At 66.1% G+C, this 55851-nt stretch carries 53 protein-coding genes (1 of these 53 only partly in view); 36 read left to right on the top strand and 17 right to left on the bottom strand.

The genetic code is table 11. The features are described from left to right. From dnaA to ACZK29_RS00095, 19 genes are all read left to right on the top strand, one after another. Positions 1–1332 (top strand): chromosomal replication initiator protein DnaA, encoded by a 1332-nt coding sequence (gene dnaA, locus ACZK29_RS00005; RefSeq protein ID WP_005411730.1) that lies wholly within the window; start codon positions 1–3, stop codon positions 1330–1332. A gap of 275 nt (positions 1333–1607) precedes the next feature. Beyond that, complete coding sequence (gene dnaN, locus ACZK29_RS00010; RefSeq protein ID WP_005411731.1) at positions 1608–2708, top strand: DNA polymerase III subunit beta; 1101 nt, start codon at positions 1608–1610, stop codon at positions 2706–2708. Between the two features lie 992 nt (positions 2709–3700). Continuing rightward, on the top strand, positions 3701–4795 hold the full coding sequence (gene recF / locus ACZK29_RS00015) for a DNA replication/repair protein RecF (RefSeq protein WP_478446505.1): 1095 nt from the start codon (positions 3701–3703) through the stop codon (positions 4793–4795). Between the two features lie 112 nt (positions 4796–4907). Continuing rightward, positions 4908–7367 (top strand): DNA topoisomerase (ATP-hydrolyzing) subunit B, encoded by a 2460-nt coding sequence (gene gyrB / locus ACZK29_RS00020; protein WP_049429184.1) that lies wholly within the window; start codon positions 4908–4910, stop codon positions 7365–7367. A 67-nt stretch (positions 7368–7434) separates the two neighbouring features. Continuing rightward, positions 7435–8280 carry a CPBP family intramembrane glutamic endopeptidase gene (locus tag ACZK29_RS00025; protein ID WP_111205240.1) on the top strand — a complete coding sequence of 282 codons (846 nt, stop codon included), beginning with the start codon at positions 7435–7437 and terminating at the stop codon, positions 8278–8280. Between the two features lie 71 nt (positions 8281–8351). Further along, positions 8352–9158: a M48 family metallopeptidase gene (locus ACZK29_RS00030; protein ID WP_005411735.1), complete on the top strand. Its 807-nt coding sequence runs from the start codon at positions 8352–8354 to the stop codon at positions 9156–9158. Positions 9159–9290: 132 nt separating this feature from the next. Then, positions 9291–10478, top strand: coding sequence for a tetratricopeptide repeat protein (locus ACZK29_RS00035; RefSeq protein WP_005411736.1), 1188 nt, complete (start codon positions 9291–9293; stop codon positions 10476–10478). A gap of 143 nt (positions 10479–10621) precedes the next feature. Continuing rightward, positions 10622–11290 carry an energy transducer TonB gene (locus tag ACZK29_RS00040; RefSeq protein WP_005411737.1) on the top strand — a complete coding sequence of 223 codons (669 nt, stop codon included), beginning with the start codon at positions 10622–10624 and terminating at the stop codon, positions 11288–11290. Between the two features lie 94 nt (positions 11291–11384). After that, positions 11385–12146: a TonB-system energizer ExbB gene (gene exbB / locus ACZK29_RS00045; protein ID WP_005411738.1), complete on the top strand. Its 762-nt coding sequence runs from the start codon at positions 11385–11387 to the stop codon at positions 12144–12146. A 62-nt stretch (positions 12147–12208) separates the two neighbouring features. Beyond that, a complete protein-coding gene (locus tag ACZK29_RS00050; RefSeq protein ID WP_005411739.1) occupies positions 12209–12634 on the top strand; it encodes an ExbD/TolR family protein in 426 nt (141 codons plus the stop codon). A 3-nt stretch (positions 12635–12637) separates the two neighbouring features. Beyond that, a complete protein-coding gene (locus ACZK29_RS00055; protein ID WP_005411740.1) occupies positions 12638–13051 on the top strand; it encodes an ExbD/TolR family protein in 414 nt (137 codons plus the stop codon). 137 nt (positions 13052–13188) lie between these two features. Then, entirely contained in the window at positions 13189–14649 is a 1461-nt protein-coding gene (cls, locus tag ACZK29_RS00060; RefSeq protein WP_164147036.1) for a cardiolipin synthase, read from the top strand. 40 nt (positions 14650–14689) lie between these two features. Further along, complete coding sequence (locus tag ACZK29_RS00065; protein ID WP_049402918.1) at positions 14690–14959, top strand: hypothetical protein; 270 nt, start codon at positions 14690–14692, stop codon at positions 14957–14959. 9 nt (positions 14960–14968) lie between these two features. Further along, positions 14969–15712, top strand: coding sequence for a pyridoxine 5'-phosphate synthase (locus tag ACZK29_RS00070; RefSeq protein ID WP_111203931.1), 744 nt, complete (start codon positions 14969–14971; stop codon positions 15710–15712). Between the two features lie 144 nt (positions 15713–15856). After that, complete coding sequence (locus ACZK29_RS00075) at positions 15857–16948, top strand: PA0069 family radical SAM protein (RefSeq protein WP_478446506.1); 1092 nt, start codon at positions 15857–15859, stop codon at positions 16946–16948. 139 nt (positions 16949–17087) lie between these two features. Continuing rightward, complete coding sequence (locus tag ACZK29_RS00080; RefSeq protein ID WP_146268034.1) at positions 17088–17696, top strand: hypothetical protein; 609 nt, start codon at positions 17088–17090, stop codon at positions 17694–17696. A 21-nt stretch (positions 17697–17717) separates the two neighbouring features. Then, a complete protein-coding gene (locus tag ACZK29_RS00085) occupies positions 17718–18314 on the top strand; it encodes a hypothetical protein (protein WP_239504006.1) in 597 nt (198 codons plus the stop codon). A gap of 45 nt (positions 18315–18359) precedes the next feature. Then, complete coding sequence (locus tag ACZK29_RS00090) at positions 18360–18656, top strand: hypothetical protein (protein ID WP_111203933.1); 297 nt, start codon at positions 18360–18362, stop codon at positions 18654–18656. Positions 18657–18665: 9 nt separating this feature from the next. Beyond that, a complete protein-coding gene (locus tag ACZK29_RS00095; RefSeq protein ID WP_239504005.1) occupies positions 18666–18848 on the top strand; it encodes a hypothetical protein in 183 nt (60 codons plus the stop codon). A gap of 19 nt (positions 18849–18867) precedes the next feature. On the opposite strand, the gene ACZK29_RS00100 is transcribed toward ACZK29_RS00095, so the two are convergent. The 3 genes from ACZK29_RS00100 to ACZK29_RS00110 form a co-directional block, all read right to left on the bottom strand. Then, positions 18868–19575 carry a 2OG-Fe(II) oxygenase gene (locus ACZK29_RS00100; protein ID WP_164147033.1) on the bottom strand — a complete coding sequence of 236 codons (708 nt, stop codon included), beginning with the start codon at positions 19573–19575 and terminating at the stop codon, positions 18868–18870. Between the two features lie 108 nt (positions 19576–19683). Then, the gene (locus tag ACZK29_RS00105) at positions 19684–20700 is read right to left on the bottom strand and encodes a class 1 fructose-bisphosphatase (protein ID WP_049402951.1); all 1017 of its coding nucleotides are present in this window, start codon (positions 20698–20700) and stop codon (positions 19684–19686) included. A 342-nt stretch (positions 20701–21042) separates the two neighbouring features. Beyond that, the gene (locus ACZK29_RS00110) at positions 21043–22245 is read right to left on the bottom strand and encodes an amino acid aminotransferase (RefSeq protein WP_111203935.1); all 1203 of its coding nucleotides are present in this window, start codon (positions 22243–22245) and stop codon (positions 21043–21045) included. 171 nt (positions 22246–22416) lie between these two features. Between ACZK29_RS00110 and ACZK29_RS00115 the strand changes: the two genes are divergently transcribed. Beyond that, positions 22417–24510, top strand: a complete 2094-nt coding sequence (locus ACZK29_RS00115; RefSeq protein ID WP_111203936.1) for a TonB-dependent receptor family protein — start codon at positions 22417–22419, stop codon at positions 24508–24510. Between the two features lie 80 nt (positions 24511–24590). Here ACZK29_RS00115 and ACZK29_RS00120 read toward each other — a convergent pair whose 3' ends face one another. Further along, entirely contained in the window at positions 24591–24929 is a 339-nt protein-coding gene (locus tag ACZK29_RS00120) for a hypothetical protein (RefSeq protein ID WP_111203937.1), read from the bottom strand. A 147-nt stretch (positions 24930–25076) separates the two neighbouring features. On the opposite strand from ACZK29_RS00120, the gene ACZK29_RS00125 reads away from it, so the two are divergent. The 3 genes from ACZK29_RS00125 to ligD all read left to right on the top strand — a co-directional run bounded on the left by ACZK29_RS00125 (position 25077) and on the right by ligD (position 29050). Beyond that, complete coding sequence (locus tag ACZK29_RS00125) at positions 25077–25475, top strand: hypothetical protein (protein WP_012478657.1); 399 nt, start codon at positions 25077–25079, stop codon at positions 25473–25475. 164 nt (positions 25476–25639) lie between these two features. After that, complete coding sequence (gene ku / locus ACZK29_RS00130; RefSeq protein ID WP_005411774.1) at positions 25640–26560, top strand: non-homologous end joining protein Ku; 921 nt, start codon at positions 25640–25642, stop codon at positions 26558–26560. Between the two features lie 3 nt (positions 26561–26563). Then, positions 26564–29050: a DNA ligase D gene (ligD, locus tag ACZK29_RS00135; RefSeq protein WP_111203938.1), complete on the top strand. Its 2487-nt coding sequence runs from the start codon at positions 26564–26566 to the stop codon at positions 29048–29050. A 71-nt stretch (positions 29051–29121) separates the two neighbouring features. Here ligD and ACZK29_RS00140 read toward each other — a convergent pair whose 3' ends face one another. The 4 genes from ACZK29_RS00140 to ACZK29_RS00155 all read right to left on the bottom strand — a co-directional run bounded on the left by ACZK29_RS00140 (position 29122) and on the right by ACZK29_RS00155 (position 32120). Beyond that, entirely contained in the window at positions 29122–29514 is a 393-nt protein-coding gene (locus ACZK29_RS00140; RefSeq protein WP_049402959.1) for a hypothetical protein, read from the bottom strand. 127 nt (positions 29515–29641) lie between these two features. Beyond that, on the bottom strand, positions 29642–30670 hold the full coding sequence (gene adhP / locus ACZK29_RS00145; RefSeq protein ID WP_478446507.1) for an alcohol dehydrogenase AdhP: 1029 nt from the start codon (positions 30668–30670) through the stop codon (positions 29642–29644). A 96-nt stretch (positions 30671–30766) separates the two neighbouring features. Further along, the gene (gene eda / locus ACZK29_RS00150) at positions 30767–31405 is read right to left on the bottom strand and encodes a bifunctional 4-hydroxy-2-oxoglutarate aldolase/2-dehydro-3-deoxy-phosphogluconate aldolase (RefSeq protein ID WP_049402962.1); all 639 of its coding nucleotides are present in this window, start codon (positions 31403–31405) and stop codon (positions 30767–30769) included. A gap of 124 nt (positions 31406–31529) precedes the next feature. Then, positions 31530–32120: a cysteine dioxygenase family protein gene (locus ACZK29_RS00155; protein ID WP_478446508.1), complete on the bottom strand. Its 591-nt coding sequence runs from the start codon at positions 32118–32120 to the stop codon at positions 31530–31532. 239 nt (positions 32121–32359) lie between these two features. On the opposite strand from ACZK29_RS00155, the gene ACZK29_RS00160 reads away from it, so the two are divergent. Beyond that, positions 32360–33415 (top strand): LacI family DNA-binding transcriptional regulator, encoded by a 1056-nt coding sequence (locus tag ACZK29_RS00160; RefSeq protein WP_478446509.1) that lies wholly within the window; start codon positions 32360–32362, stop codon positions 33413–33415. 106 nt (positions 33416–33521) lie between these two features. Here the strand turns inward: ACZK29_RS00160 and phhA are convergent, their stop codons facing one another. Then, positions 33522–34415 (bottom strand): phenylalanine 4-monooxygenase, encoded by an 894-nt coding sequence (gene phhA / locus ACZK29_RS00165; RefSeq protein ID WP_111203943.1) that lies wholly within the window; start codon positions 34413–34415, stop codon positions 33522–33524. A gap of 125 nt (positions 34416–34540) precedes the next feature. On the opposite strand from phhA, the gene ACZK29_RS00170 reads away from it, so the two are divergent. Then, positions 34541–35026 (top strand): Lrp/AsnC family transcriptional regulator, encoded by a 486-nt coding sequence (locus tag ACZK29_RS00170; protein WP_014035441.1) that lies wholly within the window; start codon positions 34541–34543, stop codon positions 35024–35026. A 39-nt stretch (positions 35027–35065) separates the two neighbouring features. Here the strand turns inward: ACZK29_RS00170 and ACZK29_RS00175 are convergent, their stop codons facing one another. Continuing rightward, positions 35066–36058, bottom strand: a complete 993-nt coding sequence (locus ACZK29_RS00175; protein WP_019337382.1) for a patatin-like phospholipase family protein — start codon at positions 36056–36058, stop codon at positions 35066–35068. 178 nt (positions 36059–36236) lie between these two features. Continuing rightward, entirely contained in the window at positions 36237–37253 is a 1017-nt protein-coding gene (locus ACZK29_RS00180) for a TIGR00266 family protein (protein ID WP_478446510.1), read from the bottom strand. Between the two features lie 158 nt (positions 37254–37411). Here ACZK29_RS00180 and ACZK29_RS00185 point away from each other — a divergent pair, with 158 nt between their 5' ends. Next, positions 37412–39682, top strand: coding sequence for a TonB-dependent receptor (locus ACZK29_RS00185; RefSeq protein ID WP_005407481.1), 2271 nt, complete (start codon positions 37412–37414; stop codon positions 39680–39682). Between the two features lie 148 nt (positions 39683–39830). On the opposite strand, the gene ACZK29_RS00190 is transcribed toward ACZK29_RS00185, so the two are convergent. Then, positions 39831–40670 (bottom strand): acid phosphatase, encoded by an 840-nt coding sequence (locus ACZK29_RS00190; RefSeq protein WP_478446511.1) that lies wholly within the window; start codon positions 40668–40670, stop codon positions 39831–39833. A gap of 261 nt (positions 40671–40931) precedes the next feature. On the opposite strand from ACZK29_RS00190, the gene ACZK29_RS00195 reads away from it, so the two are divergent. Both ACZK29_RS00195 and ACZK29_RS00200 read left to right on the top strand, forming a co-directional pair. Beyond that, on the top strand, positions 40932–41810 hold the full coding sequence (locus tag ACZK29_RS00195) for a hypothetical protein (RefSeq protein ID WP_164147658.1): 879 nt from the start codon (positions 40932–40934) through the stop codon (positions 41808–41810). Between the two features lie 11 nt (positions 41811–41821). Further along, positions 41822–43024 carry a DUF4785 domain-containing protein gene (locus tag ACZK29_RS00200; RefSeq protein ID WP_111202381.1) on the top strand — a complete coding sequence of 401 codons (1203 nt, stop codon included), beginning with the start codon at positions 41822–41824 and terminating at the stop codon, positions 43022–43024. Positions 43025–43325: 301 nt separating this feature from the next. Here ACZK29_RS00200 and ACZK29_RS00205 read toward each other — a convergent pair whose 3' ends face one another. After that, positions 43326–44147 (bottom strand): ABC transporter ATP-binding protein, encoded by an 822-nt coding sequence (locus ACZK29_RS00205; protein ID WP_478446512.1) that lies wholly within the window; start codon positions 44145–44147, stop codon positions 43326–43328. 151 nt (positions 44148–44298) lie between these two features. On the opposite strand from ACZK29_RS00205, the gene ACZK29_RS00210 reads away from it, so the two are divergent. From ACZK29_RS00210 to ACZK29_RS00225, 4 genes are all read left to right on the top strand, one after another. Then, entirely contained in the window at positions 44299–45501 is a 1203-nt protein-coding gene (locus ACZK29_RS00210) for a DesA family fatty acid desaturase (protein ID WP_164147650.1), read from the top strand. Then, positions 45498–45830 carry an EF-hand domain-containing protein gene (locus ACZK29_RS00215; RefSeq protein ID WP_111202378.1) on the top strand — a complete coding sequence of 111 codons (333 nt, stop codon included), beginning with the start codon at positions 45498–45500 and terminating at the stop codon, positions 45828–45830. The genes ACZK29_RS00210 and ACZK29_RS00215 overlap by 4 nt, the downstream gene beginning before the upstream one ends. 86 nt (positions 45831–45916) lie before the next feature. Continuing rightward, positions 45917–46729, top strand: coding sequence for a bifunctional DNA-formamidopyrimidine glycosylase/DNA-(apurinic or apyrimidinic site) lyase (gene mutM, locus ACZK29_RS00220; protein WP_014645439.1), 813 nt, complete (start codon positions 45917–45919; stop codon positions 46727–46729). Positions 46730–46834: 105 nt separating this feature from the next. Then, complete coding sequence (locus ACZK29_RS00225; protein WP_459048374.1) at positions 46835–48439, top strand: OpgD/OpgG family glucan biosynthesis protein; 1605 nt, start codon at positions 46835–46837, stop codon at positions 48437–48439. Between the two features lie 517 nt (positions 48440–48956). On the opposite strand, the gene ACZK29_RS00230 is transcribed toward ACZK29_RS00225, so the two are convergent. From ACZK29_RS00230 to ACZK29_RS00240, 3 genes are all read right to left on the bottom strand, one after another. Continuing rightward, positions 48957–49577 (bottom strand): thymidine kinase, encoded by a 621-nt coding sequence (locus ACZK29_RS00230; RefSeq protein WP_111202377.1) that lies wholly within the window; start codon positions 49575–49577, stop codon positions 48957–48959. 87 nt (positions 49578–49664) lie between these two features. Continuing rightward, a complete protein-coding gene (locus ACZK29_RS00235) occupies positions 49665–50063 on the bottom strand; it encodes a hypothetical protein (RefSeq protein WP_459048375.1) in 399 nt (132 codons plus the stop codon). 159 nt (positions 50064–50222) lie between these two features. Further along, positions 50223–50951 (bottom strand): SEL1-like repeat protein, encoded by a 729-nt coding sequence (locus ACZK29_RS00240; protein WP_099472599.1) that lies wholly within the window; start codon positions 50949–50951, stop codon positions 50223–50225. A 99-nt stretch (positions 50952–51050) separates the two neighbouring features. On the opposite strand from ACZK29_RS00240, the gene ACZK29_RS00245 reads away from it, so the two are divergent. The 3 genes from ACZK29_RS00245 (at position 51051) to ACZK29_RS00255 (ending at position 54305) form a co-directional block, all read left to right on the top strand. After that, positions 51051–53027 (top strand): UvrD-helicase domain-containing protein, encoded by a 1977-nt coding sequence (locus ACZK29_RS00245; protein WP_012478687.1) that lies wholly within the window; start codon positions 51051–51053, stop codon positions 53025–53027. A gap of 260 nt (positions 53028–53287) precedes the next feature. Then, complete coding sequence (locus ACZK29_RS00250; protein WP_111202376.1) at positions 53288–53827, top strand: GNAT family N-acetyltransferase; 540 nt, start codon at positions 53288–53290, stop codon at positions 53825–53827. A 160-nt stretch (positions 53828–53987) separates the two neighbouring features. Then, complete coding sequence (locus ACZK29_RS00255; protein WP_138953373.1) at positions 53988–54305, top strand: hypothetical protein; 318 nt, start codon at positions 53988–53990, stop codon at positions 54303–54305. 113 nt (positions 54306–54418) lie between these two features. Here the strand turns inward: ACZK29_RS00255 and ACZK29_RS00260 are convergent, their stop codons facing one another. Continuing rightward, on the bottom strand, positions 54419–55072 hold the full coding sequence (locus ACZK29_RS00260) for a YceH family protein (RefSeq protein ID WP_478446513.1): 654 nt from the start codon (positions 55070–55072) through the stop codon (positions 54419–54421). A gap of 101 nt (positions 55073–55173) precedes the next feature. Here ACZK29_RS00260 and ACZK29_RS00265 point away from each other — a divergent pair, with 101 nt between their 5' ends. Beyond that, on the top strand, positions 55174–55851 hold the 5' portion of the coding sequence (locus ACZK29_RS00265) for a 5'-nucleotidase, lipoprotein e(P4) family (protein ID WP_005407497.1). It continues 246 nt past the right edge of the window; 678 of the gene's 924 nt are visible here — the first part of the coding sequence; it begins with the start codon at positions 55174–55176; its stop codon lies beyond the right edge, outside the window.

A 55851-nucleotide genomic window follows, 5' to 3' on the forward strand; every position in this document is an offset into this window, starting at 1 on the left:
ATGGATGCTTGGTCCCGTAGTCTCGAGCGCCTCGAAGCGGAGTTCCCGCCGGAAGACGTTCATACCTGGCTGAAGCCACTGCAGGCCGATCTGCGCGTGGACAGCCTGGTGCTGTATGCACCGAATGCCTTCATCGTCGACCAGGTCCGCGAGCTGTACCTGGCCCGGATCCGCGAACTGCTGGCGCACTTCGCCGGTTTCAGCGACGTTTTTCTTGAAATCGGCTCGCGCCCGCGCCCTGTGGAGGCGCAGAACGCGCCGGTTTCCACGCCGTCGGCGCATGTGTCCAGCGAACCGCAGGTGCCGTTCGCCGGCAACCTGGACAACCACTACACGTTCGCCAACTTCGTCGAAGGCCGCAGCAACCAGCTGGGCCTGGCCGCCGCCTTCCAGGCGGCGCAGAAGCCGGGCGACCGCGCGCACAACCCGCTGCTGCTGTACGGAGGCACCGGCCTGGGCAAGACCCACCTGATGTTCGCCGCCGGCAACGCCATGCGCCAGGCCAATCCGGGCGCGAAGGTGCTGTACCTGCGTTCGGAACAGTTCTTCAGCGCGATGATCCGGGCCCTGCAGGAAAAGACCATGGATCAGTTCAAGCGCCAGTTCCAGCAGGTGGACGCGCTGCTGATCGATGACATCCAGTTCTTCGCCGGCAAGGACCGCACCCAGGAAGAGTTCTTCCACACCTTCAACGCGTTGTTCGATGGCAAGCAGCAGATCATCCTGACCTGCGACCGCTATCCGCGCGAAGTCGAGGGCCTGGAAGCGCGCCTGAAGTCGCGGCTTGCCTGGGGCCTGTCGGTCGCGATCGAACCGCCGGACTTCGAGACCCGCGCCGCGATCGTGCTGGCCAAGGCACGCGAACGCGGTGCCGAGATTCCCGATGATGTTGCGTTCCTGATCGCCAAGAAGATGCGCTCCAACGTGCGCGACCTCGAAGGCGCGCTCAATACCCTGACCGCCCGCGCCAATTTCACCGGCCGCGCGATCACCACCGAATTCGCCCAGGAAACCCTGCGCGACCTGCTGCGCGCCCAGCAGCAGGCGATCAGTATTCCCAACATCCAGAAAACCGTTGCCGACTACTACGGCCTGCAGATCAAGGATCTGCTGTCGAAGCGACGGACCCGCTCGCTGGCACGCCCGCGCCAGGTCGCCATGGCCCTGACCAAGGAACTGACCGAGCACAGCCTGCCCGAGATCGGCGATGCCTTTGCCGGTCGCGATCACACCACGGTGCTGCATGCCTGCCGCCAGATCCGGACCCTGATGGAAACCGACGGCAAGCTCCGCGAGGACTGGGACAAGCTGATCCGGAAGCTGAGCGAATGATGCACGGATGCCGATGAGGCGTCATCGCACAAAACGGTGCAGAATCCGGTAGCAAGCGCGGGACACGTTGTGGATAAAAATGGCGTTTGAAATCGCGTCGGTTTTATCCACAGCTTTCCCCACCCCCTGGGGGTCGGTAATACAGAGGGTTTCGATGCCTGAAATTCTTTTATTTACAAAGACTTAGCGTTGTTTTCCAGCGATTCTGTCTCTACCAGCACCACCAAGCTTTTGATTTATTCCACATTTTTTAAAGCATAGGGGCACGGAACCACATGCGTTTCACACTGCAGCGCGAAGCCTTTCTCAAGCCGTTGGCACAGGTCGTCAACGTGGTCGAACGCCGCCAGACCCTTCCGGTTCTGGCCAATTTCCTGGTCCAGGTGCAGAACGGCCAGCTGTCGCTGACCGGTACCGACCTGGAAGTGGAGATGGTGTCGCGGATCGCGGTTGAAGATGCCCAGGACGGCGAAACCACCATTCCCGCCCGCAAGCTGTTCGAGATCATCCGCGCCCTGCCCGACGGCAGCCGGATTACCGTCTCGCAGACCGGTGACAAGATCACCGTGCAGGCCGGCCGCAGCCGCTTCACCCTGGCCACCCTTCCCTCCAACGACTTCCCGTCGGTGGACGAAGTGGAAGCCACCGAGCGCGTGGCCATCGGCGAAGCAACCCTGAAGGAACTGATCGAGCGCACTGCGTTCGCGATGGCCCAGCAGGACGTGCGCTACTACCTCAACGGCCTGCTGTTCGACCTGCGCGGCGATGCGCTGCGCACGGTCGCCACCGACGGCCATCGCCTGGCCCTGTGTGAAACCGATCTGGCCAAGCCCAGTGGTTCCAAGCGCCAGATCATCGTGCCGCGCAAGGGCGTGACCGAACTGCAGCGCCTGCTGGAAAGCGGCGATCGCGAGATCGAACTGGAAGTCGGCCGCAGCCACGTGCGCGTCAAGCGCGACGATGTCACCTTCACCTCGAAGCTGATCGACGGTCGTTTCCCGGATTACGAAGCGGTGATTCCGATCGGTGCCGACCGCGAAGTGAAGGTTGATCGTGAAGCACTGCGTGCCTCGCTGCAGCGCGCGGCGATCCTGTCCAACGAGAAATACCGCGGCATCCGCGTGGAAGTCTCGCCGGGCAACCTGAAGATCAGCGCGCACAATCCGGAACAGGAAGAAGCCCAGGAAGAGATCGAAGCCGACACCACGGTCAGTGATCTGGCCATTGGCTTCAACGTGAACTACCTGCTGGACGCCCTCTCCGCGCTGCGCGATGAGGAGGTCATCATCCAGCTGCGCGATTCCAACTCTTCTGCGCTGGTTCGTGAATCCAGCAGCGAGAAGTCGCGCCACGTGGTGATGCCGCTGCGTCTCTGACAGCAGCCTGTTCCACGTGGAACCGAAGGACGCCCGGGATCTCCCCGGGCGTTTTTTTTGCAGGTTCCACGTGGAGCATCGGGGATCGCGGAATCTCTAGGTCTGGGCGAATGCCTTGCTCGAGATTGCTGCTTGGCGATTGTTCTTGGTTGCCCCTCCGACGCAATCGGCTCTGCGCGGTAGGAATCCAGGTTGTTGACCTGAGCGCTGCCCAGCCAACTTCGATCGAGTACGCAGTTCCGGGTCTTCAGCCTGATCGCAGGTGACCTGATCTGGTCGGATGGATGAAGCGGATCGCGTCCGCTATCGCAGTGGTTCCTTCATTTGCAGACGTCACTGTCCACAGGCCTGGTTGGGGCTGGATCAGGGCTGGCCTAGCTTCTAAATCTGGGTATAAATCTAAAGCATGGTGGTGATGGTAGGCCCAGATTTCGTGGAAAAATGCATTATCCATTTGATTTTCAAGGGATTTATGCAGCTGAAACCCCCTGTATAGAGGCCCCTCAGGCTGGGGGGGAACCTGTGGATAGTTTCGCAGGTCGGGCAAAAGGGCTTTTTTATCCACAGTTTGCGCATACCTTGTGTATAAGTCATACAGACCGGCTGTGGACAGCGTGAAACGGCCGGCTCGAATTTTTTGAAATCTGTGGAACCCTCGACGGGATCGCATCGTAGATTTCAAGAAATCCGCGCGGTGTTCGCGCAACCCACCGTAGGGGTACCTGGCGATGCTCGCGGAATGAGGCTGAAATCGCTGAAATCTGAAGGCCTGTACCTGCGCCGCCGCTCAGAATTCAAGGATTTCCGGGCATATCCAGACCCAGGCGAGCCCAGGTGAGGGAGCGCCACCACGTGGAACACGCGTAGGGTTGCCAGGCGGAGGCTTCAGCACAGTGGCGATGTCTGGCACGGCACGGCTGGCTTGACCGATGCAGTAAGCTGATGGATTCCCTGCCCCGCTACCGCCTCGTGCGGATGGTCTTTCGCGCCCCATGCTTATCCGCCGCCTCGCCCTGCACCAACTGCGTCGCTTCAGTGCGGTGGACCTGTCGCCCCAGCCGGGATTGAACCTGCTGACCGGCGACAACGGTGCCGGCAAGACCAGCGTGCTCGAAGCCCTGCACCTGATGGCTTATGGACGCAGCTTCCGTGGCCGGGTCCGCGATGGATTGGTGCGCCAGGGCCAGGAAGCGTTGGAAATCTTCGTGGAATGGGACGAACAGCGTGCCGATCACCCGCCGCACCGGCGAAAGGCCGGGCTGCGCCACAGTGGCCAGGACTGGAAGGGACGATTGGACGGCGAAGATGTCGCGCAGCTGGGCAATCTCTGCGCAGCGCTGGCGGTGGTGACGTTCGAGCCCGGCAGCCATGCATTGGTCAGTGGTGGTGGCGAACCCCGCCGCCGCTTCCTCGATTGGGGCTTGTTCCACGTGGAACCGGACTTTCTGTCCCTGTGGCGTCGCTACTCCCGGGCGCTGAAGCAGCGAAATGCGCTGCTCAAGCAAGGCGGGCCGTCGCGGATGCTCGATACCTGGGATCACGAGCTGGCCGAGGCCGGGGAACCACTGACAAGCCGCCGCCAGCACTACCTGGAGCGTCTGCATCAGCGGACTGTGGCCTTGGCCGCCAGCCTGGCACCGCAACTCGGCATCCAGGGACTGGAACTGAGTCCTGGATGGCGGCGGCATGAACTTCCGCTGGCCGATGCCCTGCTTCTGGCCCGGGAGCGCGACCGCCAGGCCGGATATACCTCGGTTGGACCGCACCGGGCGGACTGGAGTGTGGATTTCCACAGTATTCCGGGTCGCGATGCACTGTCACGCGGTCAGGCCAAGCTGACGGCATTGGCCTGCCTGCTCGCGCAGGCCGAAGACTATGCCGAACAGCGTGGCGAATGGCCGGTGATCGCGCTGGATGATCTGGCTTCGGAGCTGGATCGCACCCACCAGGCGCGGGTGCTGGAGCGCCTGCTCAATGGGCCGGCACAGATCTTCATCACCGCCACCGAAACCCCGGCGGCGCTGCTCGACCTGACCCACATCGCCCGGTTCCACGTGGAACATGCACAGATCGTGGCTGTGCCATAGTGGGCACACCAGGGCCGCTCGACCCCGGCTGGTATAATTCGGGTTGGAATCCTTTCATTCTCGGCACATCGCTCCAAGCGGTGGCCGACCTGCGGAGCCTACGGCAAGCGCAATGAGCGACGAACAGAACACCCCGGCAAACAACGGCAATTACGACGCCAACAGCATTACCGCCCTGGAAGGCCTGGAGGCTGTCCGCAAGCGTCCCGGCATGTACATCGGTGACGTGCATGACGGCACCGGTCTGCACCACATGGTGTTCGAGGTCGTCGACAACTCGATCGACGAAGCGCTGGCCGGCCACGCCGACCACGTTGCGGTGACGATCCACGCTGACGGTTCGGTCTCGGTGTCCGACAACGGCCGTGGTATCCCGACCGGCAAGCACGAGCAGATGAGTGCCAAGCTCGGTCGCGAAGTGTCTGCAGCCGAAGTCGTCATGACCGTCCTGCACGCAGGCGGCAAGTTCGACGACAACAGCTACAAGGTTTCGGGCGGCCTGCACGGCGTCGGCGTCAGCGTGGTCAACGCGCTGTCGCAGAAGCTGCTGGTGGACGTGTTCCAGAACGGCTTCCACTACCAGCAGGAATTCAGCAACGGCGCCGCAGTGACCGCGCTGGCCAAGCTGGAAACCACCACCAAGCGCGGCACCACCGTGCGCTTCTGGCCGTCCACCGTCGCCTTCCACGACAACGTGGAGTTCCACTACGACATCCTGGCCCGCCGCCTGCGCGAACTGTCGTTCCTGAACTCCGGCGTCAAGATCGTGCTTGCCGACGAGCGTGGCGATGGCCGCCGCGATGACTTCCACTACGAAGGCGGCATCCGCAGCTTCGTGGAGCATCTGGCCCAGCTGAAGACCCCTCTGCACCCGAATGTCATCTCGGTTACCGGCGAGCACAACGGCATCGTCGTGGACGTGGCGCTGCAGTGGACCGACTCCTACCAGGAGACGATGTACTGCTTCACCAACAACATCCCGCAGAAGGACGGTGGTACCCACCTGGCCGGTTTCCGCGGTGCGCTGACCCGCGTGCTCAACAACTACATCGAGCAGAACGGCATCGCCAAGCAGGCCAAGATCAACCTGACCGGCGACGACATGCGCGAAGGCATGATCGCGGTGTTGTCGGTGAAGGTGCCGGACCCGAGCTTCTCCAGCCAGACCAAGGAAAAGCTGGTCAGCTCCGACGTGCGCCCGGCGGTGGAAAACGCCTTCGGTGCGCGCCTGGAAGAATTCCTGCAGGAAAACCCGAACGAAGCCAAGGCGATCGCCGGCAAGATCGTCGATGCCGCACGCGCACGTGAAGCCGCACGCAAGGCCCGCGACCTGACCCGCCGCAAGGGCGCGCTGGATATCGCCGGCCTGCCGGGCAAGCTGGCCGACTGCCAGGAAAAGGATCCGGCGCTGTCCGAACTGTTCATCGTCGAGGGTGACTCGGCAGGTGGCTCGGCCAAGCAGGGCCGCAACCGCAAGAACCAGGCGGTGCTGCCGCTGCGCGGCAAGATCCTCAACGTGGAACGCGCACGTTTCGACCGCATGCTGTCCTCCGACCAGGTCGGTACGCTGATCACCGCGCTGGGCACCGGCATCGGCCGGGACGAGTACAACCCGGACAAGCTGCGTTACCACAAGATCATCATCATGACCGACGCCGACGTCGACGGCGCCCACATCCGCACCCTGCTGCTGACGTTCTTCTACCGTCAGATGCCGGAGCTGATCGAGCGCGGTTACGTCTACATCGGCCTGCCGCCGCTGTACAAGATCAAGCAGGGCAAGCAGGAGCTGTACCTGAAGGACGACCCGGCGCTGGACAGCTACCTGGCCAGCAGTGCGGTGGAAAACGCTGCGCTGGTGCCGGCCACCGGCGAGCCGGGCATCGAAGGCCTGGCGCTGGAGAAGCTGCTGCTGGCCTACGCCGCTGCCCTTGATTCCATCGAACGCAACGCGCACCGCTATGACCGCAACCTGCTCGAAGCGCTGGTCGATTTCGTGCCGATGGACCTGGAGAGCCTGCGCAGTGCCGGCGAAGGCGAGGGCCTGGATGCACTGGCCAAGCGCCTCAACCAGGGCAGCCTGGGCAGCCCGCGCTTCAGCCTGGAGCTGCAGGAAGCCAACGATGAGCGCCCCGCCGCTGTGCTGGTGACCCGTCGCCACATGGGCGAACAGCACATCCAGGTGCTGCCGATGTCGGCGTTCGAGAGTGGTGAACTGCGCGCGATCCACCAGGCCTCCAAGCTGCTGCACGGCCTGGTGCGCGAGGGGGCGACCATCTCCCGCGGCGCCAAGTCGATCGAAGTGGACAGCTTCGCCAAGGCGCAGAACTGGCTGCTCGAAGAGGCCAAGCGCGGCCGCCAGATCCAGCGATTCAAGGGTCTGGGTGAAATGAATCCGGAGCAGCTGTGGGACACCACTGTGAACCCGGAAACCCGCCGACTGCTGCAGGTGCGCATCGAAGACGCTGTCGCGGCCGACCAGATCTTCAGCACCCTGATGGGCGATGTCGTCGAACCGCGTCGCGATTTCATCGAGGACAACGCGCTGAAGGTCGCCAACCTGGATATCTGACACAATCCGGTGATGGCCGGTGCGCGGGGAGGCGCGCCGGCCTTCGATCCTTGAACGCAGGTACCCGATGTCCGCATCCGCCCCGGTTTCCGCCCCGCCCCCGGTTCCGCCGGCCTCGGCCGCGCCGCGTGTCGTTTCACCGCTGGCGGGGTTTTTCATCGACCTGGGCATCGCCGCTGTCACCCTGTTCGGCCTGAGCCTGGTCAGCGGCCTGCTGTGGGGCCTGTACCGTGGCGTGGTGGTTGGCTACGCCAATGCCCAGACCAGCGGTGGAACGCCCGACGCCAGTTCGGTCGCGGCGTCGCTGGGCCAGCCCGGCGCGCTTGCGCAGATTCTCATGGCGCTGTTTGCCACCGGTGGTGCTGCGTTGCTGCTGTACTTCTGGCGACGGCCAGCCGACGCCGCCGAGCGTCAGGCGTCGCGCCAGGCGCTGCGCCGCCCCGCCACCTGGGGCTGGACCCTGCTGGTGGCGACCCTGATCGTGCTCGGCAGCAACGGCATCGCCTTCCTGGCCAAGCAGTTCGGCGTCGAGCCGGTCCCCACCAATCTGGCGCTGATGCAGAGCGCGATCGCACGTTTCCCGTTGTTCCTGGTGCTGTTCGCGGTGGTCCTGGCGCCGGCCTACGAGGAACTGCTGTTCCGCCGCGTGCTGTTTGGCCGCCTGTGGCAGGCCGGGCGGCCAGGGTTGGGCGTGGTACTGAGCAGCCTCGCATTTGCCCTGATCCATGAGATCCCTGGCACCAGTGCCAATGGCCCGGCCGAAATCGCACAGCTGTGGCTGGTCTATGGTGGCATGGGGGCCGCGTTCTGCTGGCTCTACCGGCGCACCGGCACGTTGTGGGCGGCGATCACCGCCCATGCGCTGAACAATGCGGTCGCCCTTGCCGCGATGGTGTTCCTGGGGTCAACGTAACGCCGCGTCCGCTTGACGAAAGATTAAGCCGCTACGCTACACACTCCGCATATGAACACGGGGGAGTTTCCATGAAACAACTGCTGCTGGCCCTTGTCATCACCACCCTGGTCAGCGCCTGCGCGACCACCACCTCCCCTACCGGCCGCCGGCAGATGGTGGGCGGCGTCTCGCAGGCGCAGCTGGACCAGCTCGGCGCACAGGCGTTCGCCGAAACCAAGCAGAAGGAAAAGATCAGCACCGACGGCCGCCAGAACGGTTACGTGCAGTGCGTGGTCAACGCCCTGGTCGCGCAGCTGCCAGCTCAATACCGTGGCGTACGGTGGGAGACGGCAGTATTCGTCGACAAGGAGCCCAACGCCTTCGCTCTGCCCGGCGGCAAGGTCGGCGTGAACACCGGCATCTTTACCGTGGCCAAGAACCAGGACCAGCTGGCTGCCGTGATCGGCCATGAAATCGGCCATGTCATCGCCCGTCACCACGAAGAACGCATCACCCGACAGATGGGCGCGCAGACCGGCTTGGCCGTGCTCGGTGCGCTGGCCGGTGCGGCCTATGGCGAAGGCGCTGCCAGCACCGTCAACCAGCTCGGCGGCATGGGCGCGCAGACCGCCTTCCTGCTGCCCGGCTCGCGGACCCAGGAAAGCGAGGCTGACGTGATCGGCCAGCGGCTGATGGCCCAGGCCGGTTTCAATCCGGCGCAGGCAGTGGACCTGTGGCAGAACATGATGGCCGCCAGCGGCGGCCGCAGCCCGCAATGGCTGTCCACCCACCCGGATCCGGCCAACCGGATCCAGGAACTGCGACGCGATGCCCCGGGCCTGACGCCGGTCTATCAGCAGGCGCAGGCGGCCGGGCTACGGCCAAAGTGCGGATGAGTGCGCAGTTCTATGCTGTATTGCAGCACATAAAACGATTTCTCACGCCATCTGTTTCTGATACGTTTGGCGGCTCAGATTTTTCTGACAGTCCGACTTTGCCGCTAACCGGCGGTTCGATCGAGGTGAACGATGATTTTCCGTAACCATAAAGCTGTGCTTTCCGTCCTCGTCGCGACCGCCCTGACCGGCGCCGTGGTCACCGATGCCTTCGCGCAGTCCTCGCGTTCCTCCGAGCGCGGCAACCGCGGCGGCAAGCAGGCCAAGGCCGAGGCGCTGTACCCGAATGCGACCCGCCAGGAGCCGACGGTCAAGGCTTCGGCCAAGATGGGCAGCAAGCTGCAGAAAATGATCGACAGCTACAACAAGGAAAAGTTCCCGGAGACCCGCACCCAGGCCGACGCCATCCTGGCTGACAGCGCCGCGAACGAGTACGACAAGTCGCTGGCCGCGCAGCTGGCCTCGCAGGCCGCCTACCAGACCGATGACGCCCCGGCTGCCATTGCCTACCTGAAGCAGGTCCTGCAGTTCAACGGCCTGGACAACAACGGCCACTTCCAGTCGATGCTGATGCTGGGCCAGTTGCAGCTGCAGGAAGACCAGACTGCCGAAGGCCTGGCAACCCTCGACAAGTACTTCGCCGAGAGCAAGTCGACCAAGCCGGAAGAACTGATCGCCAAGGGCCAGGCGCTGTACCAGCTGGAGCGCTACCAGGAAGCGATCCCGGTGCTGAAGCAGGCCATCGCCGGTTCCGCCGAACCGAAGGACAACTGGAACCAGCTGCTGATGGCGGCCCTGTCCGAAGCCGGCCAGTCCGGTGAAGCGGTCAAGGAAGCCGAGGCGCTGGCCGCCAAGAACCCGAACGACAAGAAGGCCCAGCTGAACCTGGCCAGCATGTACATGCAGGCCGACCAGATGGACAAGGCGGCCGCGGTGATGGACAAGCTGCGCAGCAGCGGCCAGCTCACCGAAGAGCGCGAGTACAAGCAGCTGTACTCCATCTATGCCAACACCGACAAAAAGGAAAAGGACGTCATCGCGGTCATCAACGAAGGGTTGCAGAAGGGCATCCTGAAGCCGGACTACCAGGTTTACCTGGCGCTGGCCCAGTCCTACTACTACTCCGACCAGGTGCCGCAGGCGATCGATGCGTGGCAGAAGGCTGCCCCGCTGTCCAAGGACGGTGAGACCTACCTGAACCTGGCACGCGTCCTGCATGCCGAAGGTCGCATCCCGGAGGCCAAGCAGGCCGCCCAGCAGGCGCTGGCGAAGGGTGTGAAGAACCAGGCTGATGCCAAGAAAATCATCAACCTGAAGTAAGTAGGAATAACGCCTGAATGCCTGCTCAGTTGATGCGCAGGCGCTCAGGATTGGTATAAGCTTGGAGGTTCCTGCGGTGTCATGCACCGCTGATCAGGGATTCCGCCCCCGGCATCCCGGCCCCACTATTGAGCTCTTGGCGCATGACGGAACAACTAGTCGTTCACCGGTACGAACAACCCGATGACAAGGGGCTGAGCTGGCCTCGCATCGTCGGCATCGCGTTTGTAATTGCCCTGCATCTGGCCGCCTTCATGATGCTCCTCATTCCCGCCGTGGCTCCCAAGGCCGTGGCTGAGAAGGAGCGCAACGTCATGGTGACCATCGTCGATGCGCCGCCGCCGCCGCCCCCGCCGCCGCCGCCGCCGCCGCCGACCGATACTCCGCCGCCGCCGGTGAAGAATCTGTCGCCGCCGAAGCCGTCGCCGGTCCCGCCGCCGCCGCAGGCGCCGGTCGTGGACGTGCCGGAGCCGCGCCCGAGCGATATCGTCACCCCGCCGTCGCCCCCCGCGCCGCCGGCACCTGCGACCTCGATCGAGGCCAGCGTGGACATCTCGTCGAAGGCCATGAATCCGCCGCGCTACCCGCCGGCAGCCTTCCGCGCTGGTATCCAGGGCGAAGTGATCCTGATCATTGATGTCGATGCCAACGGCAACGTCACCAATGTCACGGTGGAAAAGTCCAGCCGTAACCGCGACCTGGACCGTGCCGCGATGGAAGCGGCTCGCAAGTGGCGCTTCAACGCCGCTGAATCTGGCGGTAAGAAGGCGGCAGGTCGCGTTCGCGTCCCGGTCAACTTTGCGCTGAACTGATGCGCCCGGGTGGCCGCCTGGCCACCCCCGCTCCCAGTTCGATTGTTTAGCTTAGCTACACCCTTTATCACCACACACAACAAAGGTAAGCGTCATGCTGCAGGAAATTTTCATCGCCGCTGCTGCCGGGGGCAATCCGTCCAACGCCCTGTCGCAGATGGGCTTCGAGCACCTGATCCACGAAATGACCACCAAGCCGGGTGATTTCGCGGTTTCCTGGGTCGTGCTGCTGACCCTGATCGCCATGTCGGCCATGTCCTGGTACTGGACCGTCATCAACATCTTCCGTGCCACCCGCCTGAAGAGCGCCGCTGATCGCGTCGTCAGCCTGTTCTGGGATACGCCGAACGCGCAGGACGCCATCCGTGCGATGGAAGAGCAGCCGGCTTCGGAGCCGTTCTCGAAGATCGCCCTGGACGCTGCCCAGGCTGCTGCGCACCACCAGCGCGCTGAAGGCGGCGCCACCGGCGGCGTCGGTGAGAACCTGAGCCGTTCGGAGTTCGTCGACCGCGCCCTGCGTCAGGCCGTCACCCGCGAAAGCAACAAGCTGCAGTCGGGCATGACCCTGCTGGCCACCGTCGGCGCGACCGCTCCGTTCGTCGGTCTGCTGGGTACCGTGTGGGGCATCTACGGCGCCCTGATCAAGATCGGTGCCACCGGCTCCGCTTCGATCGACGCCGTTGCCGGCCCGGTGGGTGAAGCGCTGATCATGACCGCGATCGGTCTGTTCGTCGCAATCCCGGCCGTGTTCGCCTTCAACTTCTTCAGCAAGATCAACAGCGCGACCATCAGCAAGTTCGATACCTTCGCGCACGACCTGCACGACTTCTTCGCCACCGGCTCGCGCGTCCGCTAATTGCGGCGCGCGTCACCCAGCGACGAACGTAAGTAGTCACCAAGATCTAGACGGAGCCCGTTATGGCTTTCAGTAGTGGTAACAGCGGCGGCCCCATGGCCGACATCAACGTTACGCCCCTCGTGGACGTGATGCTGGTGCTGCTGATCATCTTCATCATCACGGCGCCCCTGATGTCCCACAAGGTCAAGGTGGATCTGCCGGAAGCCAACCTGATCCAGAAGCCGGAAGACGCTGAAAAGCGTTCCGGACCGATCACCCTGGCAGTCAAGGAAGACGGCTCGATCTACTGGAACGACGAAGAAATCAACAAGCAGACTCTCGAGTCCCGCTTGGCGACCGCCGCCCAGCAGACCCCGCAGCCGCCGCTGAACCTGCGTGGTGACCGCACCACCAAGATGCGCGTCATCAACGACCTGACCAAGGTCGCGCAGGAGCAGGGCATGCTGGACGTCGGCTTCGTCGCGACCAAAGAAAAGGGGCAATAAGCCATGGCATTCAGTAGTGGTGGTGGCAAGGGCCCCATGGCAGACATCAACGTCACGCCCCTCGTGGACGTGATGCTGGTGCTGCTGATCATCTTCATCGTGACCGCGCCGATCATGACGTACCCGATCGCCGTCGACCTGCCGCAGCGCGTGCTCAACCCACCGCCGCAGCTGGTCGAACCGCCGCCGCCGATCGAACTGAAGATCGACGCCAGCAACCAGGTCTCGTGGAACAACAGCCCGATCAATACCAGCGAGCTGCAGCAGCGGATGGAGCAGGAGGTCCAGCGTGACCCGACCAACCAGCCGGAACTGCGCATCGACGCCAGCCCGGATTCCGAGTACGACGTGATGGCCAAGGTCCTGGCCGCTGCGAAGAACGCTCAGATGAAGAAGATCGGTTTTGTGCAGCAGTAATCGCTACACCGCAACACAACAGTCATGACGCGACTGCAGACGCCCCTGGAAACAGGGGCGTCTTTTTTTTGTCCTGGTCCTGGCACACGGGTCGGGGTTGGATCCCATCGGGTGGCATGCGCCGCTATGATCGGCGGATGCTCGCCCTCTTCGACTCCCTGCGCCACTGGCTCGACGGCATTGCCCACCTCGGTACCATCCTGGCGGTGGCCTATCTGCTGTACCTGCTCGCGCTGACCGGCTGGATCATGCTGCAGAAGCGCGAGCCGGTGGCGACGCTGAGCTGGATCCTGTCGCTGGCGCTGCTGCCGTACCTGGGCCTCTTCATCTACTACCTGCTGGGCCCGCAGAAGGTGAAGCGGCAGCGTTTGCGCCGTGGCCGCGCGCGGTCGGGCATGGAGCACTACAGCGACGTCTGCCCACCCGACGCCGACTGCACCGAGCTGGCCAAGATCGCCCAGGCCACGACCGGGCTTGCGCCGAGCAGCGCCACCGAAGTGACCTGGCTGGTGGACGGCGCGGCGACCTACGCGGCGCTGCTTGAGGCCGTCGCACAGGCACGCGACCACGTGCATCTGGAGTACTACATCTTCAACCCGGACCATGCCGGCACCGCTCTGCGTGACGCGCTGGTGGAACGCGCACAGGCCGGCGTGCAGGTGCGCCTGCTGCTCGATGCCGTGGGCTCTTCCGCCCTGCCCCGCCGCTTCCTGCAGCCGCTGCTCGACGCCGGTGGTGAAGCGATCTGGTTCCACCCAAGGCAGCTGCTGAAGCCGTTCAAGCGCCCCTGGTTGAACCTGCGTACCCACCGCAAGCTGGTGATCGTCGACGGCCGGCTGGCGTTCACCGGTGGCATCAATATCACCGACGATGAAGACGAGAGCCGCAAGCCGAACGCCTACCGCGACCTGCACATGCGCATCCGCGGCCACGTCGTGCGCAGCCTGCAGCTGGTGTTCGCCGAGGACTGGCTCTACGCCAGCGGGCAGGATCCCTCGCACATGGACATCGCCCGCCTGTGGCCAGCCGACATGCCGCTGCGCGGTGACGGTGCGATCAACGCCCAGGTGCTGGTCTCCGGCCCGGATTCGGGGTGGGAAACGATCCACCGCCTGCACGTGGCGGCGATCCAGGAAGCACACGAGCGCGTGTGGCTGGTGACGCCCTACTTCGTGCCAGGCGAAGCGGCGCGGATGGCGCTGACCTCGGCGGCACTGGGGGGACTGGACGTACGCCTGCTGGTGCCGAAGATGAGCGACTCCTGGTTTGTCACCCAGGCCGCGCGCTCCTATTTCGACGAACTGCTGCACGCCGGGGTGAAGATCTACGAGTACGGCCCGCGCATGCTGCATACCAAGGCCTTCATCGCTGATGACGACGTCTGCATCGTCGGCAGTGCCAACTTCGACCACCGCAGCTTCCGGCTGAACTTCGAGCTGTCGATGATGATCAGCGACCGTGACCGCGTCGCCGCCCTGGCCGGGCTGCTGCAGGCAGAGTTCGACCGCGCCACCCGCGTGCACGACCAGGCCGGCCGCTCGCTGTGGCTGCACCGCCTGCCAGAGGCCTTCGCCCGGCTGGCCTCGCCGCTGCTCTGACGCAGCGCTACACTGCGGCGATCATCCGGGGAGCCCGACTATGTACTGGTTGTACCTGCTGCTGGCGCTGGGCTGTTTCGCCATCGCCCTGAAGACCCCCAGCGCCGCATTGATGACCCTGTGCCTGCTGGCCGCCCTCGCCTTCCTGCTGGCCTGGGTGCGCGGTCGCTATGTGGCCCGCTTCGGCGACCTTCAGCGGGACCCTGCCACCCTTGTCGATGCCGAGGAACTGCGCCGCCTGCGCGAGCAGGCCCAGGCCCGCCGCAATGACGACGCCAACGACCACGATCCGTCCCCTCTTTCCAAGTAGTTCCGTTCCATGACCCAGCTCAGCGTCAACGTCAACAAGATCGCCGTCCTGCGCAATTCGCGCGGCGGCGCCGAACCGGACGTGGTGCGCGCCGCCCAGGCCTGCCTGGATGCCGGTGCACATGGCATCACCGTGCACCCGCGGCCGGACCGCCGCCATATCACCGCCGAGGACGTGCTGGCGCTGTCCACGCTGACCCGCGCGCGGAGTGTCGAGTTCAACATTGAAGGCAACCCGTTCGCGCCGCCGCGCGAGGGCTACCCAGGCCTGCTGCCGCTGTGCGCGCAGACCCGCCCGGCGCAGGCGACGCTGGTGCCGGATGGCGATGGACAGATCACCTCCGACCATGGCTTCGACTTCGAGCGGGATGCCGAGCGGCTGCGACCACTGGTGGCCGAACTGAAAGCAATGGGTTGCCGGGTCAGCCTGTTCGTCGACGCCGGTAATCCGCTGCTGGAGCAGGCCGCCGAAGTCGGTGCAGATCGTGTCGAGCTGTACACCGGCCCCTACGCCGAAGCGCACGCGGCCGGCGACGCTGCGGCGATGCTGGAACTGTTCGCCACTGCGGCGCGGCGGGCGCAGGCGGTGGGCCTGGGCGTCAACGCCGGCCACGACCTGTCGCAGGACAACCTGCGCGATTTCCTGGCCCACGTGCCGGACGTGCTGGAGGTGTCGATCGGCCATGCGCTGATCGGCGAGGCGCTGTATGACGGGCTGGATGCAACCGTGCGCGGGTACTTGGCGCTGCTTTGATGTATTGCAGCCGAGCGTAGGCTCGGCTCTACAAAAGGTATCCGTATCCACTGTAGAGCCGAGCCCACGCTCGGCTCAGACTTGCCCTGAACCCTTCAGGCAGCCGTCGCAGCCATTGAGACGGCTGCGGCGTAATCTGCCGCAATGGGTATCGCGATCAAGGGCCGAGGTTCCACGTCCCACCTTGCCGGGCGCTTTGAAATCACCGTCAGCGAGGCGGTGGACGACGGCTGGGCGGTGGACGAGAGCGAGGAATTGCTCGCCCCGCGCCTGCGCACGGAAGTACGCGCCGAGACTGCACGCAGCATCATCAGCCGCAATACTTCGCCGGACGTCGGCTTCAGCCAATCGGTGAATCCGTACCGCGGTTGTGAGCATGGCTGCTCCTACTGCTTCGCGCGCCCCTCGCATGCCTATCTGAACCTGTCGCCAGGCCTGGACTTCGAGACCAAGCTGTTCGCCAAGACCAATGCGCCGCAGCTGCTGCGCAAGGAGTTGTCGAAGCCGGGCTATGTGCCACAGCCGATCGCGCTGGGCATCAACACCGATGCGTACCAGCCGATCGAGCGCAAGTTCAAGTTGACCCGCCAGCTGATCGAAGTGATGCTGGAAACCAAGCATCCGTTTTCGTTGATCACCAAGAACGCGCTGGTCGAGCGCGATATCGATCTGCTCGCACCGTTGGCGGCGGAGAACCTGGTCAGCGTGCACTTCTCGGTGACCTCGCTGGATCCGCATCTCTCCGCGAAACTGGAACCACGCGCGTCCGCACCCCATGCACGGCTGCGCGCGATGAAGCGCCTGCATGAAGCGGGCATTCCGGTGGGAGTGATGGTGGCGCCGGTGATCCCGTGGATCAACGACAGCGAACTGGAAGCCGTGCTGGAGGCTGCGCACGAAGCCGGTGCCAGCACCGCTGGTTATGTGCTGCTGCGCCTGCCGCTTGAAGTGGCGCCGTTGTTCCGCGACTGGCTGGACACCCATCATCCCGATCGCGCCGCGCATGTGATGAGTACCATCCAGCAGTTGCGCGGCGGCAAGGACTACGACAGCCAGTTCGGCACGCGCATGCGTGGCCAGGGCGTGTATGCCGATCTGTTGAACAACCGCTTCAAGCTGGCGCGAAAGCGTCTCGGCTTCAATGCGCAGAACAGCCATTGGCCGAAGCTGGATTGCAGCCGGTTCCTGAAGCCGTTGCCGCCGCGCAGCGAATCACCGCAGGGAAGTCTGTTCTAGAACGCTGGACCGCTGCCTGACTTACCGGCAACAATCTGCGCTTGGCCGGATGGCCTGCAAGCCAGGGAAGGATGCAGATGGATGACCTACGATCAGCGACGGTGCAATTCCGTTCGCTTGACGATGAATCAGTTCGCCCATGAAGTGGCTATCTGCTTTCAGCTGTGGCGCGTTTCTGTTTGTCTGTGGTGCCGATGCAGAGGCTGCCCGTGCGTTTGTGGTTGAAGACGCTGCCATGCGCGACCCCAGCTGCCTTACGGTCGAGCCGCGCCAGCGGCTCTTTGCCTGTCACCAGATCGTTGCCGGCAACAGCCGTGTGATCGGGCTGAGACGATTCCGTTCGTCGTGGTGGCGCGACCGTTCCACTTTCAGCAAGCTCACGATCCAGCTCCCCGCTGACGCGAAAGCAGGTGACCGGTTCGCTGTCTCCGACGATCGCGTTTGGCTGTTTCATAGCAGTGGATCCAGCGCATTTGCCGGAAAGACGGGCTGCTACGCAGTGCCGATCGCAGGGCAGATTATCGTTGTTTCCGCCGGAGATTCCGGCATCGAGCTCCAGGTCGATGCAACGCTCCGCTCCGCAAGCCCACTGCAATGGCGAGATCAATGTGATGCACCGATCCAGCTATCAGAGCGCCTGAAAGCCTCGCCCCTGCAGATGCAGGGCCTCGATGCATGGACGGGAGCACATGACTCCGACGCATCCCCTTTTGATCAGGCACATCCTGCCAATCGCTCGCGTGACTGAATTCGAATCAGCGGTGTCCACATGATGAAACGCCTGTGTTGCCTTCCGGCCAGCGCTCTCCTTCTAACCCTTGTGACCCTGCAGGTACAGGCCCGCGCCATTCACGAATGCGTCGCCGTTCCGCAGGCATCGACTGCCACTGATATGCCTGCCGGCCTGGATGAGTTCGAGCAACATCTGTGGACGGCAAACACAGGTCAGTTAGTGCGCAAGGGCACTGACACGCTCCTTCTGCTGCGCCTCTTCTCGGAGTCGCCGGGCGTGATCGATTCCCAGCAGTTCACCAAGATCACCGGCAGCCTGAAGGGATACACGCCTTCGTCCGAAGGAATGCCGGAGGTAGTGGATGCGCGGTTGACCAGTGGCGGCGCAGGCCTCGCGCACAAGGGAGACTACTGGCTGTCCGATTCGGCGGATGTCGAACTACACCAGCCGCACAAGGGCGATAGTCGGATCGAAGTCAAAGTGACGGCCGTTGGATGGAACAGCTATCGGAAAGAAGCCCGTTCTTTCCATCTCCAGTTCACCTGTCAACTCAAGGAAATCCCGGTCGAGAAGCTCAGTGCCTGGCAAGGCGGCGACGGCAATCTCTGGCGATCCTTTGGACCCGCCGGATAGCCGAATGGAACAGCCTGCACGCAACCACTTCCGCAACGACTGGCTATGCTGAAAATAGAAATTGATTCCCTGAGGTTCTACTCACGACTGGACGAGGATGCATTCTTCTCCAGGTTGAGTAATACATCGGGCGTGGTGTCTGTTGAGGGCTTTCTCAGAACGATCAACGTCTCTGTTGATCCGTCGGCTGTGGATGAGGACGGTATGAGGGAGCTTATTGCGCTGTTCCAACGCTATGGAATAGACATGCGCCAGCTGCGGGAACTGGAGACGACAGAATTCAGCACATGGATGAGGAACAGATCCGCCTACTGGTTCAAGTCGATGTATCCGGATCAATGAGCGCATGAAATGAAGATCATCTACTGGCTTGGCATCGCGTTCTTGTGGATGCTCCCATTGAACGTTCTGCTGCTGACGGCCGGCAAGCTGATGTCGGGCGACGCGCTTGGAGAAGAAGAGCTCGTTGGCTTCGGTGTGGCGGTGTTCGGCGCTGTGGCGGGCGGGATTCTCTATCGCCGCCGCCCTCGATAGCGTCGAGCACGCTCGACCTTTACCCCCCAAACAACTTCTGCGCACTCTGGAACAGGATCCAGCTGGTGGCGATGAACTTGTCGCCGCCCTGTGGCCGGTTGCCACGATGAGTGTGGGTGAACGCGGTCGGCGCGATCAGCAGGCTGCCGGTGCGTGGTGCGATCTTCCGCCCCTGGAACAGGAACTCGGTCTCGCCCTCTTCGAATTCCTCGTTGAGGTACAGCGTCCACAGCACGTGCCGGTGCAGGGTCTCGGCCTGCGCATCCTTGGGGTACAGCTCGCAGTGCCAGTACGGGTAACCGCCCTCGCCCGCCGCATACCACTGCAGGTTGATGGCGCCCGGGCGCAGGCAGGTGCGGGCCAGGTCGGCCAGCTGCTGCTGCGGCATGTCGGGAAAGTCCTCGGCAGACAGGCGTCGCGGTTGGCCCTTGCTGTCCTGGATCTGCAACATCAGCGGCGCGATCAACGCCTGTGGATAACGGCGTAGATAAGTCAGCAGGCCGTTGAACACCGCGTGCTGCAGCTGATGGTCCACATCCTGCCAGCCATCAAGGCCGCTGATGCGCAGATCCTTGCTGTGCTTGAGTTCCGGGAACACGCCACTGCCCACGGCACCGGGCTGCAGGCCACGCGCCGCCCGCATGCGCTCGACGATCGCCGCGCAGACCTCGCTGGGGACCGCGTTGTGGATGACCTCGATGAAATCGACCGGGCCCTGCTCGTGCATGCGTGCATTCCTTAGGCGGCAACGGCTTGATGGTGCCGTTTGCCGCCCTCGGTGTCACCCCACGGTCATGTCATCGATCTGCCATGACCGTCGTCAGGCAACCGCCAATCAGCCCTGCGCGTCGTCGTGCGCGTGGTGGTAGCGCACGGCTTCGGCCACTTCCTCGCGCGAACCCAGGAACACCGGCACGCGCTGGTGCAGCTGGTCGGGCTGGATGTCGAGGATGCGCTCGCGGCCGGTCCAGGCGGCGCCGCCGGCCTGTTCGACCAGCAGGCCCATCGGGTTGGCCTCGTACATCAGGCGCAGCTTGCCGGCCTTGGACGGATCCTTCTTGTCCCACGGGTAGATGAAGATGCCGCCGCGGGTCAGGATGCGGTGCACGTCGGCGACCATGCTGGCGATCCAGCGCATGTTGAAGTTCTTGCCGCGCGTGCCCTCCTTGCCCGCCAGCAGATCACCGACATAGGCCTGCATCGGTGCTTCCCAGTGGCGCTGGTTGGACATGTTGATCGCGAACTCCTGGGTAGCCGCCGGAATCTGCATGTTCTCGGTGGTCAGCACGAACTCGCCCTTCTCACGGTCCAGGGTGAAGGCGTGGGTGCCATGGCCGACGGTCAGCACCAGCTGGGTGCTGGGCCCGTAGATGCAGTAGCCGGCGGCGATCTGCTTGCTGCCCGGCTGCAGGAAGGCGTCGTCGCCCGGCAGTTCGACATTGGTCGGGCAGCGCAGCACCGAGAAGATGGTGCCGACGGAGACGTTGACGTCGATGTTGGAGCTGCCGTCGAGGGGATCGAACAGCAGCAGGAAGTCACCGCGCGGGTAGATGTCCGGCACCGGCTGGCTGTGGTCCATTTCCTCCGAGGCGCACGCGGCGAGGTGGCCACCCCAGGCGTTCGCTTCAAGCAGGATCTCGTTGCTGATGACGTCCAGCTTCTTCTGCGCCTCGCCCTGCACGTTACCGGTACCGGCATCGCCCAGCACGCCACCGAGGGCGCCCTTGCTGACGGCGATGGAGATGCTGGTGCAGGCGCGGGCGACGACCGCGATCAGCTGGCGCAGGTCGGCGTTGATGCGGCCGGCGTGCTGTTCCTGGATCAGGAAGCGGGTCAACGAAGTACGGGACATGTGCGGGCAGGTCTCGGCAGCGGGAAAACGCCTATTGTCGCCCGTATGGCGGGGCCGTGCGTGAGCGCGGGATGGCGTAATCGTTTCCAGATGCGTTGCACTCGTGGCGCCCTCTCTTCATGTAGGCGCAGCGAGAGGGGCACCGTGGCCAGGACACGCCGTAAACCCATCCCTGGGGGCTCGATCAGCGCATCCATGCGCCTCACGGTCCTGGCCACGGTGCCCCTCTCACTGCGCTTCCTGGTTCGCCGCGAGCGCGGTGGGAATGGCAATGACAAGAGCAAGAGCAAAAAACAAAGGCGCCTTTCGGCGCCTTTGTTTTCAAGCGTGTGCCGCGTTGCATCAGCCCTTGGCGACGGTGGCCACGGCCTTGGCGACGTATTCCAGGTTGTTCTGGTTCAGCGCGGCAACGCAGATGCGGCCGGTGCCGACGGCGTAGATGCCGAACTCGTCGCGCAGACGCTCGACCTGCTCGCGGCTCAGGCCGGAGTAGGAGAACATGCCGGCCTGTTCGTTGATGAAACCGAACTGCGGTGCACCGGCAGCGGCCAGCTTCTCGACCAGGCCCTGGCGCAGGGCGTGGATGCGCTCGCGCATCTCGGTCAGCTCCTGCTCCCACATCGCACGCAGTTCCGGGTTGGTCAGCACGCCGGCCACCAGCGCAGCACCGTGGGTGGACGGGCTGGAGTAGATGGTGCGGATCACGCGCTTGACCTGCGACTGCACCGCCTTGGCGTCAGCGGCGGTCGGTGCCACCATCGACAGCGCACCCACGCGCTCGCCGTACAGCGAGAACGACTTGGAGTACGAGTTGGCGACGATGAAGCTGTCGATGCCGGCTTCGGCGATGATGCGCACGGCGGCGCCGTCCTGCTCAATGCCCTTGTCGAAGCCCTGGTAGGCCATGTCGATGAAGGGGAACAGCTGCTTGTCCTTCAGCAGCTGCGCGACCTGCTTCCACTGGGTGACCGTGAGGTCGGCACCGGTGGGGTTGTGGCAGCAGGCATGCAGCAGCACCACGGTGCCGGCTTCCAGCTTGCCCAGGTCGGCCAGCATGCCGTCGAAATCGACGCCATGGGTGTTCGGGTCGAAGTAGGTGTAATCCAGCACGTCGAAACCGGCGGCGCTGAACACCGCACGGTGGTTTTCCCAGCTCGGGTTGCTCAGCGCAACGGTGGCGTGCGGCAGCAGCTTCTTCAGCACGTCGGCGCCGACGCGCAGCGCACCGCTGCCACCAACGGTCTGTGCGGTGGTGACGCGGCCGGCGGCCAGCAGCGGCGAGTCCTTGCCGAACACCAGCTCACGCGTGGCCTGCGTGTACGCCGGCAGGCCATCGATCGGCAGGTAGCCGCGCGGTTTGGCTTCAGCGGCGAGCTGCTGCTCGATCTGCTTGACGGCGCGCAGCAGCGGAATGCGGCCGCTCTCGTCGTAGTAGATGCCCACACCCAGGTTGACCTTGGTCGGGCGGCTGTCGGCGTTGTACGCCTCGGTCAGGCCCAGGATCGGGTCGCCTGGGACCAGTTCCACGTTTGCAAAGAAGGACACGGCGGTACTCGTTCGGTAGACGGAAAGGGGGAGGAATTGCGCCACGCGGTCTGCGGCTTTTCGGCCGGAAACAGCCCATCGTAACAAAGCCTGCCGGGGCTGGCCGCCGCCATCGTCATCCGCGGCCCCGTACCATGGCGTGCGTTGCCGCCCGATCCATCAATCTGAATCATGAATCCTGCCGCACGACGCCGTTGCCTGCCGCTGTCCGCCCTGCTGCTGTCGCCCTGGGCGGCGGTGGCCGAGCCTGCGCCCACCGCCCTGCCCGCCGTGCAGGTGCAGGCCGCACGCGTGCCCGGCATCGACCCGTTCGCCTTGCCCGCGAGCCTGGACACGGTCTGGATCGATGCCAGCCGGCCCGGGACCGGCGTGCAGCTGTCCGAGGCGCTGGCCGGGGTGCCGGGCCTGCTCGCGCGAGACCGGCAGAACTTCGCGCAGGATACCCAGCTGTCGATCCGTGGCTTCGGCGCACGCTCGACCTTCGGGGTGCGCGGGGTGCGGGTATTGATCGACGGAGTGCCCGCGACCATGCCCGATGGGCAGGGCCAGCTGTCGCATGCCAGCCTGTTGGGCGCCGAACGCATCGAGGTGCTGCGCGGGCCGTTCTCGGCGCTGTACGGCAATTCCTCCGGAGGCGTGCTGCAGGTCTGGAGCGCGCAGGGCCAGGCCGGCGACCCGTGGCGGTTGCGCGTGAATGCCGGCGCCGACAACACGCTCAGTGTCGGTGCGCAGCTGAAGGGTGCCGGCCAAGTGCCGGACTACAACATCGCCGCCAATCACTTCCGTACCGATGGCTGGCGCGATCACAGCCGTGCGCGCCGCGAATCGCTCAACGCACGCATCGGTGGAGAGCTGGGCGGTGGGCGGCTGGAGCTGCTGCTCAATGCGCTTGACGCCCCCGATGCGCAGGATCCGCTGGGCCTGACCCGTGCCCAAGTGGCGGCTGATCCGCGCCAGGCCACGGCAGTCGCGCACCAGTACAACACCCGCAAATCGGTGCGCCAGCAGCAGGCTGGCCTGCGCTGGACGCGGGAGACCGGGGCACAGCGCTGGCAATTGATGGGCTATGCCGGCCAGCGCGCGGTACGCCAGTACCTGCCGATTCCGCCGGCACCCCAGACCAACAGCCCGCTGCATGCCGGCGGCGTGATCGATCTGCAGGGCGGCTATGGCGGGCTGGACGCGCGCTGGGGCTGGCACGGCGACCTCGCCGGTCGGCCGCTGGATCTGGTGGCCGGGCTCAGCGCCGACCGCCAGCGCCAGCATCGGAGCGGCTACGAGAACTTCATCGGCAGCACGCTGGGCGTACGTGGGCGCCTGCGGAGAGACCAGATCGACACCGTGCAGAACGTCGATCAGTTCGCGCAGGCGTGGTGGCAGTGGAATCCACGCTGGTCATTGCTGGCTGGCGTGCGTCACAGCACCGTGCGCTTCGAATCGAATGACCGCTACATCGTCGGCGCCAACCCCGACGACAGTGGCCACCGCCGCTACCAGGCGATCACGCCGGTGGCAGGCGTCAGCTTCGAGCCCAGCCCGCAGTGGCGGCTGCACGCGGCCGTGGGGCGTGGTTTCGAGACCCCCACCTTCAACGAACTGGGCTATCGCGCCGACGGCCAAGCCGGGCTGGCACTGGATCTGGCCGCCGCGCGCAGCCGCTCCATCGAGGTTGGCAGCAAGTGGTACGCACAGGATGGCAACCAACTCGATATCAGCCTGTTCCGCGCAGATACCGACGACGAGCTGGCCGTTGCCAGCAATATCGGCGGACGCAGCACCTACCGCAACATTGGCCGCACCCGCCGCCAGGGGCTGGAGCTGCAGTACCGACAGCCGCTGGCCGAGCACCTGGAACTGCAGCTGGCGTGGACCTGGCTGCAGGCGCAGGTGCGCTCGCCGTACCTGACCTCGAACACCCTGGTCGCTGCAGGCAGCCGCCTGCCCGGCGTGCCGCGCCAGCAGGCCTTCGCCCGGCTGCAGTGGAGCCCTGCCGATTGGCAGTGGGCGCTGGAGGCAACGGCCAGCAGCGATACCGTGGTCAATGACGTGGCCACCGAGCGCGCGCCGGGCTACGCCCTGCTGCACCTGGAAGCCGGCCGTCGATGGACGCTGCCGGGCGGCGAGCTGCGCGCCTTCGCCCGGCTGGAGAACGTGCTGGACCAGACCTACATCGGCTCGGTGATCGTCAATGACGGCAATGGTCGCTTCTACGAGCCGGGACCGGGACGGCGAGCCAACGTCGGCCTGCAATGGTCGTGGCGTTGAGTTGGTAGTGCCGGCCGCTGGCCGGCATCGCTCTGTGTAGGGCAGCCCAGGCGTTGCCGGCCAGCGGCCGGCACTACCGGTCAGTCGGGGGCCTTGGCTGGCACGAACGGTGAGGTCGGGTCGCTGGCCGGGAAGGTCTCTTCCAGCGCCTCGTCCTGGTTGTCGCTGGCGCGCTGCTTGCGTTCACGGCGCTTGAGCGGGCTTTCCTGGCCGCCGCGATGGCGGTCACCGCCGTCCTTGCGGTCCTGGGCCGCCTGTTCAGCCTCGTGCTTCACCGGCAGGTGGTCGTGCTCGGCATCGAAGAACGGCGCGCCGGTGCCGCGGTAGTCGGCGTTGTCGGTATCGCGCTTGCCGCGCTGCTCGCCGGGAATGGGCGGGTGGTTCTCCCGCAGCGGGTCTCGCGAGGTCTCTCGGCTCATGGTCTGGTACCTGCCCTTGGGGGGATTCCACTACACCGCCCCGCAGGTAAAGCCGTTGCGAACCTGGCGTCATGAACATCTCGCTCACCCCCCGGTAACGGCACCGCGCGTATTCCTGCCCACCCGCCCCCGCTGCAGGAGCCGGCCATGCCCCGTCTTGAACGACCCGCACCGTCCGTGTTCAACGCCCTGCTCGATCCGCTCGGCCAGCGCAGCGCGCAGCGCCGTACGCGTCGCCATGAAGACCCCCAGGCGGTGGCGCAGGACTACCTGCAGTACATGCTCAGCGACTACGAGGAGCGCCGCGGGCAGAGCCACCGCAACTGGCGCGACCTGTGCCCGGTGTATGCCTTCGCGTTGACCACGCATGCCGCGGATTGGCCACGCGGTGATGCCGCCGATACCTGCGAGGAACTGGCCGAGCACTGGGAACAGATGCGCGGGCAGTCACGCTTGGGCTGGTCGCAGGCGCGGCCGGTGGTGGAAGACGCCTGGCGCGCGCTGGACCATATTCCGGCGGCGGCGGTGAGGCCGTTGCTGCAGTAGTGCCGGCCGCTGGCCGGCAACCCCAGGAAACTTCAGGCCGCGAGCTCTGCCGGCCAGCGGCCGGCACTACCGCATCTGCGTAGAACCCACGTGCACGGTATCGACACGGGTGGTTTACACCGCCCATCCGAAGCTGGATGCCCTGCCCCGCCAAAGGTACGCCCATGGCCCGCCCGATCTGGACCGGCACGCTGTCGTTTGGCCTGCTCAACGTGCCGGTGTCGCTGATGTCCGGCGAACGCAAGGTCGACCTGCAGTTCCGCATGCTCGATTCCCGCGATCGCAAACCGATCCGTTTCGAACGGGTCAACGCCGACACCGGCGAGGAGGTGCCCTGGAAGGACATCGTCAAAGCCTATGAGTACGACAAGGGCAGTTATGTCGTGCTGGAGGAAGGTGATATCCGCTCGGCCGCGCCTGAAAGCCACGAAGCGGTGGAGGTGGAATCATTCGTGGATGCGGCGCAGATCGACCCGCGCTATTACGAGAAACCGTATCTGCTGGTGCCCGGCAAGAAGGCCGAGAAAGGCTATGTGCTGCTGCGCGAAACGTTGCGCAGCACCGGCAAGGTGGGCATCGCGCGGGTGGTGGTGCGTACGCGCGAATACCTGTGTGCGGTGATGCCGCATGAGGACGCGCTGGTGCTGATGATCCTGCGCTATCCGCAGGAACTGGTGGATCCCGAGGACTACAAGCTGCCCACCGGAAAACTGTCCGACTACCGCATCACCAGCAAGGAAACGGCGATGGCCGAGCAGTTGATCGAGTCGATGGCCGGCGACTGGGATCCGTCGCAGTACCACGATGAATTCCGCGAGCGCCTGCAGCAGGTGTTGAACAAGCGCATCAAATCCAAGGGCGGCACCACGCGGGTGGACGATGAGCCGGCACCGCGCGAGGACGCCAGTACCAATGTGGTCGACTTCATGGCGCTGCTGCAGAAGAGCCTGGATGCGAACAAGCGAACGCCAGCGAAGAAGGCCGCAACGCGCAAAGCAGCCGCCAAGTCGCCAGTGAAGAAGGCCGCAAAGAAGACAACGAAGAAGGCTGCAAAGAAGACCGCACCCCGACGCAAGGCGGGGTGAGCCATGTCGTTGCACCAGTATCGGCGCAAACGCCGGCTTGGCGGTGGCGCCGGGCAGACAACGGAGCCCGACGACACGCCCGCACCGGGCGACCCGAAGCGGCGGCCGACCTTTGTCATCCAGCTGCACCATGCCAGCTCGCGTCACTATGACTTCCGCCTGGAAATGGACGGCGTACTGAAGAGCTGGGCGGTGCCCAAGGGGCCTTCCCTGCGCGTCGGTGAAAAGCGGCTGGCCGTGGAAGTGGAAGACCATCCGTTGTCCTACGCCGGTTTCGAGGGAGACATTCCTGAAGGTCACTATGGTGCGGGCCACGTGGAAGTCTTCGATCACGGCACCTGGGCCTGTGAAGGCGATCCACTGCAGGCACTGGCGGCGGGCAAGATCGACTTCGTGCTGCATGGACAACGCCTGGCCGGTGGCTGGAAGCTGGTGCGGACCGCGATGAAAGGACGCCAGGTGCAGTGGCTGTTGATCAAGCGCGGTGACGGGGAAGCGCGCGACGCGGAGGCGGATGACCTGCTGACGGCACCGATGCCGAAACGAACACCTGCGGCGAAGAAGCGTTCCGCGGACAAGACGGCGCGCGCTGCACCCGTCGCACGCACGACCACACGCAAGGCCGATGTGCGCTGGCATGCACGCGCGCTGCAACTGCACGGCGCACGTGACGCACCCTACCCGCATGCATTCAAACCGCAGTTGACCGATCATCGCGACAGTGCGCCGGACGGCGACCGCTGGCTTCACGAAATCAAGTGGGATGGCTATCGCCTGCTGGCTGATCTGCACTATGGCGAGGTCAGGCTGCGCTCCCGCAATGGTCTGGATTGGACCGATGATTTTCCCGAAGTGGTGCAGGCCGTGCAGGCGCTGCCGGTGCGCGATGCACGTCTGGACGGCGAACTGGTGGTGCTGGACAAGGAAGGACGCAGTGACTTCGCAGCGTTGCAGCGGGTGATCGACGGCAGTTCAAAACAACCGCTGCGCTACATCGTGTTCGATCTTCCGGGTGTGGCCGGCGTGGACATCAGTCGTGCATCGCTGGTGGAGCGCAAGGCGCTGCTGAAGGCCCTCATCGGGCCAATGCCCGGCACCCTGGCCTTCAGCGAGCACGTGATCGACCATGGCCCGCAGGTGTTCGACGCCAGTGGCAAGGCCGGATTCGAAGGCATCGTCAGCAAGCAGGTGGATGCCCCGTACGTGAATACCCGCGCGCGCAGCTGGGTGAAGGTGAAGCACGAAGACACCGACGAGTTCCTGATCGTCGGCTACACGGCACCCAAGGGTTCCCGGGTGGGGTTCGGCTCGCTGCTGCTGGCGACGCCGGAGAAGGGCGGATTGCGCTATGTGGGCCGCGTTGGCACCGGCTTCGACGACGAAAGCCTGCGCACGCTGCTCAAGGCACTGCAGCCGTTGGCAGTGAAGACGCCCGTGCTGCAGCTGCCGGCGCATGTGCCGTTCCGCGCTGCCAGCGTACGCTGGGTGAAGCCGGTGGCGGTTGCCGAGGTGGCCTTCCGTGGCTGGGGCAAGGAAGGCCTGCTGCGCCAGGCCAGTTTCAAGCGACTGCGCAGCGACAAGCAGAAGGAGGACCTGGGAATGAGCACCGCGCATGCCGAAACCGGAGGCGAGGTCCAGATCACTCATCCGGAGCGGGTGGTGTTTCCAAAGCAGAAACTGCGCAAGGGTGACGTGGCCGACTACTACCAGCGCATGGCGCGCTGGATCCTGCCCGAAATCGCCGGACGTCCACTGTCACTGCTGCGCTGCCCGGAGGGCGTGGGCAAGGCCTGCTTCTTCCAGAAGCACCATGGCCCCGGCCTGGGGGACGCGGTACATGCGGTACCCCTGCAGCAGAAGAGCGGCCGCGAGGACTACGTCTACGTCGACGATGCGCGGGGCCTGCTGCAGCTGGTGCAGATGAACACGCTGGAGCTGCATCCGTGGGGCGCGACCGTGGCCGATCCCGAGCATCCAGACCGCCTCGTGTTCGATCTCGATCCCGGCGAAGGGGTGAACTGGGCACAGGTGAAGGCCGCTGCGCGCGATGTCCGTGACCGCCTGCAGCAGGTGGGCCTGCAGAGCTTCGTGCGGCTGTCCGGTGGCAAAGGCGTGCACGTGGTGGTGCCGCTCCAGCCCAAGGCCGGATGGGACGAGGCGAAGGCGTTCTGCGAGGCGTTCGCGCAGGCAATGGCGCTGGAGCAGCCTGATCGCTACGTGGCGACGATGAGCAAGGCCAAGCGCAGCGGCGTGATCTTCATTGACTGGCTGCGCAACACACGCGGTGCGACCAGCGTGTGTTCGTGGTCGCTGCGCGCGCGCGATGCTGCCGGCGTGGCGGTGCCGCTGCGCTGGGAAGAGCTTGCACGCGTCAGTGCGGCCGACGCGTTTCCGATGGCCAAGGCACTGGCGCGCGCGAAGCGGCTGAAGGGTGACCCATGGCAGGGCATCGCGCGGTTGAAGCAGACGCTGCCGTCGCTGAAGCGGTAGTGCCGGCCGCTGGCCGGCAACTGCAGGATGGCGGAGGTTGCCGGCCAGCGGCCGGCACTACCTGCATACGTTCAGCGCGGATCCCGCGAGGGGCGGCGGCCGAACCACCAGCCCACCAGCAGCTGCAGCGGCAGCGATGCAAGCAGCGAAATGACGAACCAGAGCGGGAAATCCGCGCCTGCGGTCCACATCGCGTATCCGCAGCCCAGTGCGATCAGCGACCAGATCGAGAAGCCGTGCGAACGCGGCCAGCAGGGCGCGTAGTAGGTGGCGAAGGCGATGCCTGCGATGCCGCCGAGCACGCTGAAGGCCAGATCCCAGCCCAGCTGCATGCTGTTGTTGTCCGGTGACAGGCCCAGCAGCGGCGGCAGCCAGCTGGCGACGCTGCTGACCAGGGCAAGCGACAGCACGCCGCCGATCAGGGCGACGATGGACAGGAACAGGGTCTTGAGCAGGCCAGGCATGCGCGCATTGTACGGCTGCCACGGAGTGCCCGGGTTGCCGGCCAGCGGCCGGCACTACCGATGGATCGGCATGGCCGCCGTGCCCGTGGGAGAGGGGTACGGAGCAGCGGCGGCCATGCACAGGCGGTCAGGCGGCGAAGTCGATCACCACGCGGCCTTCGATGGTGCCCGCGTGCATCCGCGCGAACACATCGTTGATGTTTTCCAGGCGGTCGGTGCTGACCGTGGCCGCGACCTTGCCTTCGGCGGCGAACTGCAGCGATTCCTGCAGATCCAGCCGGGTGCCGACGATCGAGCCGCGTACGGTGATGCCGTTGAGCACCATGCCGAAGATGTCCAGCGGGAAATTGCCCGGCGGCAGGCCGTTGAGCGACACGGTGCCGCCACGGCGGACCATGCCCAGCGCCTGCTCGAATGCCTTCGGTGAAACCGCGGTGACCAGGGCGCCGTGCGCGCCGCCGATTTCCTTCTTCAGGAACGCGGCCGGATCGGTGGTGCGTGCGTTGACGGTGACCTGCGCACCGAGCTGCCGCGCCAGCGCCAGCTTGCTGTCGTCCACGTCCACCGCGGCCACGTTCAAGCCCATCGCGCGGGCGTACTGCACCGCCATGTGGCCCAGGCCGCCGATGCCGGAGATCGCCACCCAGTCACCGGGCTTGGTGTCGGTGACCTTCAGGCCCTTGTAGACGGTCACGCCGGCGCACAGCACCGGCGCGATCTCGACGAAGCCCACTTCCTTCGGAAGCAGGCCGACATAGTTGGCATCGGCCAGTGCGTACTCGGCGAAGCCGCCGTTGACCGAGTAGCCGGTATTGCGCTGCGTTTCGCACAGCGTTTCCCAGCCGCCCAGGCAGTGTTCGCAATGGCCACACGCCGAGTACAACCAGGGGATGCCGACCCTGTCGCCTTCCTTGACGTGCCCTACCCCGCCTCCCACGGCCACGACGTGCCCCACGCCCTCGTGGCCGGGGATGAATGGCGGGTTCGGTTTCACCGGCCAGTCGCCCTCGGCGGCGTGCAGGTCGGTGTGGCAGACGCCACAGGCCTCGATCCTGACCAGCACCTCGCCCGCCCCCGGGCGCGGTACCGAGACTTCCTCGATGACCAGTGGCTTGCCGAACTCGCGTACGACGGCGGTCTTCATGGTGGATTGCATGTTCGGATCTCCGCAGTGCGCTTGCCCACAGAATGACGCCGGCTCGAGGCCGGCGCTTTGATCACGATCAAACCTTTGGAGATTCGTGCAGCGTGTTCAGCTGGCCAGCACCGATGCCTCGCGCGCCAGGCGCTCGATCGCCTCCCAGTCACGGGTCTGCAGCAGCGCCGGGGTGGTCAGCCACGAACCGCCCACGCACAGCACATTGGGCAGGTGCAGGAACTGCGGCGCGGTCTGCGCGCTGATGCCGCCGGTCGGGCAGAAGCGCACGTCGGCGAACGGGCCGTGCCAGGCCGCCAGCAGCGCGGCACCGCCGGCCTGCACGGCCGGGAAGAACTTGAAGGTGTCCTTGCCGTGTTCCAGGCCCAGGATCAGGTCCGAGGCGGTGGCGGCACCGGGCAGGTATGGCAGGTCGGCATCGCGTGCGGCGGCATACAGGGCCGGTGTAGCCCCGGGCGACACCGCGAAGCGCGCGCCGGCCTGCTTCGCCGCCTGCATCTGTGCGGCATTGAGCACGGTACCGGCGCCGATCACCGCATCCGGCACGGCCTCGACCATCGCCTTGATGGCGTCCAGCGCCTGCGGCGTGCGCAGGGTCACCTCGATCACCGGCAGGCCACCGCGGAACAGTGCCTGGGCTACCTCGACGGCTTCATTCACGTCTTCGGGGGTGTACACCGGAATCACCGGTGCCAGCTTCAACAGCGCGCGCAGGCGCGGATCAGCGCTGGACATGGTCTTGCTCCTTGCCCGACGGGGCATTTCGGATCGCCGCCGGGTCCGGCAGCGCAGCGGCGCATGATGCCATGCGCGCTGCGAAGACGCTGTCCGCTGCCCTGCCCTCTGCCCTCTGCCCGGCTCAGGCCGGATCGGCCTGCAACGCCTGGATACGGCGCTGGTACCAGTCACCCCCAAGCGGATCGAACACCGCCGAGCGCTCCATCGGCGCCTCGTACACGTGTACCGAGATCGCCAGTGTGTCATCGCTGGCGTTGCGCAGGGTATGGTACTCGTGAGGCGGGATCAGGCTGCCGGCACTGCCGCAGCCGCCGCGCAGCGCGGCGTGGCGGCGGAAGCGCCAGCGCTCGCCGGCGCACTCCAGCAGCTCGTAACGGGTGATCTCCAGTTCGCCCAACCACACTCCCTCCACACACCACATGGCATCGTGGTCGTGCAGCGGCGTGCCCTGCCCTGGGCCCCAGCTCATGGCAATCACGCTGTAGCCGTGTTCGCGGCTGTGGTACAGCGGACGTCGCGCGTAATGATCACTGACCGGCCGATGCACGCATTCGGGCAATTCGATGCGGCTGTCGGCTATGGCTTCCTGCAGCGCCAGCTGCAGGTCGGCCGTGATGCGCTCGGCATCACCGGAGGTCATCGCCGCATCGACTGCGGCGATCAACCGGTCGCGGCCACGGAACGGCGGAAACGGAGAAGTCTGCAGGTCCATGCCCCGAATGTAGCGAAGCATGGTTAAGGGAATGTTGGCGTTCGCGCGCGTCGCGTCCGCATTCAGGGTGAACACGCGCGAGAGAACGGTTCAGATGCAGAGGCAGTAGAGCGATCACAATGGAACCTCGCGCAGCAGAACGTGTCGAACACGACACGATTCAGATCCGCTGCGACATTCCGCAACTTCGCGCCCGACGGGCGCAAGGCTAGAATTCTCCGACTTACCTGGTTCTATACATGTCAGTGCGAAATATTAGCGATGCCGCGTTGCCGGCATCGAAGGGCAAGGCTGCCACGATCAACGACATCGCACGACTGTCGGGAGTTTCCAAGAAAACGGTTTCAAGAATCATCAACAACTCGCCGCTGGTGCGCAAAGACACCCGCGACAAGGTCGAGGCGTTGATGCGCGAGGTCGGTTACGTGCCCGACCCCCTGGCGCGCGGGCTCGCGTTCCGCCGCTCCTTCCTGATCGGCCTGGTGTATGACGACCCCGGCGCCCAATGCATTGTCGACCTGCAGCACGGCGCGCTGGAAGCGCTGCGCGGCACCGGCTATGAGCTGGTGGTACACCCGTGCAACAGCCAGGATCCGGATTGTGCGGACGGCGTGCGCCGCTTCGTGCAGCAGCAGAAACTGCATGGCGTGATCCTGGGCCCGCGCGCCTCCGAGTCGGTGGCGCTGGCGCAGATGCTCGACGCGATCGACTGCCGCTACATCCGCATCGATGCGCATGCTTCGGAGGATGAAACCCAGGCCGTGGTCACCCATGACCGCGATGGTGCTGCCGCTGCAGCGGGCTACCTGCTATCGCTCGGCCATCGTGACATCGCGGTGATCGCCGGACCGGGTGACCGGCGGGCCGCACGCGAACGTACCCATGGTTTCCTTGATCGGCTGGCACAGGTGGGCCTGACCCTGCCGGGTGAGCGCGTACTTGAAGCGGACGACACCTTCGAGTCCGGCGTGCATGCCGCAGAGCGCCTGCTGATGGGCGGGCAACGCCCCAGCGCGATCTTCGTCGGCAACGACGAGATGGCGGCCGGTGTCTACCAGGTTGCGCTGCGCGCGGGTATTGCCGTGCCACAGCAGCTGTCGATCGTCAGCTACGACGACAGCCCGCTGGCCTCGCGGTTGTGGCCACCGCTGACCTCGGTGCGCCGTCATGTGTCCGACATCGGCCGCATGGCGGCGGCGATGCTGGTGCAGACCGAGGTGCCTGAGGCCCCGACTGCGGCCAGCGTGCATCCACAGCTGATGGTGCGCGGTTCCTGCCGGGCCGTGGACGCCTGAGTACCCTGCCCTCGCCTGCGCCGCCGCGACGGCGCAGGCAACAGGCATCACTGAAAACGGCGCACCCATGTGCGCCGTTCTCAGTGCGAAGCCGGGCGCGTTGTGCTTACACGTCTCCGCCGTCGGCCCAGCCTTCCCCCGTGCCCTTCTGGAACACGCGGTCATCGCTCTGCACGTCACCGGCAGGCAGGTGCGCCTGGTCGGCCAGTGCCGCGTAGATCGGGGTGAAGTCCGGCGACGTCGCCTGCATCAGCTGCTCGAAGCTGTCGATGACGAAGTAGGTCTTCTGGAAGGTGTCGATGCGGTACTTCGTGCGCATGATGCGCTGCAGGTCGAAGCCGATGCGGTTGGGCGCGGCCGATTCCAGCGAGTAAAGCGACTCGCCCTTCGACGACACGATGCCGGCACCGTAGATGCGCAGGCCTTCAGGCGTGTCGATCAGGCCGAACTCCACCGTGTACCAGTACAGGCGGGTCAGGTTCTGCAGCGCATCCGGGCCGATCGCGTGCGCTTTGACGCCGCCGCGCCCGTACGCCTCCATGTAATCGGCGAACACCGGGTTCATCAGCAGCGGCACGTGGCCGAACAGATCGTGGAACAGGTCCGGCTCGGCGATATAGTCGATCTGGTCCGGGCGACGGATCCACCAGGTCACCGGAAAACGGCGGTTGGCCAAGTGGTCGAAGAAATCCAGTTCCGGCAGCAGGCCTTCGACGCCGACCAGGGTCCAGCCGGTGGCCGCGCCGAGTACCTCATTGAGCTGGTCAAAGCGCGGAATCATGTGCGCGCTCATGCCCATCTCGTCCTGTGCATCCAGGAACTCCTGGCAGGCGCGGCCGATCAGCAGCTCGCGCTGGCGCTGGTACAGCGTGCTCCAGGTGGCGTGGTCGTCGGCGCTATAGGTGTCCCACGGCTGCTCGACGAGCGCGGTGGTGTACACCGGCACGTAGCCCTTGTCGGTCTGCTGGTGTTCGACGCGGCGGGGCTGGGCGAGGTCCATGCGGCACTCCTTGACGGGATACCCACGATGCTAGGGCAGGGCGCGCGCAACAGGGTTGCAAAAGTTGCGCCGATTGGCCTTGTTGGCGCAAGATCATTGCGTACTCACCATGTTGCGGGGCAACAATGGCCGGAGAAGTCCAGTTCGATCGCACGGATATACGCCTGCTGGCTGAAATCCAGCGGGATGGGCGCGCCACCAACGCCGAACTGGCGGCGCGGGTGAATCTTTCGCCTTCGGCCTGTCTGCGGCGGTTGCAGCGGCTGGAAAGCGAGGGTGTGATCGTCGGCTACGGCGCGCGGCTGGAACCGCGGCAGTTGCGCCTGGGCCTGCAGGCCTTCGTGCGCGTGCAGCTGGAAAAGCACGACCAGGCCGCCATCGGCCACTTCGTGGACAGCGTGCAGGGCTGGGATGAAGTGGTGGCCTGCCACGCGCTGACCGGCGACATGGACTACCTGCTGCACGTCTACGTGCGCGACCTGGAGCACTTCTCGCACTTCCTGCTGGACCGGCTGCTCAATGCCGGCGGCGTGGCCGATGCCAATTCCAGCTTCGTGCTGCGCACGGTGAAGGGGTTCCAGGCGTTGCCGTTGTCGCAGCTGGAGCCCTGAGCGACCACCGGGCGTGCCCGGTGGCCACGCATCAAGGAATCAGCACTTGTCCTTGCGGCCCATCAGCTTGCCGAGGCGCGAGGCTTCCTCGCACTTCGGCGCGGCCACCGGGGCCGGCGCCGCTGCAGCGGCGCGCGCGCGCTGCAGCTGCTGGATCTTCGCGCGGATCTGCGGCATGGCTGCCATCGCGGCCTTCTCGCCTTCCAGGATCGCGGTGCCACGCTGGCTGAAATCGGCGGCGCCGATGTCCAGCACCTTCGGGCGGATGACGATGTCGGCGCGCGCCAGTTCCTGCTCGCCCAGGCGCTGGCCCATGATCGAGATGGACTGGTTGACGATGCCCAGCATGTCGGTCGGCGCCTTCCCGCTGGCCTTGCTGGAAATGTCCACGGCGATCACGAAGTCGGCGCCGAGCTGGCGTGCGGCATCCACCGGCACCGGGCTGACCACACCGCCATCAATGTAGTTGCGACCGCCGATCTTCACCGGCTCGAACACACCGGGAATGCTGCTCGATGCGCGCACCGCCTGGCCGACGTTGCCGCGCACGAAGATCGCGCGCTCGCCGGTTTCCAGCTGGGTGGCGACGGCGGCGAACGGCTTCTTCAGGCGTTCGGCCGGACGGTTGGCGACCTGTTCGTTGACGTAGTCCTGCAGCTTCTGGCCCTGCACCAGGCCACCGGAGAACAGGCGCACATCGCGGATGCTGGCTTCATCCAGCGCCACCGCCTTGCTCTGCATCTGGAACGCGTCCATGCCGCTGGCATACAGCGCGCCGACCACGCTGCCGGCACTGGTGCCGGACACCACCGCGGGCTCGAAGCCATTGGCTTCCAGCATCTTGATCACACCGATGTGGGCGAAGCCCTTGGCCGCGCCACCGCCGAGCGCGATACCGATCTTCACCGGCTTGGCCTGCGGCACCACGGTGGGGGCCGGCGGCGGCGTGGGCCGGACCGGATCGCCGCCGCAGCCGGCCAGCAGGCCGATCAGGGCGACGGACAGCAGCATGCGGGGGCGGAACAGGCTCATCGGCAGTGCGCTCGCGGCGCCGGACTCGGGAAAGGGCGCCAGCATACCGAAGCCGTGGCGGGGCGGGCAGGGTGGGGGAGTTGCCTATTCAGCAAAAAACGACCCCGTAGGTGCCGACCTTGGTCGGCACACGCAGATTCCAGTGCCGACCAAGGTCGGCACCTACCAAACGAGTGGGTCAGAACCGGTTGTCGCCGTCCAGCATCCGGCCAAGACCCCCCAGCACCGAACCTTCGCCGCGGCTCTGGCCGCCGCCCTGCGGCGCTGCCATCCACATGCGGCCGGCCAGGCGCGAGAACGGCAGCGACTGCAGCCAGACCTTGCCTGGGCCGGTCAGCGTGGCCAGGAACACGCCCTCGCCGCCGAACAGCATGCTCTTGATGCCGGCGACCCGGCGCACGTCCATGTCCACCGTGGGGTGATACGCCACCACGCAGCCGGTATCCACGTCCAGGCGTTCACCGGCAGCCAGCTCGCGTTCGACCACGCAGCCACCGGCGTGGATGAACACCCAGCCGTCGCCTTCCAGCTTCTGCATGATGAAGCCCTCGCCGCCAAACAGGCCGGTCATGATCTTGCGCTGGAACTGCACGCCGATCTGCACGCCGCGCGCGCCGGCCAGGAAGCTGTCCTTCTGGCAGATCAGGCGGCCGCCGTGCTGGTCCAGTTTCATCGCCAGCACCGTGCCCGGGTAGGGCGCGGCGAAGGCGACCTTGCCCTTGCCGTGCCCGCTCTGCGTGTAGACGGTGGCGAACAGGCTCTCGCCGGTCAGCACGCGCTTGCCGGCGGCCATCACCTTGCCCATGAAGCCGCCGCCCTGGTCGCCGTTGGCGGCGCCGAACACCGTGTCCATCTGTACCGTGGCGTCCTTGAACATCAATGCGCCGGCCTCGGCGATGGCGCTCTCGCCGGGGTCGAGCTCGATCTCCACGAACTGCATTTCATGGCCGACGATGCGGAACTCGATGTCGTCGGCGCGGCCGCTGGCGCCGGCGGGGACCGGCGGTGGGGTGTTGGGCATGCCCGGGGCCGGCGCCTGCAGCTCGGCCACCTCGGCGGTCGGCGTCCACCCGCTCATGCCCTGGCACCAGGCCAGCGCGCGTGGATTGGCCTGCGCGTAGCGGCGCGCGGCCTCGTCATCAAGCGGGCCGATGCGCTCGGCCTGGGCGGAGGCATGGAAGTACCACTGGGTCATGGCGGCGGGTCCGTCGCGGTGGAAACCCCGAGTCTAGCGAGCACCCGGGGGCGCCGGTGATGGGGCCATGAACGGCGGGCATTTGCGGCGTAGGTGCTGTATTGCAACAATTATCTGGTAGCGCCGTTTTACCACCCCTCCAAACACAGCCTACCGCCATGTCCCCGACCCGTACTTCCCGTGGCCGCCTTCCGGTCGCGCGCCCCCTCGTTGCCGCTCTTTCCGCCCTGCTGCCGCTGGTAGCAGCCGCCCAGGAAACCCCCGCCGCCAAGGATCCGGTTGCCCTCGATGCCCTGCAGGTGACCGCGCAGCGCCGCGTCGAGAACGCCAAGGACGTACCGGTCGCACTGAGCGCGATCCAGGGCGAGAAGCTGGATGTGCTCGGCTCGGCCGGCGATGACATCCGCTTCCTGGCCGCGCGCGTGCCCAGCCTCAACATCGAGTCGTCCTACGGCCGCGCCTTCCCGCGCTTCTACATCCGTGGCCTGGGCAACACCGATTTCGACCTCAATGCTTCGCAGCCGGTGTCGCTGGTGTATGACGATGTGGTGCAGGAAAGCCCGCTGCTGAAGGGCTTCCCGCTGTTCGACCTGGCCAACGTGGAAGTGCTGCGTGGCCCGCAGGGCACGCTGTTCGGCCGCAACACCCCGGCCGGCGTGGTGAAGTTCGATTCGGCGCGTCCGTCGCAGGATGCCGACGGTTACGTGCGCGTGGGCTACGGCAGCTACAACAGCTGGAATGTGCAGGGCGCCTACGGCGGCCCGCTGACCGACCGCTGGTCGGCACGTGTCTCGGCGATCTACCAGCGCCGCGATGACTGGGTCGACAACACCCGCGCCGGTGCGCCCAACAGTGGCTTCGAAGGCTATGACGAAGCCGCCGGCCGCGTGCAGTTCCTGTACGAAGGCGACGACTTCGAAGCGCTGTTCAACCTGCACAAGCGCAAGCTCAACGGCACCGCGCGCCTGTTCCGCGCCAACATCATCCAGAAGGGCGGCAATTCGCTGGTCGAGAACTTCGACCGCGACAAGGTGGCCAACGACGGCGTCAACTTCTCCGACCTGGAAACCTGGGGCGGCAGCGCGCGCCTGCAGTGGAACCTCGGCTCGGTGACCCTGCACTCGATCACCGGCTACGAGACCGCCGAATCGCTCAACCGCGGTGACATCGACGGCGGCTACGGTGCGGCCTTCCTCGGTGCCGGCAACTACGGTCCGGGCCTGATTCCGTTCTCGTCGGAGTCGGCCGACGGCCTGCCGCACCACCGGCAGTGGACGCAGGAAGTGCGCATCGAGTCCAACGAATGGGGCCGCTTCGACTGGCAGGCCGGCGTCTTCTACTTCGATGAAGACGTGACCATCAACAACTTCAACTACGACTCGCTGACCCCGGGCAACCCGCAGACCGGCCACGTGGTGCAGAACCAGCGCAACAAGGCGTGGGCGGTGTTCGCTTCGGGCGACTTCGATGTCACCGACCGCTTCAAGCTCCGCGCCGGCGTGCGCTATACCCAGGACAAGAAGGACTTCAGCGCCAGCGTGCTGCAGGCCGTTCCGTTCGGCACCCCGGTCAGCGGCCCGTACCTGGCCAACACCGACGTCAACGACGTCAGCTGGGATGTCAGCGGCGTGTACAAGCTGACCGACGACATCAACGCCTACGCCCGCGTGGCCAAGGGCTTCCGCGCACCGTCGATCCAGGGCCGCCTGGCCTTCGCGCCGGGCCTGTCGCAGGCCGATTCGGAGAAGGTGATCTCGTATGAAGCCGGCATCAAGGCCGACCTGTTCGAGCGCCGCGCGCGCCTGGGCCTGAGCGTGTTCCGCTACAACGTCGACGGCCAGCAGCTGATCGCCGTGGGCGGCAGCAACAACACCGCCACCCTGCTCAATGCCGACAAGACCATCGGCCAGGGCGTGGAGCTGGACCTGGAGGCCTACCTGGCCGACAACGTCCTGCTGACCTTCGGCAGCAGCTACAACGACACCGAGATCAAGGACAAGAACCTGGCGGTGGCGATCTGCGGCGGTGGCTGCACCATTACCGACCCGACCACGGTGATCAACGGCCAGACCTATGCGCTGGTGAACGGCAACCCGTTGCCGCAGGCACCGAAGTGGATCCACAACGCGACCCTGCGCGTGGGCTTCCCGCTCAGCGACGGCAGCGAGCTGTACGCCTACACCGACTGGGCCTACCGCAGCGCGGTGAACTTCTTCATCTACGAGTCGCCGGAATTCCGCGGCCGTAGTTCGCTGGAAGGCGGCCTGCGCCTGGGCTACAACTGGGATTACGGCCAGTACGACGTCGCGGTGTTCGGTCGCAACCTGACCAACCAGACCCGCGTGGTCGGTGCGATCGACTTCAACAACCTGACCGGCTTCCTCAACGAGCCGCGGACCTGGGGCGTGGAGTTCACTGCGAAGTTCTGATGCGGTTGTTGCATTGATGCAATGAAGAAGGGCCGGCGCAATGCCGGCCCTTCTGCGTTCGGTGTCCGCCGGGCATGGCTCGGCGCTACCCATGCGTCGCAACCGGTAGTGCCGGCCGCTGGCCGGCAACGATCCATCCGGCGTGCGCTTACAGCGCGCTCTGCGGGCGCACCTTCAGCACGGCGTTCTCGGCCGCGCAGTCGCGGCTGGAATGCAGGCCGGCCTTGCGCGCGGCGGCGATCTCCTGGCGCGCGGCCAGCAGGTCCTTGTTGAACGCGGCGTTGTCGTGCAGGCGGGCCACGGCGGCGGCGCCCATGAAGCGGCCTTCCAGGATGTCGCTCTGCCAGTGCACGTTGCAGACCAGGCGGCTCTCGCCGTAGTTGCGGCCGCGGGCCTGGATCGCATCGGCTCGGTCCGGCGCGATCTCGGACAGGATCAGTGCCCAGGCCCAGCCGATCGAGGTGTGGCCGGATGGGTAGGAACCGTTCTTGCGCAGGCCTTCCTCGTCCTTCGGCGAGCAGGTCGGTTCACCGTTGACCATGAACGGGCGCGGGCGCTGGTAGTGGTTCTTGGCCGCCTTGGTGGCGGCGCTGGCGTCGATCCGGCTGCGCTCCAGCAGGCGGTACAGCGCCGGAGTCTTCACCGCGTCGACGTCGATGTCGGCGGCACAGGAGAAGTGGTTGGCGCCTTCGGGGAAGCCGAGTTCCGCATCGACGCCGGCCTGGGCGAAGCGCGCGCTGCCACGCAGTGCACGCGCTTCACGACTGACCTGTTCGTCCAAGGCAAGGGCGGCCGAACCGGCCACCGGCGGCGCCGGCACCAGGTCCAGGCTGGCCGGGACCGAATCCTTGTCCAGATAGCCCACGGCCTTGGTGGTGATGTTGGCCTCGACGGCGGTCGGCTTGGCGGCGGTGGCGGCACAACCGGCCAGGGCCACGGCCACGGCAAGGCAGAGCAGCGGGCGGGCAGGGTGGGAAATCAGCGACATGGACGGGCTCCGGGGAAAAAACATCGCGCCATGATCGCAGCCCGTATACGACACCGCAGTGGCCATCGGTCATACGGCCAGACCCGGCATGGTCATTGCCGCGATATGAAAAACGTCATCGAGTGGCGTCAGTCTCCTGAATCCGGGCGCAGCGCACGGACTTTCACGCCGCTGCACCGTGAGCATCGGCACAACGGCAAGCGCCAGGGCCGTCCAGTTCCAGCCGGGTCGGGGGGATCCGCAGACAGAGGGAGAGAAGCGATGCGCAGCACCGCAACAGGAAGTACCGTCCTGGCCCTGCTCCTCGGGCTTGCAGCAACGTCGGCGCAGGCCGCCGACGTGGTCGGCGTGGCCTTCGTGCATGGCACCGGCGCGCAGACCAATGCCACCCAGGACTACTGGCAGCCGGCCATCATCGACACCGTGCGCCAGGGCCTGCCGAACAGCAGCAACTACGTGGTCATCAACTGCGACTTCACCCAGTACATGTGGAAGCCGGAGGCCGCCGGCTGCCTGGCCAACCAGCTGACCGGCTTCATCGACAGCCGTGGCATCACCCAGCTGGTGGTGATCACCCACTCCAACGGCGGCAACGTGATGCGCTGGATCCTGTCCAACCCGACCTACGACAGCCGCTATCCGAAGATCATCCGTACGGTGCGCAAGGTCAACGCGCTGGCACCGTCCTCGGCCGGCACGCCGCTGGCCGATGCGGTGCTCAACGGCAACACCTTCGAAACCTCGCTGGGCTGGCTGCTGGGTTACAAGAACGACGCGGTGCGCCAGCAGCAGGTGGCGAGCATGGCCACCTACAACGCGCAGAACCTGTACGGCACCGCGGGTCGCCCGGCGCTGCCCAAACCGTTCCGCGCCGTGGTCGGCAGCGACGTGGAATCGGCGGTGTGGGACAACAACAGCTACTGCGGGGGCTACGCCGCCAATGTCGGTCTGGAGTTCACCCAGAACTGGCTGTCGTCCTGCTCCGACGGCTTCCTGGAGTGCAGCAGCCAGAAGGCCGCCGGCACCACCTGGTTCACCGACAAGCAGCGCACCAAGGATGCCGAGCCGCTCAGCCACAACCAGAGCCGCCGCGAGTGCTTCGGCCTCGGCACGATCCTGCGCACCGACCTGGCCCAGTGAGGGAGATGACCATGACGACCCATTCCACCTTGCTGGCCAGCGCGGTGCTGGCGGTGCTGGCCCTCTCCACAGCGCAGGCTGCGCAGCCGTTGAGTGCCGCACGTGCCGGCGATCAGGTGCCTGCGGCGCTGGTTGCCGCGCCGCTGCCGGCCGATGAAAGCGAACACGCGCCGCTGTCCTTTGCCTGGGCCCTGGACCCGGCACAGCCGCTGCAGGCGGCCACGCCGTATGCCTCGGTCAGCCGCAGCTACTGGCAGCAGGTCGATGGCACGCAACTGCAGCGCGGCCTCGATCTACCGCTGACGGCCGCCGATGCGGTGATCCAGCTGAGCCCGGCCGAAGGCGCGCGTGCAGTGCCGGCCAACTCGCTGCAGGTGCGCGACCCGGCAGGCCGCAGCAGCGTGGCCCGCAGTGTCGACGCGCGCGCGCTGCAGGAGGCCGGCATGCCGGTGAGTGATGGCAGCAGCATGCTGCGTACCGGCGCGACCAGTGCGGCCGGTGCGTACACGCTGCAGAGCGCGCAGGCACAGGGCCGCTACGTGGTGCAGGTGCTGGAACCGAACAGTCCGCTGCGGCTGGAGGTGCAGGCCAACCAGGCGCAGGTGCTGGCCGGTGGCAACCTGCAGCTGCAGGCGCGCCTGCTGGAAGACGGCGCTACTCCCGCAACGCTGGCCTCGCGCCGCAGCAGCCTGGGCGGTGAAGCGTTGCTGGTTGCGCCGGACGGCCGCAGTTGGCCGCAGCGCCTGCTGCGCACCACCGATGGTGCCCTGCGTGCGCAGGTGCGGATTCCGGCTGATGTCGGCAACGCGCAGGGGCTGTGGGAGCTGCAGGTGTTCGCCCAGGCCGATGGTGTGTTGCGCGATGGCAAGGTCGCCTTCGCGGTGGCGCGTCCGACCGCCCGCTTCAGTGGCCAGGCGGCGCCGGACCCGGCCAGTCGACAGGTCGCACTGCCGCTGCAGGTAGCCGCCGCTGGCCGTTACGAGGCGCGTGGCACGCTGTATGCCACCGGCCACGATGGCCAGCTGAAGCCGGTCGCGCAGGCGCATGCGGCCGCGTGGTTCGATGGTCCGGGGCGTGGCCAGCTGGTGCTGCCGTTCGACCAGGCCGCGTTGCCGGCCGGCTTCGGCGCGCCGTACGAGCTGCGCGACCTGCAGCTGCAGGATCAGAGCCGGATGGCACCGATCGAATCGCGCGCGCTGGCGTTGCGGTTCTGAGGTTGCGTGCAGCGGGCCGGGTTCCGGCCCGCTGCACCGGCATGGCGACGGAATGGCATCACATGGGGAATGGGATCACGAGGGGGGATGCCATGACGGGGGGATGGCATCACGACGGGGAATGACATGACGACGGGGTAGAGTCGACTGTTAGTCGACTGCCCTTCGCCTGAATCGCAAAGATCCCGCGCTGCGCGCGATAGTCGACTAACAGTCGACTCTACCGCCGCCGGTTTCCGGGCCCATCGGTTTCCCAGGCCCGTCGGTTTCCAAGCCCCTTGTTTCCCTCGAGGGCTCCGTCTCAGCCCGCGTACGCGGTCAGCCGGCCTTCCTGCTCGCATACGGTGATCGCGCCGCCGAACACCGCCGACAGCGGTTCGTTGCGCAGCAGCTCGGCGCGGGTGCCGTCGGCCAGTACGCGGCCGTCGCGCAGCAGCACCACCCGCTCGATTTCGGGAATGATCTCTTCGATGTGGTGGGTCACCAGCACCAGGGTGATGCCCTGCTGCGCCAGTACCCGCATGGTCGCTACCAGTTGCTCGCGGGCCACCAGGTCCAGCCCGGTGGAGGGTTCGTCCAGCAGCAGTGCCTGCGGCCGGTTGACCAGCGCGCGGGCGATCAGCACGCGGCGGGTCTCGCCGGCCGACAGTTCGGCATAGGCGCGCTCGCGCAGTGCCAGCGCGCCGGTCATCGCCAGTGTCTCACCGACGCGTGCACGCATGTCGGCAGTCACCTCGCGGAAGGCCGGCACCACGTAGCTGGCGAAGAAGCCGGACAGCACCGCCTGTTCCACGGTCAGTCCCGGCATGTCGGCCAGGTTGCTGCTGAGGTCGCCGGTGACGATGCCCAGCTGCGAACGCAGCCGGTCCACCTGCCAGCGGTTCTGGCCCAGCACCTTCACGGCCACCGTGCCGTCGCTTTGCGCCAGCGGGTACAGCTCGCGGGTGATCAGCTTGATGAAGGTCGATTTGCCGCAACCGTTGGGGCCGAGCAGGGCGGTGTGCTGGCCCTGCGCAATGCGCAGGCTGAGCCCGTGCAGCACCTTCACCTGGCCGCGCACCACGGTGGCGCGGTCCAGTTCGATCAAGGGGGGCAGCTCCGCAACGGGCGGGGCGGCAGTCATGGTGCTGGCGCGTGGATCAAGGCTCGACAACTCAGGTCCCCAACTGTGAACGGTGCCACGGATGACGGTGGCAATCACCGCCGCAGGGATGCAGTTTGCAACGCAAGCGCCCATGATGTCTGCCATCCCCGCGTCGATACGGAGAGCCGCCATGCCCGATGCCCTGATGTCCCTGTTGACCGGTGGTGTGCTGGGCCTGGGCTGGTGGGCCATGCTGGCGGTGCTGCTGGTCTTCACCCAGGTGACCATCTTCTCGGTGACCCTGTACCTGCATCGCAGCCAGGCCCATCGCGGGGTCGATTTCCACCCGGCACTGGCCCACGTGTTCCGGTTCTGGCTATGGCTCACCACGTCGATGATCACCCGCGAATGGGTAGCCATCCACCGCAAGCACCACGCCAAGGTGGAGACCGAGGACGATCCGCACAGTCCGGTCACCCGCGGCATCGGCAAGGTGTTCTGGCACGGCGTGGAGCTGTACCGGGAAGCTCGGGGCCAGCGCGCGGACATCGAGCAGTACGGGCGCGGCACCCCCGATGATGCGATCGAGCGCCGCCTGTATACCCCGCATGCCACGTTGGGGCCGGTGCTGCTGTTCGCGATCAATACCGTGTTGTTTGGCCTGCCCGGCGTGGCCCTGTGGGCGATCCAGATGGCGTGGATTCCGTTCTGGGCGGCCGGCGTGGTCAATGGCCTGGGTCACTGGTGGGGCTACCGCAACTACGAGTCCGCCGATACCTCCACCAATCTCACGCCGTGGGGGTTCTGGATCGGTGGCGAGGAGCTGCACAACAATCACCATGCCTTCCCCAGCTCGGCGCGCTTTGCGATGCGGCGCTGGGAATTCGACATCGGCTGGAGTGCGATCCGCCTGCTGCAGGCGCTGCGCCTGGCCAAGGTGCTGCGGGTGGCGCCGGCCATGGACGTGCGCCCGAACATCGCCGTGCCCGATGCCGAAACCCTGAAGGCGCTGCTGTCGCACCGCTTCCAGGCGATGACCGATTACCAGCGCAACGTGTTCATGCCCGCCCTGCGCGAGGAGGCCGCTCACGCCGGTGCCAAGCTGCGCCGCCTGCTGCCGCGCCGGTTGCGCCGTGGCCTGGTCAATGATGGTCGCTGGTTGAAGCCCGATAGCCGCGCCCAGCTGAGCGAATGGGTGGCACAACGCCCGCGCATCCGCACCCTGGTGGAGTATCGCGCGCGGCTGGCGGCGCTGCTCGAGGCCCGCGGCCACGATGCGGCCGAGCGCCTGCACCAGCTGCAGGCCTGGTGCCGCGAGGCCGAGGAAAGCGGTATCGCGGCGTTGCAGGCCTACGCCGCACGATTGAAGGGCTACAGCCTGGTGGGCGCGTGAGGGCAGGGTACGGACTATTGCTGGCGGCGCTGCTGCCGGGCGCGGTGCTGGCCCAGGTCACCGACACTGCCAGCTACCTGCAGCGGATGGACAGCGATGGCGACGGCAAGGTCAGCGAGGCCGAGTACGTGCAGTGGATGCTGTATGCCTTCGACCGCATGGACCGCAATGGTGATGGCGTGTTGACGGCCGAGGAACTGCCCGGTGGCAAGGGCAGGGCGATCAGCCGCGAGCAGCAGCGGCAGGTGATCGTGCAGCGCTTCCACACGCAGGATGCCAACGGCGACGGCTTCCTGGATGCACGGGAGCTGGCGGCGCCGCCGCGCTGACTCTGCACCGTCGCCGGGCATGGCCCGGCGCTACCAGGTGCACTGGTCCCGGTAGCGCCGGGCCATGCCCGGCGTAGAATCGCCGCATGCCTGAACTGCCCGAAGTCGAAACCACACGCCGCGGCCTGGCGCCGCACCTGCAGGGCCGCCGCGTGCATGGCGTGATCCTGCGCCGGGCCGATCTGCGCTGGCCGATTCCGCCGGAAGTGGCCGAGCTGCTGCCGGGGCAGCGCATCGAGGACATCCGCCGCCGCGCCAAATACCTGCTGCTGGACACCGCCATCGGCAGCGCCGTGCTGCACCTGGGCATGTCCGGCAGCCTGCGCGTGCTGCCCGGTGATACCCCGCTGCGCGCGCATGACCACGTCGACATCAGCCTGGACAACGGCCGCCTGCTGCGATTCAACGACCCGCGCCGCTTCGGCAGCCTGCTCTGGCAGCCGGCCGGCGAGATCCACCCGCTGCTGCAGGGGCTGGGCCCGGAGCCGCTGGACGAAGGGTTCGACGGCGATTACCTGTTTGCGCGCAGCCGTGGCCGCAGTGCGCCGGTGAAGACCTTCCTGATGGACCAGGCGGTGGTGGTGGGCGTGGGCAACATCTACGCGGCCGAGAGCCTGTTCAAGGCCGGCATCAGTCCGCTGCGCGAGGCGGGAAAGATCTCGCGCGAACGCTACCAGCGCCTGGCCGACGCGGTGAAGGAGATCCTGGGCTACGCCATCACCCGCGGCGGCACCACCCTGCGTGATTTCATCAGCCCCGATGGCGCGCCGGGCTACTTCGAACAGGAACTGCTGGTGTACGGCCGCGACGGGCTGCCCTGCCCAAACTGTGGCCGCGCGCTGAAGCACGCCACCATCGGCCAACGCGCCAGCGTCTGGTGCAGCCACTGCCAGCGCTGAGCCGGCGGCCAGCGGCAGCTGAACGGGCAGGGCGCGTCTCCGCTGCCCGTTAACGTTTGTCTGCCTATGATGGCCGACCTTCCTCCCTGTGCCTGACGCGCCTGCATGCAACGACGCGACTTCATCCGCAATGCCTCCCTCGCCCTGGCTGCATTCGGCCTGCCGTCCCTGCCCGCGTGCGCGGCCAGCAAGAGCGGCCAGATGGGCCTGCGCCGCCTCGGCCAGCCGCAGCCGTTCGACTTCGCCACCCTGAAGGGCCAGGCGCGCGCGCTGGCACAGGCGCCCTACAAGAGCCACAAGCGGGTGCTGCCGGGTCGTCTGGAAGGACTGGACTGGGACCAGTACCAGTCGATCGGCTACCGCCAGGACCACGCCCTGTGGGCCGACCAGCCGGGCAAGTTCCAGGCCAAGTTCTTCCACCTGGGCCTGTACTTCCATTCGCCGGTGCGCATGTTCGACGTGGTCGACGGCAAGGCGCAGGAACTGGCCTATGACGGCGCGGCGTTCAACTACGGCAAGAGCGGCATCAAGGATGGCGAGCTGCCGGCTGACCTCGGCTTCGCCGGCTTCCGCCTGAACACCCGCAAGGATACCGACCGCGATTTCGCTGCCTTCCTCGGCGCCAGCTATTTCCGCGCGGTCGGCAAGGAAGGCCAGTACGGCCAGTCCGCGCGTGGCCTTGCGATCGACACCGGCATGGGCAAGCCGGAGGAATTCCCGGACTTCATCGCCTACTACCTGGAACAGCCGTCGGCCGATTCGGAGACGATCGTGGTCTACGGCCTGCTGGATTCGCCCAGCGTGGCCGGCGCCTACCGCTTCGCGATCACCAATGGCGACGTGCTGCTGATGGACATCGACAGTGCGCTGTACCCGCGCAAGGCGATCGAGCGGTTGGGCATCGCCCCGTGCACCAGCATGTACCAGGTGGGCGAGAACGACCGCCGCATGGCATGGGACTGGCGCCCGGAGATCCACGATACCGATGGCCTGTCGCTGTGGACCGGCGCCGGCGAATGGATCTGGCGGCCGCTGCTGAACCCGCGCAACCTGCGTTTCAACATGTTCGTGGATCGCAACCCGCGCGGCTTCGGCCTGCTGCAGCGCGACCGCAATTTCGACCATTATCAGGACGACGGCGTGTTCTACGAGAAGCGCCCGTGCCTGTGGGTGGAGCCGAAGGGCGAATGGGGCGAGGGCTCGGTGCAGCTGGTGGAGATTCCCACCGTGGACGAGACGTTCGACAACATCGTGGCGTTCTGGAACCCGAAGGAAAAGCCGCAGCCGGGCCAGGAGCTGCTGGTCGGCTACCGCCTGTACTGGGGCGCCGAACCGCCGGCGCGCCCGCCGCTGGCGCACTGCGTGGCCAGCCGTACCGGCCTGGGCGGCGTGGTCGGCAAGAAGCGCGAGTACTTCAGCTGGCGCTTCGCGGTGGACTTCGAGGGGGGCGAGCTGGCCAGGCTGATCGACAAGGCCGAGGTCGAGGCGGTGGTGGAAGCCAGCCGCGGCCGGGTCGAGATCGTGTCGGCGCGGCCGCTGCGCGAAATCGATGGTTACCGCGCGATGTTCGACCTGGTGCCGCCGGAGGGCAGCACCGAGCAGATCGATATCCGCCTGTTCCTGCGCAGTGGTGGCAAGACGCTCACCGAGACGTGGCTGTACCAGTACACCCCGCCGCCGGCGGGTGCGCCGGAGCGCACGCTGTACTGAGTGGGTCGGGATTGCAGGGCTTGCAGCCCTGCACCTGCTGCAGTCAACGGCAACAGCAACAGCTGACTATCCGTGGGATGGCGGGGTGGGTCCGGTTACGGGGGGTGCTGCAAGTACGTCCATGTAAGCTCGGTCGCCGCATCCATGCGGCTCACGCCCCCGCAACCGGACCCACCCCGCCTTCGACAGATCGTCGCGATCTGTTGGAATTGCTCATGGGGTCAGATCCGTTTTCCGAAGGAAAACGGATCTGACCCCGGAACTTGATTCGATATCTGACAATTTCATCCACGCATGGCGTGGATCTACTGGCCGCCGGCCAATTGTCGAAGGCGGGGCACTGTGGGTTTGCGGGGTGTGAGCCGCATGGATGCGGCGACCAAGGCTACATGGACGTACTTGCGCCGTCCCCGCACACCCACAGTGCCCCGCCATCCCACGGAATGCCAGCTTTCGCTGTTGACGTTGCTGTTGCCTCTGCGGGTGCAGGGCAGCAAGCCCTGCAAAAGAACACGCCTTACAGCGGCAGGGGCGCCTGCGCCGGGTCGATCCGCCCTTCACCGCGGGTGATCTTCTTGAACTCGGCACGGCTGACCGACACGTAGCGGTCGTTGCCACCGATCTCCACCTGCGGGCCATCCTTTACCGCGTGGCCATGTTCGTCCACGCGTACCGTCATCGTTGCCTTCTTGCCGCTGTGGCAGATGGTCTTGATCTCCTGCATCTCGTCGGCCCAGGCCAGCAGGTACTGGCTGCCCTCGAACAGCTCGCCGCGGAAATCGGTGCGCAGGCCGTAGCACAGCACCGGAATCCGCAGCTGGTCGACCACCTCGCTGAGTTGCCAGACCTGGGCGCGGGTGAGGAACTGTGCTTCATCCACCAGCACGCAGCCCATCGGGCCGTTGGCGGCCAGGTCCTGCTCGACCCACTGCTGCAGGTCGGTGTCACGGTCGAAGGCCATGCCGTCGGCACGCAGGCCGATCCGCGAGGCCACCACGCCGGCGCCGGCACGATCATCCAGGCGCGGGGTCAGGATCGCCACCCGCATGCCGCGCTCGCGGTAGTTGTGCGCGCTCTGCAGCAGGGTCGTGGTCTTGCCGGCGTTCATCGCCGAATAGTAGAAATAGAGCTTGGCCATCGGCCAATTCTAGTCGTCCACCGCCTTGTCGTCGCGGACCGCGTCCGGCCGTCCTATCTCGACGCTGGGGGTGAGCGCGGGGCGCCACTAATTGTCCTGCAGGCACCAGTTGTCGGCGACGCGCCAGTAGTCGTTGTCGTAGACGATGCTGCCCGGCGTCACGATGCCCTGCTCGTTGCCGCGGCGGGGGACGACGATCAGGCCGGAGCTCACGTACCCGAGGCGGCTGCCGGTGATCTGCTGGCGGCCGTCCCTGAGGGCGCGCTCCATGCGAGGCTTGGTCACGCGGTCGCCATAGTCGGCATAGACCTGCTGGCCGCGCTCGATCGCCTGTGCCTGCTGCAGTGCGCCCAGGCGTGCCCAATAGTGCTCCCGCAGCACCAGGAAATCGGGATACATGCGCTCGGCGGCAAGGTCCATCCAGATGTAGGCCATCACCGGATCGGCCCGGGTACCGAGGCCCTCCTGGTACAGCCGCGCCACCATGGCCTGGGAGAATTTGTCGGCGTAGCGCGCCGAACGCTTCTAGTAGTCCAGCGCCCTGGCGGGCTGTCTGTCCCGTTCGGCCTGCTGGGCCATGCTGCGTCAGAACAGGTCCGGATGGGCATCGAAGAAGCCTCCGGTCAGGACGGTTGGCGGGAAACGTCAGCGCCCCGCGCCTTCCACGGGGCTGAGTGGGCCGACCTCGACGCTGCGGCCGCGGAATTCCTGTTCCCAGATGCGGTCCTGCATGCACCAGTACGCTGCAGGGTCCCAGTACGCATCCCGATAGTAGTCATCGCCACGGGTCGGCCAGCCGGCTTCCGGGCCGTCGGACAGTTCCACCTGCAGCATCGAGCTGACCCAGCCGGTACGGCTGCCGGTCAAGCGGCGGCGGTCCACGCGCATGGCAGCCTCCATGCGTGGCTTGGCCGTGGCATCGCCGTAGGCCGCATACAGCGCCGGCCCTTCGGTGAGCACCCGTTGCCGCTGCGCGGCATCCAGGCGGTTCCAGTAGCGCTCGCGCTCCAGCAGCAGGTCGCGGTAGCCGCGTTCGGCGGCCAGGTCCATCCAGATGTAGGCCAGCACCGGATCAGGGGCGGTACCCGTGCCCTCCTGGTACATGCGCGCGACCAGCGACTGCGACAGCTTGTCGGCGTGCGCGGCTGCCCGCTTGAAGCGCACCAGCGCATGATCGGGCCGGCCCTGTCGCCACGACTGCAGGCCCAGCTCGCGCCAGTGCAGGTCAGGATGAGCCTGCAGGAAGCCCTGGGTCATCAGCGCAGACCGCAACGATGCGCCAGGATCGGGCGCGCAGTCCGCGCTGCGGGCGTCCAACGGCGCCAGCAGCAACAGCAGGGTGCCCAGCAGGGCGGCAGAGGCGGTCGGGCGCATGCACCTGGCTCCAGTGCTCCGGTGGCGAATCAATAGCTTAGGAACGGTGTGCATGCAAGTCAGGTCCGCCCGCTGCGGCCCCGCTACAATCCCATTCCCATGCACGGTCTCAATCCCCCCCAAGCCGCCGCCGTCCTGCATATCGAAGGTCCGTTGCTGGTGCTCGCCGGCGCGGGCAGCGGCAAGACGCGCGTGATCGTGGAAAAGATCGCCCACCTGATCGGCAGCGGTCGCTACCCGGCACGCCGCATTGCAGCGATCACCTTCACCAACAAGTCGGCCAAGGAAATGCGCGAGCGTGTGGCCAAGCGCCTGCGCGAGCAGGACGCCGACGAGGTGACCATCTGCACCTTCCATGCGCTGGGCCTGAAGTTCCTGCAGATCGAACACGCGGCCGTGGGCCTGAAGCGTGGCTTCTCGATCTTCGATGCCGATGATGCCGCCGCGCAGATCAAGGACCTGATGTACGGGGCCAAGCCCGACGACATCGAGGACATGAAGAACCTGGTGTCGCGCGCCAAGAACGCCGGCCTGTCGCCCGAGCAGGCGATGGCCGCCGCGCGCAGCAACCGCGAGAAGGAAGCGGCCAGCGTCTACGAGCGCTACCAGCTGCGCCTGACGGCTTTCAATGCGGTCGACTTCGATGACCTGATCCGTTTGCCGGTGCAGATCCTGGAAGAGAACCCGGAGATCGCGCTGGCCTGGCGTGAGCGCATCGGCTACCTGCTGGTGGACGAATGCCAGGACACCAACGACGCGCAGTACCGGCTGCTCAAGCAGCTGGCCGGCGACAAGGGCAACTTCACCTGCGTGGGTGACGATGACCAGTCGATCTACGCCTGGCGCGGTGCCAACCCGGAAAACCTGCAGCAGATGGGGCGCGACTACCCTGCGCTGGAAATCATCAAGCTCGAGCAGAACTACCGCTGCTCCAACCGCGTGCTGCGCGCGGCCAACGCGCTGATCGCCAACAACCCGCATGAGCACCTGAAGAAGCTGTGGAGCGACCAGGCAGACGGTGAACGCATCCGCGTATGGGAATGCCGCAACAGCGAGCACGAAGCGGAAAAGGTCGCGGCCGAGATCGCCTTCGTGGCGCAGTCGCGCAACGTGCCGTGGAGTGATTTCTGCATCCTGTTCCGCGGCAACTTCCAGTCACGGCCGCTGGAAAAGGCGATGCAGCTGCTGCGCATCCCTTACCACCTGACCGGCGGCACCATGTTCCTGGAGCGTCAGGAAGTGAAGGACACGCTGGCCTGGTTGCGGCTGCTGGTGAATCCGGACGACGACACCGCGTTCATGCGTGCGGTGCAGTCGCCCAAGCGCGACGTCGGTGCCGGCACGCTGGCCAGGCTGGCCGAACTGGCGCAGGAAAAGGACATGCCAATGGCGCAGGCCGCCGAGGCGATCGGTGCCCTGCAGCAACTGCCGCCGCGCGCAGCCAACAGCCTGGCGCGCTTCACCGACATCCTGCGCGACCTGCGCGCGCAGATGCGTCAGGTCACCTCGGGCGACATGATCCGCAAGGTCGCCAAGGAATCGGGCCTGCTCAGCGAACTGCGCCAGCAGGCCAAGGAAGAGGCCAGCTACCAGCGCCGCGCCAACAACATCGAAGAACTGGCGCAGTGGTTCGAGGGTGGCCCGCGCGGCGCCACTGCCGCCGACCTGGCCGGCCAGTTGGCGCTGCTGTCGCGCAGCGACAAGGACGAGGGTGGCAACCAGGTGCGCATGATGACCATGCACGCCTCCAAGGGCCTGGAATTCCCGTACGTGTTCATCGTTGGCTGCGAGGACGGCGTGCTGCCGCACCAGGTCAGCCTGGACGAGGGCAACCTGCAGGAAGAGCGGCGCCTGCTGTACGTGGGCATCACCCGCGCCAAGATCCAGCTGTGGATGAGTTACAGCAAGCTGACGCGCAAGTTCGGTGAGCATGTGCGGCTGAAGCCGAGCCGGTTCTTCGATGAGATCCCGGCCGAGGAGATCCAGCGTGATGGCGCTGATCCGGTGGCCGATGCGGCGCGCAAGAAGGAACGGGCGAGTGCGGGGTTGGCGGCGATCGAAGCGTTGTTCGACTAGGGCGCTCCAACGGCGCCGCCCCTCCGTGGTGGAGCACGCGTTGGTTCCGCAGTGTGGCCGATCGGGGTGGGTTCGCGGGGGACGCCGTGAACCCGTCCCTGGGGGCTTAGCCGCGCCATCCATGGCGCGGATACCCCCGCGAACCCACCCCGATCGGCCTCTGACAGATGCCGGGCGCTTCCTTCCACGGCAATGCAAAGAAAATCAAAAGCAGCAGCCGGGCTTGAGGCAGAATCGGGGTTTCGGCTGGAGGTCCACCTGTGCAACCGATCGAGAGTGAACGCCTGCGCCTGCGTGCGATCGAGCCTGATCGCGATGCGGCGCCGATGCTGGCGCTGTTGAATGATCCGGGCTTCGTGCGCTTCATTGGCGACCGCAATGTGCGCAGTGAGGCGCAGGCGCGGGAGTACATCGCGCTGCGGGTGCTGCACAGCTATGCGTTGAACGGGTTCGGCATGTATGCCATCGAGCGCCTGTCCGATGGTGCCTGGCTGGGCAACGCCGGGCTGGTGCGGCGTGATGGCCTGCCGGGGCCGGACATCGGCTATGCCGTGCTGTCGGAATTCGCCGGGCAGGGGTATGCCGGTGAGGCGGCGCGGGCAGTGTTCGCGCACGCGCGTGGCGCGCTGGGACTGCAGGATCTGTATGGCATTACTGATCTGGACAACGTGGTGTCCGGGAAGATCCTGCTGGGCCTGGGCATGCAGGAGCGCGGGGTGATCCAGTTGCCAGGAGTGGATTCACCCAGCCGGTTGTACGCGACACCGGGGGCGGTGGCGGTCTCAGCCCCGCGCTCATGACGCAATCTGCACGAATCGAATGAGAACTCTTGTATTTGGCGATAAACCGGCATGTCGTCCGGTTCACCGCCGATGCTTCCGGCTTTGATGAGGGTGACCGACGCGCCGCATTGGACAGCGCTGTGGTCATTACCCAAACCCGGAAACTCCAGGAGTTCTCATGAAGCCCATGACCTTGGCCGTGACGATGTTGTTGAGCATGGCGTCTGCATCCGCATCTGCATTCACGCTTCCCCAGATGGGCGCTCTTTCGCCACGTTCCAGTACACAGGCGTGTCAGAACGCATGGAATGCGTCGTCTGCCAGCCGCAGTTGCCATGTCAACCGCATTGAAGGGCGACCCGGCACGCAGTGCTTCATCAATGTCAGCTGCGTGCGCAACAACGGCAGCAAACTGGTGAATCAGTACACGATGGAGGAATGGGGGGTACGCGCCCTGTCCAACTGCGACGGAATTCTCAGGGTCGGAGGGTGCTGATCCACGGATCGATCCTGCGCCGATCGGTGCGGGGTGACCGGCCAGGGGTCGGCACTACCTGATGCGGACGGGGTCGGAGCCCGCGCTGCGGGATCCGGCCCCGGCAGGCTGCGTCAGCCGCGCAGTTCTGCCAGCTGCGCCTGCAGTTCGGCCACCGCCGCTTCCAGCTGGGCCACGCGCTCGGCCAGGCCCGGGTCGACCGCATCGCTGCTGCCACCGCCGCTGCTGGCGTACTTCGCCGCCAGCGCCGCGCCGTCCACTTCGCCGCACAGCAGGTGCATGTAGCGGTCTTCGCGCTGGCCGTTGGCGCGCGGCAGCACCACCAGCAGCGCGCGCTGCTGCAGGCGCTCGATGGCGTGGCGGGCTTCGTCGGTATCGGCGAAGCGGTGCAGGCGCTCGCTGCGCGAGACCAGCTCACCCAGCGTCTGCGGACCGCGCAGCAGCAGCATCGCCAGCAGCACGGTCTGCTGCCGGGTCAGGTCCAGCGCGCCCTGCAGCCGGTGTTCGTAACGGTCGGCGCGCGAAGAAAAGTGCTGGCGGGCCAGGCCCAGGGTTTCCAGCTGGCGCAGGGCGTGCTGCACGCTGCCGGCGTCAACGTTCATCACCGGCTCGCGGGCGGTCTTCTGGTTGGCGGCCGACTGGGCCGCATTGACCGTCAGCGGGTAGGTGTCCGGTGTGGTTGCCTCCTTCTCCACCAGGCAGCCCAGCAGGCGGGCCTGCACGGCGTCGAGCAGGGGAACGTCGGGGGTCTGGACGGAATCGGTCATGGCGGCCTCCGGAAGGGCAACGGGTCAACCGCCAAGCATAGCCGTCCCGAGGCCGCCTTTGCCGGTAAAATGCGCGGGTATATCTGATTGCCGGTGAATCCATGCGTCGTCCTGTTTCCCTGTCTCTGACCCTGCTCGCCACTGCGGCGCTGGGCCTGTCCGCCTGCAAGCGCGTGGATGCGCCTGCTGCCGAAGCCGCTGCCCCGGAGGCCCCGGCCGCTGCCGCCAAGGCTGATGGCGCGCTTGATGCGACCGCCAACGACAATCTCAATGCCGTGCTGTGGATGCAGCGCGCACAGGAGTACAAGGCGATCACCGAGCAGACCTACCGTGCCGCCGCCGACCACCTGGATGCAGCGCTGAAGGAAGCCCACTGGGACGCGCTGGTGCCGGAAGAACGCGGCAACGAGGCCAAGGGCCTGAAGCCGGCCGTGGTACTGGACGTGGACGAGACCGTGCTGGACAACTCGCCCTACCAGGCGCGCCTGGTGCGCGACGGCAAGGAATACGACGAGCTGAGCTGGGACCAGTGGGTGGCCGAGAAGAAGGCCAAGGCCATTCCGGGCGTGGTTGATTTCGCCAAGGCCGCCAACGCCAAGGGCGTGACCCTGCTGTACATCTCCAACCGCGCCGTGCACCTGAAGGACGCGACCCTGGCCAACCTGCGCGAGCAGGGCCTGCCGGTGGCCGATGACAGCGTGTTCCTGGGCCTGGGCACCGTGGTCGAAGGGTGCGAGCAGGCCGGCAGCGAGAAGAACTGCCGCCGCCGCCTGGCCGGG

Source organism: Stenotrophomonas sp. 89682_Sma, assembly GCF_056481405.1.

Excerpts from the sequence above, each read along its gene's own strand:
- ACZK29_RS00155 (WP_478446508.1), bottom strand. The coding sequence starts at position 32,120 with ATGGACCTGCAGACTTCTCCGTTTCCGCCGTTCCGTGGCCGCGACCGG.
- eda (WP_049402962.1), bottom strand. The coding sequence starts at position 31,405 with ATGTCCAGCGCTGATCCGCGCCTGCGCGCGCTGTTGAAGCTGGCACCG.
- ACZK29_RS00255 (WP_138953373.1), top strand. The coding sequence starts at position 53,988 with ATGAAGCCCATGACCTTGGCCGTGACGATGTTGTTGAGCATGGCGTCT.
- ACZK29_RS00090 (WP_111203933.1), top strand. The coding sequence starts at position 18,360 with ATGCTGAAAATAGAAATTGATTCCCTGAGGTTCTACTCACGACTGGAC.
- ACZK29_RS00025 (WP_111205240.1), top strand. The coding sequence starts at position 7,435 with ATGTCCGCATCCGCCCCGGTTTCCGCCCCGCCCCCGGTTCCGCCGGCC.
- ACZK29_RS00125 (WP_012478657.1), top strand. The coding sequence starts at position 25,077 with ATGCCCCGTCTTGAACGACCCGCACCGTCCGTGTTCAACGCCCTGCTC.
- ACZK29_RS00225 (WP_459048374.1), top strand. The coding sequence starts at position 46,835 with ATGCAACGACGCGACTTCATCCGCAATGCCTCCCTCGCCCTGGCTGCA.
- dnaN (WP_005411731.1), top strand. The coding sequence starts at position 1,608 with ATGCGTTTCACACTGCAGCGCGAAGCCTTTCTCAAGCCGTTGGCACAG.
- exbB (WP_005411738.1), top strand. The coding sequence starts at position 11,385 with ATGCTGCAGGAAATTTTCATCGCCGCTGCTGCCGGGGGCAATCCGTCC.
- ACZK29_RS00240 (WP_099472599.1), bottom strand. The coding sequence starts at position 50,951 with ATGCGCCCGACCGCCTCTGCCGCCCTGCTGGGCACCCTGCTGTTGCTG.
- ligD (WP_111203938.1), top strand. The coding sequence starts at position 26,564 with ATGTCGTTGCACCAGTATCGGCGCAAACGCCGGCTTGGCGGTGGCGCC.
- adhP (WP_478446507.1), bottom strand. The coding sequence starts at position 30,670 with ATGCAATCCACCATGAAGACCGCCGTCGTACGCGAGTTCGGCAAGCCA.
- ACZK29_RS00190 (WP_478446511.1), bottom strand. The coding sequence starts at position 40,670 with ATGTCGCTGATTTCCCACCCTGCCCGCCCGCTGCTCTGCCTTGCCGTG.
- ACZK29_RS00085 (WP_239504006.1), top strand. The coding sequence starts at position 17,718 with ATGATGAAACGCCTGTGTTGCCTTCCGGCCAGCGCTCTCCTTCTAACC.
- ACZK29_RS00055 (WP_005411740.1), top strand. The coding sequence starts at position 12,638 with ATGGCATTCAGTAGTGGTGGTGGCAAGGGCCCCATGGCAGACATCAAC.
- phhA (WP_111203943.1), bottom strand. The coding sequence starts at position 34,415 with ATGGACCTCGCCCAGCCCCGCCGCGTCGAACACCAGCAGACCGACAAG.
- ACZK29_RS00180 (WP_478446510.1), bottom strand. The coding sequence starts at position 37,253 with ATGACCCAGTGGTACTTCCATGCCTCCGCCCAGGCCGAGCGCATCGGC.
- ACZK29_RS00205 (WP_478446512.1), bottom strand. The coding sequence starts at position 44,147 with ATGACTGCCGCCCCGCCCGTTGCGGAGCTGCCCCCCTTGATCGAACTG.
- ACZK29_RS00120 (WP_111203937.1), bottom strand. The coding sequence starts at position 24,929 with ATGAGCCGAGAGACCTCGCGAGACCCGCTGCGGGAGAACCACCCGCCC.
- ACZK29_RS00075 (WP_478446506.1), top strand. The coding sequence starts at position 15,857 with ATGGGTATCGCGATCAAGGGCCGAGGTTCCACGTCCCACCTTGCCGGG.
- ACZK29_RS00105 (WP_049402951.1), bottom strand. The coding sequence starts at position 20,700 with ATGTCCCGTACTTCGTTGACCCGCTTCCTGATCCAGGAACAGCACGCC.
- ACZK29_RS00175 (WP_019337382.1), bottom strand. The coding sequence starts at position 36,058 with ATGAGCCTGTTCCGCCCCCGCATGCTGCTGTCCGTCGCCCTGATCGGC.
- ACZK29_RS00080 (WP_146268034.1), top strand. The coding sequence starts at position 17,088 with ATGAAGTGGCTATCTGCTTTCAGCTGTGGCGCGTTTCTGTTTGTCTGT.
- ACZK29_RS00185 (WP_005407481.1), top strand. The coding sequence starts at position 37,412 with ATGTCCCCGACCCGTACTTCCCGTGGCCGCCTTCCGGTCGCGCGCCCC.
- ACZK29_RS00160 (WP_478446509.1), top strand. The coding sequence starts at position 32,360 with ATGTCAGTGCGAAATATTAGCGATGCCGCGTTGCCGGCATCGAAGGGC.
- dnaA (WP_005411730.1), top strand. The coding sequence starts at position 1 with ATGGATGCTTGGTCCCGTAGTCTCGAGCGCCTCGAAGCGGAGTTCCCG.
- ACZK29_RS00210 (WP_164147650.1), top strand. The coding sequence starts at position 44,299 with ATGCCCGATGCCCTGATGTCCCTGTTGACCGGTGGTGTGCTGGGCCTG.
- ACZK29_RS00050 (WP_005411739.1), top strand. The coding sequence starts at position 12,209 with ATGGCTTTCAGTAGTGGTAACAGCGGCGGCCCCATGGCCGACATCAAC.
- ACZK29_RS00035 (WP_005411736.1), top strand. The coding sequence starts at position 9,291 with ATGATTTTCCGTAACCATAAAGCTGTGCTTTCCGTCCTCGTCGCGACC.
- ACZK29_RS00040 (WP_005411737.1), top strand. The coding sequence starts at position 10,622 with ATGACGGAACAACTAGTCGTTCACCGGTACGAACAACCCGATGACAAG.
- ACZK29_RS00100 (WP_164147033.1), bottom strand. The coding sequence starts at position 19,575 with ATGCACGAGCAGGGCCCGGTCGATTTCATCGAGGTCATCCACAACGCG.
- ACZK29_RS00260 (WP_478446513.1), bottom strand. The coding sequence starts at position 55,072 with ATGACCGATTCCGTCCAGACCCCCGACGTTCCCCTGCTCGACGCCGTG.
- ACZK29_RS00235 (WP_459048375.1), bottom strand. The coding sequence starts at position 50,063 with ATGGTGGCGCGGCTGTACCAGGAGGGCCTCGGTACCCGGGCCGATCCG.
- ACZK29_RS00140 (WP_049402959.1), bottom strand. The coding sequence starts at position 29,514 with ATGCCTGGCCTGCTCAAGACCCTGTTCCTGTCCATCGTCGCCCTGATC.
- recF (WP_478446505.1), top strand. The coding sequence starts at position 3,701 with ATGCTTATCCGCCGCCTCGCCCTGCACCAACTGCGTCGCTTCAGTGCG.
- ACZK29_RS00245 (WP_012478687.1), top strand. The coding sequence starts at position 51,051 with ATGCACGGTCTCAATCCCCCCCAAGCCGCCGCCGTCCTGCATATCGAA.
- cls (WP_164147036.1), top strand. The coding sequence starts at position 13,189 with ATGCTCGCCCTCTTCGACTCCCTGCGCCACTGGCTCGACGGCATTGCC.
- ACZK29_RS00195 (WP_164147658.1), top strand. The coding sequence starts at position 40,932 with ATGCGCAGCACCGCAACAGGAAGTACCGTCCTGGCCCTGCTCCTCGGG.
- ACZK29_RS00095 (WP_239504005.1), top strand. The coding sequence starts at position 18,666 with ATGAAGATCATCTACTGGCTTGGCATCGCGTTCTTGTGGATGCTCCCA.
- ACZK29_RS00070 (WP_111203931.1), top strand. The coding sequence starts at position 14,969 with ATGACCCAGCTCAGCGTCAACGTCAACAAGATCGCCGTCCTGCGCAAT.
- mutM (WP_014645439.1), top strand. The coding sequence starts at position 45,917 with ATGCCTGAACTGCCCGAAGTCGAAACCACACGCCGCGGCCTGGCGCCG.
- ACZK29_RS00170 (WP_014035441.1), top strand. The coding sequence starts at position 34,541 with ATGGCCGGAGAAGTCCAGTTCGATCGCACGGATATACGCCTGCTGGCT.
- ACZK29_RS00200 (WP_111202381.1), top strand. The coding sequence starts at position 41,822 with ATGACGACCCATTCCACCTTGCTGGCCAGCGCGGTGCTGGCGGTGCTG.
- ACZK29_RS00065 (WP_049402918.1), top strand. The coding sequence starts at position 14,690 with ATGTACTGGTTGTACCTGCTGCTGGCGCTGGGCTGTTTCGCCATCGCC.
- ACZK29_RS00230 (WP_111202377.1), bottom strand. The coding sequence starts at position 49,577 with ATGGCCAAGCTCTATTTCTACTATTCGGCGATGAACGCCGGCAAGACC.
- gyrB (WP_049429184.1), top strand. The coding sequence starts at position 4,908 with ATGAGCGACGAACAGAACACCCCGGCAAACAACGGCAATTACGACGCC.
- ACZK29_RS00115 (WP_111203936.1), top strand. The coding sequence starts at position 22,417 with ATGAATCCTGCCGCACGACGCCGTTGCCTGCCGCTGTCCGCCCTGCTG.
- ACZK29_RS00030 (WP_005411735.1), top strand. The coding sequence starts at position 8,352 with ATGAAACAACTGCTGCTGGCCCTTGTCATCACCACCCTGGTCAGCGCC.
- ku (WP_005411774.1), top strand. The coding sequence starts at position 25,640 with ATGGCCCGCCCGATCTGGACCGGCACGCTGTCGTTTGGCCTGCTCAAC.